Origin of the sequence: Nonomuraea sp. NPDC049607, from assembly GCF_040675375.1 — a bacterium.
GTDB lineage: Bacteria > Actinomycetota > Actinomycetes > Streptosporangiales > Streptosporangiaceae > Nonomuraea.
The window spans coordinates 1-56540 of sequence record NZ_JBFAOV010000046.1 but is presented as its reverse complement, the minus strand read 5'-3'; the positions used below and the strand labels follow the sequence as shown (position 1 = coordinate 56540).

At 71.3% G+C, this 56540-nt stretch carries 49 protein-coding genes (1 of these 49 running past the window's edge); 28 read left to right on the top strand and 21 right to left on the bottom strand.

Translation table 11 applies throughout. The features are described from left to right. The 3 genes in view from AB0J97_RS46050 to AB0J97_RS46040 are tightly spaced (each overlapping or abutting the next) and all read right to left on the bottom strand, a layout consistent with a single transcriptional unit that may run on beyond the window. Nucleotides 1-632, bottom strand: the 5' portion of a protein-coding gene (locus AB0J97_RS46050; protein ID WP_364102127.1) for a sugar ABC transporter permease. 295 nt of this gene lie to the left of the window's left edge; only the first 632 of its 927 coding nucleotides appear in the window; it begins with the start codon at nucleotides 630-632; its stop codon lies beyond the left edge, outside the window. Continuing rightward, a complete protein-coding gene (locus AB0J97_RS46045; RefSeq protein WP_364102124.1) occupies nucleotides 617-1990 on the bottom strand; it encodes an extracellular solute-binding protein in 1374 nt (457 codons plus the stop codon). Before AB0J97_RS46045 ends, AB0J97_RS46050 begins: the two co-directional genes overlap by 16 nt. Next, nucleotides 1987-2757: a GntR family transcriptional regulator gene (locus AB0J97_RS46040; RefSeq protein ID WP_364102121.1), complete on the bottom strand. Its 771-nt coding sequence runs from the start codon at nucleotides 2755-2757 to the stop codon at nucleotides 1987-1989. The genes AB0J97_RS46045 and AB0J97_RS46040 overlap by 4 nt, the downstream gene beginning before the upstream one ends. Nucleotides 2758-2883: 126 nt before the next feature. Here AB0J97_RS46040 and AB0J97_RS46035 point away from each other — a divergent pair, with 126 nt between their 5' ends. From AB0J97_RS46035 to AB0J97_RS46025, 3 genes are all read left to right on the top strand, one after another. After that, entirely contained in the window at nucleotides 2884-3507 is a 624-nt protein-coding gene (locus tag AB0J97_RS46035; protein ID WP_357703910.1) for a polysaccharide deacetylase family protein, read from the top strand. Nucleotides 3508-3530: 23 nt separating this feature from the next. Beyond that, nucleotides 3531-4550, top strand: coding sequence for a zinc-binding dehydrogenase (locus AB0J97_RS46030; RefSeq protein ID WP_364102118.1), 1020 nt, complete (start codon nucleotides 3531-3533; stop codon nucleotides 4548-4550). A gap of 199 nt (nucleotides 4551-4749) precedes the next feature. After that, a complete protein-coding gene (locus AB0J97_RS46025; protein ID WP_364102115.1) occupies nucleotides 4750-6207 on the top strand; it encodes an FAD-binding protein in 1458 nt (485 codons plus the stop codon). 23 nt (nucleotides 6208-6230) lie between these two features. Here AB0J97_RS46025 and AB0J97_RS46020 read toward each other — a convergent pair whose 3' ends face one another. Next, on the bottom strand, nucleotides 6231-7415 hold the full coding sequence (locus tag AB0J97_RS46020; protein WP_364102112.1) for an alpha/beta hydrolase: 1185 nt from the start codon (nucleotides 7413-7415) through the stop codon (nucleotides 6231-6233). A gap of 112 nt (nucleotides 7416-7527) precedes the next feature. On the opposite strand from AB0J97_RS46020, the gene AB0J97_RS46015 reads away from it, so the two are divergent. The 3 genes from AB0J97_RS46015 to AB0J97_RS46005 are packed head-to-tail and all read left to right on the top strand — an operon-like array spanning nucleotide 7528 to nucleotide 10790. Beyond that, the gene (locus AB0J97_RS46015; protein WP_364102109.1) at nucleotides 7528-8658 is read left to right on the top strand and encodes a histidine kinase; all 1131 of its coding nucleotides are present in this window, start codon (nucleotides 7528-7530) and stop codon (nucleotides 8656-8658) included. 5 nt (nucleotides 8659-8663) lie between these two features. After that, nucleotides 8664-9350, top strand: coding sequence for a response regulator transcription factor (locus AB0J97_RS46010; RefSeq protein ID WP_364102106.1), 687 nt, complete (start codon nucleotides 8664-8666; stop codon nucleotides 9348-9350). A 36-nt stretch (nucleotides 9351-9386) separates the two neighbouring features. After that, on the top strand, nucleotides 9387-10790 hold the full coding sequence (locus tag AB0J97_RS46005; RefSeq protein ID WP_364102103.1) for a hypothetical protein: 1404 nt from the start codon (nucleotides 9387-9389) through the stop codon (nucleotides 10788-10790). 62 nt (nucleotides 10791-10852) lie between these two features. On the opposite strand, the gene AB0J97_RS46000 is transcribed toward AB0J97_RS46005, so the two are convergent. Continuing rightward, the gene (locus tag AB0J97_RS46000) at nucleotides 10853-12286 is read right to left on the bottom strand and encodes a hypothetical protein (RefSeq protein WP_364102100.1); all 1434 of its coding nucleotides are present in this window, start codon (nucleotides 12284-12286) and stop codon (nucleotides 10853-10855) included. A gap of 358 nt (nucleotides 12287-12644) precedes the next feature. Here AB0J97_RS46000 and AB0J97_RS45995 point away from each other — a divergent pair, with 358 nt between their 5' ends. After that, the gene (locus AB0J97_RS45995; protein ID WP_364102097.1) at nucleotides 12645-13118 is read left to right on the top strand and encodes a hypothetical protein; all 474 of its coding nucleotides are present in this window, start codon (nucleotides 12645-12647) and stop codon (nucleotides 13116-13118) included. Between the two features lie 360 nt (nucleotides 13119-13478). Here the strand turns inward: AB0J97_RS45995 and AB0J97_RS45990 are convergent, their stop codons facing one another. After that, entirely contained in the window at nucleotides 13479-14060 is a 582-nt protein-coding gene (locus AB0J97_RS45990) for a DinB family protein (protein WP_364102094.1), read from the bottom strand. A gap of 42 nt (nucleotides 14061-14102) precedes the next feature. Then, a complete protein-coding gene (locus tag AB0J97_RS45985) occupies nucleotides 14103-14924 on the bottom strand; it encodes an NAD(P)H-binding protein (protein ID WP_364102091.1) in 822 nt (273 codons plus the stop codon). Nucleotides 14925-15055: 131 nt separating this feature from the next. Here AB0J97_RS45985 and AB0J97_RS45980 point away from each other — a divergent pair, with 131 nt between their 5' ends. The 4 genes from AB0J97_RS45980 to AB0J97_RS45965 all read left to right on the top strand — a co-directional run bounded on the left by AB0J97_RS45980 (nucleotide 15056) and on the right by AB0J97_RS45965 (nucleotide 19430). After that, nucleotides 15056-15520 carry a MarR family transcriptional regulator gene (locus AB0J97_RS45980; RefSeq protein ID WP_364102088.1) on the top strand — a complete coding sequence of 155 codons (465 nt, stop codon included), beginning with the start codon at nucleotides 15056-15058 and terminating at the stop codon, nucleotides 15518-15520. A gap of 76 nt (nucleotides 15521-15596) precedes the next feature. After that, nucleotides 15597-17123: an ABC transporter ATP-binding protein gene (locus AB0J97_RS45975; protein ID WP_364102085.1), complete on the top strand. Its 1527-nt coding sequence runs from the start codon at nucleotides 15597-15599 to the stop codon at nucleotides 17121-17123. Then, entirely contained in the window at nucleotides 17120-18850 is a 1731-nt protein-coding gene (locus AB0J97_RS45970) for an ABC transporter ATP-binding protein (protein ID WP_364102082.1), read from the top strand. Before AB0J97_RS45975 ends, AB0J97_RS45970 begins: the two co-directional genes overlap by 4 nt. Before the next feature lie 436 nt (nucleotides 18851-19286). After that, nucleotides 19287-19430, top strand: a complete 144-nt coding sequence (locus AB0J97_RS45965; RefSeq protein ID WP_364102079.1) for a hypothetical protein — start codon at nucleotides 19287-19289, stop codon at nucleotides 19428-19430. 104 nt (nucleotides 19431-19534) lie between these two features. On the opposite strand, the gene AB0J97_RS45960 is transcribed toward AB0J97_RS45965, so the two are convergent. After that, nucleotides 19535-20527: an SDR family NAD(P)-dependent oxidoreductase gene (locus AB0J97_RS45960; protein WP_364102076.1), complete on the bottom strand. Its 993-nt coding sequence runs from the start codon at nucleotides 20525-20527 to the stop codon at nucleotides 19535-19537. Nucleotides 20528-20611: 84 nt separating this feature from the next. Between AB0J97_RS45960 and AB0J97_RS45955 the strand changes: the two genes are divergently transcribed. The 3 genes from AB0J97_RS45955 (at nucleotide 20612) to AB0J97_RS45945 (ending at nucleotide 21950) form a co-directional block, all read left to right on the top strand. Next, on the top strand, nucleotides 20612-21211 hold the full coding sequence (locus AB0J97_RS45955; RefSeq protein WP_364102150.1) for a helix-turn-helix domain-containing protein: 600 nt from the start codon (nucleotides 20612-20614) through the stop codon (nucleotides 21209-21211). 245 nt (nucleotides 21212-21456) lie between these two features. Then, entirely contained in the window at nucleotides 21457-21618 is a 162-nt protein-coding gene (locus AB0J97_RS45950) for a hypothetical protein (protein WP_364102073.1), read from the top strand. A gap of 29 nt (nucleotides 21619-21647) precedes the next feature. Further along, nucleotides 21648-21950 carry a hypothetical protein gene (locus AB0J97_RS45945; protein WP_364102070.1) on the top strand — a complete coding sequence of 101 codons (303 nt, stop codon included), beginning with the start codon at nucleotides 21648-21650 and terminating at the stop codon, nucleotides 21948-21950. Between the two features lie 61 nt (nucleotides 21951-22011). Here AB0J97_RS45945 and AB0J97_RS45940 read toward each other — a convergent pair whose 3' ends face one another. From AB0J97_RS45940 to AB0J97_RS45920, 5 genes are all read right to left on the bottom strand, one after another. Then, entirely contained in the window at nucleotides 22012-22941 is a 930-nt protein-coding gene (locus AB0J97_RS45940; RefSeq protein WP_364102067.1) for a hypothetical protein, read from the bottom strand. A 13-nt stretch (nucleotides 22942-22954) separates the two neighbouring features. Beyond that, nucleotides 22955-23920, bottom strand: a complete 966-nt coding sequence (locus AB0J97_RS45935) for a hypothetical protein (RefSeq protein WP_364102064.1) — start codon at nucleotides 23918-23920, stop codon at nucleotides 22955-22957. 8 nt (nucleotides 23921-23928) lie between these two features. Next, nucleotides 23929-32577, bottom strand: coding sequence for an RHS repeat-associated core domain-containing protein (locus AB0J97_RS45930; RefSeq protein WP_364102061.1), 8649 nt, complete (start codon nucleotides 32575-32577; stop codon nucleotides 23929-23931). Nucleotides 32578-32924: 347 nt separating this feature from the next. Next, entirely contained in the window at nucleotides 32925-33092 is a 168-nt protein-coding gene (locus AB0J97_RS45925) for a hypothetical protein (RefSeq protein ID WP_364102058.1), read from the bottom strand. A gap of 38 nt (nucleotides 33093-33130) precedes the next feature. Next, nucleotides 33131-33868, bottom strand: a complete 738-nt coding sequence (locus AB0J97_RS45920) for an SDR family oxidoreductase (protein ID WP_364102055.1) — start codon at nucleotides 33866-33868, stop codon at nucleotides 33131-33133. Nucleotides 33869-33961: 93 nt separating this feature from the next. Here AB0J97_RS45920 and AB0J97_RS45915 point away from each other — a divergent pair, with 93 nt between their 5' ends. Beyond that, on the top strand, nucleotides 33962-34801 hold the full coding sequence (locus AB0J97_RS45915; protein ID WP_364102052.1) for a LysR family transcriptional regulator: 840 nt from the start codon (nucleotides 33962-33964) through the stop codon (nucleotides 34799-34801). 162 nt (nucleotides 34802-34963) lie between these two features. Here AB0J97_RS45915 and AB0J97_RS45910 read toward each other — a convergent pair whose 3' ends face one another. Beyond that, on the bottom strand, nucleotides 34964-35434 hold the full coding sequence (locus tag AB0J97_RS45910) for a nuclear transport factor 2 family protein (RefSeq protein WP_364102049.1): 471 nt from the start codon (nucleotides 35432-35434) through the stop codon (nucleotides 34964-34966). Between the two features lie 122 nt (nucleotides 35435-35556). Here AB0J97_RS45910 and AB0J97_RS45905 point away from each other — a divergent pair, with 122 nt between their 5' ends. Beyond that, nucleotides 35557-36153 (top strand): TetR family transcriptional regulator, encoded by a 597-nt coding sequence (locus AB0J97_RS45905; protein WP_364102046.1) that lies wholly within the window; start codon nucleotides 35557-35559, stop codon nucleotides 36151-36153. Nucleotides 36154-36420: 267 nt separating this feature from the next. On the opposite strand, the gene AB0J97_RS45900 is transcribed toward AB0J97_RS45905, so the two are convergent. After that, on the bottom strand, nucleotides 36421-37005 hold the full coding sequence (locus AB0J97_RS45900) for a hypothetical protein (RefSeq protein ID WP_364102043.1): 585 nt from the start codon (nucleotides 37003-37005) through the stop codon (nucleotides 36421-36423). 156 nt (nucleotides 37006-37161) lie between these two features. On the opposite strand from AB0J97_RS45900, the gene AB0J97_RS45895 reads away from it, so the two are divergent. Then, entirely contained in the window at nucleotides 37162-37872 is a 711-nt protein-coding gene (locus AB0J97_RS45895; RefSeq protein WP_364102040.1) for a 2-phosphosulfolactate phosphatase, read from the top strand. Nucleotides 37873-38082: 210 nt separating this feature from the next. On the opposite strand, the gene AB0J97_RS45890 is transcribed toward AB0J97_RS45895, so the two are convergent. Beyond that, nucleotides 38083-40137, bottom strand: coding sequence for an endo-1,3-alpha-glucanase family glycosylhydrolase (locus AB0J97_RS45890; RefSeq protein WP_364102037.1), 2055 nt, complete (start codon nucleotides 40135-40137; stop codon nucleotides 38083-38085). A gap of 244 nt (nucleotides 40138-40381) precedes the next feature. Here AB0J97_RS45890 and AB0J97_RS45885 point away from each other — a divergent pair, with 244 nt between their 5' ends. From AB0J97_RS45885 to AB0J97_RS45870, 4 genes are all read left to right on the top strand, one after another. After that, nucleotides 40382-40579, top strand: a complete 198-nt coding sequence (locus AB0J97_RS45885; RefSeq protein ID WP_364102034.1) for a hypothetical protein — start codon at nucleotides 40382-40384, stop codon at nucleotides 40577-40579. Continuing rightward, a complete protein-coding gene (locus tag AB0J97_RS45880; RefSeq protein WP_364102031.1) occupies nucleotides 40576-40911 on the top strand; it encodes an AAA family ATPase in 336 nt (111 codons plus the stop codon). The genes AB0J97_RS45885 and AB0J97_RS45880 overlap by 4 nt, the downstream gene beginning before the upstream one ends. Nucleotides 40912-40961: 50 nt before the next feature. Further along, the gene (locus AB0J97_RS45875) at nucleotides 40962-41162 is read left to right on the top strand and encodes a hypothetical protein (protein ID WP_364102028.1); all 201 of its coding nucleotides are present in this window, start codon (nucleotides 40962-40964) and stop codon (nucleotides 41160-41162) included. Nucleotides 41163-41270: 108 nt separating this feature from the next. Further along, nucleotides 41271-41633, top strand: a complete 363-nt coding sequence (locus AB0J97_RS45870) for a nuclear transport factor 2 family protein (protein WP_357703870.1) — start codon at nucleotides 41271-41273, stop codon at nucleotides 41631-41633. A gap of 337 nt (nucleotides 41634-41970) precedes the next feature. Here AB0J97_RS45870 and AB0J97_RS45865 read toward each other — a convergent pair whose 3' ends face one another. Continuing rightward, nucleotides 41971-42171 (bottom strand): hypothetical protein, encoded by a 201-nt coding sequence (locus AB0J97_RS45865; RefSeq protein WP_364102025.1) that lies wholly within the window; start codon nucleotides 42169-42171, stop codon nucleotides 41971-41973. Nucleotides 42172-42356: 185 nt separating this feature from the next. Here AB0J97_RS45865 and AB0J97_RS45860 point away from each other — a divergent pair, with 185 nt between their 5' ends. Continuing rightward, entirely contained in the window at nucleotides 42357-43775 is a 1419-nt protein-coding gene (locus AB0J97_RS45860) for an FAD-dependent oxidoreductase (protein ID WP_364102022.1), read from the top strand. Next, on the top strand, nucleotides 43772-45100 hold the full coding sequence (locus tag AB0J97_RS45855; RefSeq protein ID WP_364102019.1) for an MFS transporter: 1329 nt from the start codon (nucleotides 43772-43774) through the stop codon (nucleotides 45098-45100). Before AB0J97_RS45860 ends, AB0J97_RS45855 begins: the two co-directional genes overlap by 4 nt. Here the strand turns inward: AB0J97_RS45855 and AB0J97_RS45850 are convergent. The 3 genes from AB0J97_RS45850 to AB0J97_RS45840 all read right to left on the bottom strand — a co-directional run bounded on the left by AB0J97_RS45850 (nucleotide 45066) and on the right by AB0J97_RS45840 (nucleotide 47513). Then, nucleotides 45066-46049, bottom strand: a complete 984-nt coding sequence (locus AB0J97_RS45850; RefSeq protein ID WP_364102016.1) for a sugar-binding domain-containing protein — start codon at nucleotides 46047-46049, stop codon at nucleotides 45066-45068. The two genes, AB0J97_RS45855 and AB0J97_RS45850, sit on opposite strands and share 35 nt — an antisense overlap. 100 nt (nucleotides 46050-46149) lie before the next feature. Beyond that, nucleotides 46150-46767, bottom strand: coding sequence for a LysE family translocator (locus tag AB0J97_RS45845; RefSeq protein ID WP_364102013.1), 618 nt, complete (start codon nucleotides 46765-46767; stop codon nucleotides 46150-46152). Then, entirely contained in the window at nucleotides 46764-47513 is a 750-nt protein-coding gene (locus AB0J97_RS45840) for a metallophosphoesterase (RefSeq protein WP_364102010.1), read from the bottom strand. Before AB0J97_RS45840 ends, AB0J97_RS45845 begins: the two co-directional genes overlap by 4 nt. A 72-nt stretch (nucleotides 47514-47585) precedes the next feature. On the opposite strand from AB0J97_RS45840, the gene AB0J97_RS45835 reads away from it, so the two are divergent. Next, nucleotides 47586-48224: a CGNR zinc finger domain-containing protein gene (locus AB0J97_RS45835; RefSeq protein ID WP_364102007.1), complete on the top strand. Its 639-nt coding sequence runs from the start codon at nucleotides 47586-47588 to the stop codon at nucleotides 48222-48224. 98 nt (nucleotides 48225-48322) lie between these two features. On the opposite strand, the gene AB0J97_RS45830 is transcribed toward AB0J97_RS45835, so the two are convergent. Further along, complete coding sequence (locus AB0J97_RS45830) at nucleotides 48323-49117, bottom strand: S8 family serine peptidase (RefSeq protein WP_364102004.1); 795 nt, start codon at nucleotides 49115-49117, stop codon at nucleotides 48323-48325. 193 nt (nucleotides 49118-49310) lie between these two features. Here AB0J97_RS45830 and AB0J97_RS45825 point away from each other — a divergent pair, with 193 nt between their 5' ends. From AB0J97_RS45825 to AB0J97_RS45810, 4 genes are read left to right on the top strand one after another with little or no spacing between them, the layout of a single operon-like run. After that, entirely contained in the window at nucleotides 49311-51239 is a 1929-nt protein-coding gene (locus AB0J97_RS45825) for an AAA family ATPase (RefSeq protein ID WP_364102001.1), read from the top strand. Next, nucleotides 51182-52234 (top strand): LuxR C-terminal-related transcriptional regulator, encoded by a 1053-nt coding sequence (locus AB0J97_RS45820; RefSeq protein WP_364101998.1) that lies wholly within the window; start codon nucleotides 51182-51184, stop codon nucleotides 52232-52234. Before AB0J97_RS45825 ends, AB0J97_RS45820 begins: the two co-directional genes overlap by 58 nt. A gap of 33 nt (nucleotides 52235-52267) precedes the next feature. Beyond that, nucleotides 52268-52399, top strand: coding sequence for a hypothetical protein (locus tag AB0J97_RS45815; protein ID WP_357703855.1), 132 nt, complete (start codon nucleotides 52268-52270; stop codon nucleotides 52397-52399). A gap of 33 nt (nucleotides 52400-52432) precedes the next feature. Continuing rightward, entirely contained in the window at nucleotides 52433-56503 is a 4071-nt protein-coding gene (locus AB0J97_RS45810) for a S8 family serine peptidase (RefSeq protein WP_364101995.1), read from the top strand. Nucleotides 56504-56540 lie beyond the last annotated feature (37 nt).

The window sequence follows — 56540 nt, the reverse complement described above, 5'->3', positions numbered from 1 at the left end:
CGGCGCCACCATCCGGCGCCGTCCAGCCGGGCGGCGTCGTACAACTCGGTGGGGATGCCGCGCAGCCCCGCCAGGTTGATGATGATGCCCGAGCCGAGCCCCCACAGGCCGATCATGGCGAGCCCGGGGATCACCCAGGCGGGGTCGCTCAGCCAGCTCGGCGCACCGCCCACGCCCAGCCAGTGCAGCGCGGTGTTGATCCAGCCGTCGTCGACCAGCATGTTCTGCCAGATCAGCGCGCCGGCCACGAACGGCACCACGTACGGCATGAACAGCAGCACCCGCACCAGCCCGGCGCCGCGCAGGTACCTGCTGTTGACCGCGACCGCGAGCAGGAACGGCAGGGCGACGACCAGCGGCAGCCAGAGCAGGGCGAAGCGGGCGGTCACCCACAGCGAGGCCCACGCCTGCTGGTCGGCGAAGAGCCGCCGGTAGTTCGCCAGGCCGACGAACATGAGCGGCTCCTGCTCGGCCGGCGAGATGTTGAGGAAGGTGAAGACGAACGTGGCCGCCATCGGCAGCGCCGTGAACGCGAGGAACCCGATGATCCACGGAAGGACGAACAGGAATCCGTACCGGGCCTCCCGGCGGGCCGGCCGGGACATCGTCTCGCCCCTCATGAGCGGTTCCACGCCGCCTGGATCTCCTCGCGCATCTCCTTGAGCTGGGCGTTCATGTCGAGCCCGCCCTTGGTCATCCAGCGGCTGCGGTAGGTGCCGAGGATGGTGAGCGTCTGGTTGTACTTGGGCGTGTACGACTCCGAGTGCGGGTTGTCGGCGAACGCCACGCTGTCCTTGGCGACCTGCCAGTCGACCTTGTGGGTGAACTGCCCGGCCAGCTTGGCGAAGAAGGCCTCCTGGTCGGCGGTACGGGCGGGCATCGCGCCGTACGCGGAGAGCAGTTCCTGGGAGGCCGGGCCGACCAGGTAGGCCAGGAACTCGAAGGCCTCGGCGGGGTGCTTGCTGCCGGACAGGATCCGGAAGGTGTCCGCGCTGGTGGGCGAGGTGGTCCTGCCCTTGTACGAGGGCATCGCGGCCAGGTCCCAGTCGTCGCCGGCGCCGGCCACGCCGTAGGTGGACCACAGGAAGTTGACGCTCATCGCGACGTGCCCGGAGAAGAAGGAGGCGCCGTCCCCGTTGAACTGCTCGCTCTCGAAGACGGGGCCGGTCATGATGAACCGGTCCTTCCACATGCCGTCGTAGAAGAAGCGCCAGGCGTCGGCCCAGGCGTCGGGGATCTTCACGGTCTTGCCGTCGCCCGTGTCCAGCGATCCGGAGGCGAAGGCGGCGCCCTGGTAGCGCAGGTCGTCGCGGGCCGGTTCGAAGCCGTACTGCACGATCTCGCCGGGGTCGAATCCCGCCTGGGTGGCGTCCTTGCCGTTCTTGTCGACGGTGAGCCTGAGGGCCAGTTCCCTGAGCGTGTCGTAGTTCCACTCGCTCTGGCGGCCGTCGGGCCAGGTGTACTTCTCGCCGTACTTGTGCGGCGGCTCGGCCAGACCGGCCTCCTCGAACATGTCGGCCTTGTAGTACAGGGTCGACGGGTAGATCGCGAAGGGGATTCCCTCCTGCACGGAGCCGATCCGGTAGAGGTCGGCGCTGCCCTTGGCGTACGGGCTGAGGTCGAAGCCGCTGGACCTGATGAGGGGAGCCAGATCGAGCCACCGGCCGTGGAAGGCGGCGGCGCCGCCGACACCGACGGGACCGGCGAGGTCGGGCCCGTTGCCGGAGGCGATCTGGGTGGCGAGCGTGTCGCGGGCGGAGTCGTAGGTGACGACCTCGAGCTTCACCCTGATCCTGCGCTGGGCGGCGTGGAACTTCTCGATCACCTTCTGCTGCACCTTGACCTGCTCGGCCTGCTCGCCGGTGCCCAGGCAGCAGTACCAGCGCAGCTCCACCGTCGCGGCGTCACCGCTCGGCGGGGAGGCGGAGCCGCAGGCGGCCAGTGCCACGGCTGATGCGATCGCGACCAGGGCGTTCGATAACCGATTCACGTGTCTCTCCCGAGGCTGGGGTTCGGGGGGCGGGCGATGGAGAGCTCGAAGGAGAGGCGGGCGCGGTCGCCTCTCACGTAACTGCGGGTGAACTCGACGGGCTCGTCGCCGGGGCCGAAGGCGATCCCCTCGACGAGCATGGCGGGGCGTTCCACCGGCTGGTCGAGCAGGCGGGCCTCGTGGGCGCGCAGCCGTACCGGCTCGATGACCTCGCGGGCGCGCACGATCCTGGCCCCGTAGTGCTCGCCCAGCAGGCTGTAGAGGGAGTTGCGTTCGAGGTCGTGGTCGAGCAGCCCCGCGAAGCGGTCGGCCGGCAGGTAGACCTGCTCCAGGATCAGCGGCTCGCCGTTGGCGATGCGCAGGCGCTCAAGGTAGACGACCTGCGCGCCGGCGGCCAGGGCCAGTGCGGCGGCGACCATCTCTCCCGGCCTCTCGATCCCCGACTCGATCAGCCTGGTGTCCGGGTCCATGCCGTGCATGTGCATGAGGTCGGCGAAGCTCTGGCTGGTGCCCATGTCGACCTCCAGCCGGGAGTGCAGGACGAACGTGCCGCGTCCGCGGGTGCGCTCCAAGCGGCCCTCGCGGGCCAGCTCGGCCAGGGCCCGCCGGACCGGGATGAGGCTGCATCCGTAGCGGCGGGCCAGCTCTCTTTCCGGTGGCAGGCGGTCTCCGGCCTGCCATTCCCCCTCGTCGAGCGCGGTGCTCAGGTCCAGGTAGACCTGGTGGTGGAGGGGGATCGGACCGGCTTCGAGCCGATAGCGGGCCATCGGGCGTTCGCTTCCTTCCGGAATCTGCCAAGCGGTTGTTTGATGACAATGTTGTCAGCAACACCGACACTGATCACAGCCGCTACCTCTGTCAAGGCGGCCCCGACTCAGAGGCAGGTGCAAGGCGTGACGCAGTCACCCCTAACCCGACCGGCGCCCTGGCGAGTGGCGCTGACCTTCGACGTCGAGCACGGCGACCAGCCCGCTCACCCGGACGGCACCCGGCACGTGCTCGAAACGCTCACCGAGCGCAAGACCGTGGGGACCATGTTCATCCAAGGACGCTGGGCCCAGGCCAACCCCTCGCTGGCCGAAGAGCTGGCCGCCCGCGGTCACCTCATCGGCAACCACTCCCATCACCACGCGCCGATGAGCTGGTTGTCGCCCAAGGCCTTCAAGCTGGACGTACAGCGCGCCGAACGCGCCATCCGCCGCGCCACCGGCCACGACCCGCGTCCCTGGTTCCGCTGCCCGTTCGGCGACGGCAGCGAGGACCCGGCGATCCGGTCCGCACTGGACCGGCTCGGCTACCGGGAGACGAGCTGGCACGTGGACCCGTTGGACTGGCGCGGCAAGGCCACCGGGCCGGGCGTCGCCCGCCTGGTCATCGAGGAGGCCACCGCGCACGGCGACGGCGCCGTGGTGCTGTTCCATCCATGGACCAAGGCCACCGGCCGTGCCCTGCCGCTGGTCATCGACGGTCTGCGCGCGGCCGGTGCCCGGTTTGTCCGCATGGACGAACTCGCATGAACCGCCCACCGTGGGAGTGGCCGATGAGGTCGTTGTTCGTGGAGTTCCCGAAGCCGGGCCAGGTGCGAGTGGCGCACGAGGACGTCGCTCCTCCGGGCTTCGGCGAAGTGCTGTGCCGCACCACGCTGTCGCTGATCAGCCCCGGCACCGAGCTGGCCTGTCTGCGCGGCGAGTTCGACCCCGGCACCAACTGGGAGGAGTGGGTGCGTTACCCGTTCCGGCCCGGGTACAGCATGGCCGGGATCGTGGAGGCGGTCGGCGAAGGCGTCACGACGTTACGTCCCGGTGACCGCGTGCAGAGCTACGCGCCCCACCAGGAACTGGTCACACTCACCGAGCGCGAGGCCCGGCTGCTGCCCGGCGGCGTGACGGCCGAGGAAGCGGTGTGGGTCCCCCTCGTCGTCACCGCGGCGGCGGGCACCGCCAGAGCCGCGATCACCCTGGGCGAGACGGTCGTGGTCCTCGGACTCGGCCCGGTGGGTCAGCTGGTCGTCCAGTACGCGGTCGCGCACGGAGCCTCCCGCGTCGTCGCCGTCGACACCGATGCCAGGCGGCTCGACCTGGCGCGGGCGAGCGGCGCGAGCGACCTGCTCACGGCCACCGCGGCCGACGCCCGCGCCGCCGTCGCCGACCTGACCGGCGGCCGGCTCGCCGAGGTGGTCTTCGACGTCACCGGCAACCCCGCCGTGCTCTCCCAGGCGGTACGGCTGGCCCGGACGCTGGGCCGGGTCGTCCTTCTCGGCGACACGCCCACGCCGTCCCGGCAGATGCTCGGCCCCGGCGTGGTCAGCAACTCGCTGACCATCCTCGGGGCGCACGCCGACCTCGTCTCCGACGACCCGTCAGCCGGCCCGCTCAACCGCGACGCGGTGACCGGGTTGTACTTCCGCCGCCTCGCCTCCGGCACGTTCCGCACCGCCGGGATGATCTCCGAGCGGGTGTCCCCCATGGACGCGGCAGCCACCTACGCACGCCTGCGAGACGGCGGCGCACCGGCCGGAGCACTCTGCTTCGACTGGACCGACGCGAAAGGGGAACAGTGACCCGGCCCTGGCCCGCAAGCGCGGAGATCGCCCGGTCCGTCCTGCCTTGATGTGCTCGCCTGCCGCCCGGCTCGCTCGTCGAGGCCCGCGGCGCCGGAGTAAGCCTTTTGTGGCTGTCATCCGGTTTCGTTCGGGTAGCGTCGCCGGTTGCCGTCGGCGATGATCGACGCGACGTGACCGCGCTGCGAAGGGGTCGGACATGACGTGGCACCCGTGGAGACGGACGTTCCTCGCGGCGGGGGCGGCCGTGGTCGGCTTCGACCCGTCCACGCGCACGTGGGTCACCGACGCCGCCCGGTCTCAGGGGATGGTCGACCTGCCGCTGCTGAAGGGCAAGGTGATGACCGATCCGGCCTCCCGCGGCCAGGCGGCCGACGACTTCGGGCACCTGGTCCACCGGACCCCCAGGGCCGTGCTGGAGCCCGGCGACGTCACGGACATCATGCTGATGATGAGGTACTGCCGGACGCACGGTCTCCAGGTGGCCGCGCGCGGTCAGGGACACGCCACCTTCGGCCAGGGCCAGGTAGAGGGCGGTCTGATCGTCGACATGACCCCGCTCAACGCGGTCGAGGTGCGGGAGGACACGGCCGTCGTGGAGGCGGGCGCGCTCTGGAGCAGCTTGGCGCAGGCAACCCTGGCCCATGGCCTGACCCCTCCGGTCTTCACCGACTACCTGGAGCTCTCGGTCGGCGGCACGCTCTCGGTGGGCGGTGTCGGCGGCCAGACCCACCACCACGGATCCCAGGCGGACAACGTCGTGGAACTGGAGGTCGTCACGGGGGACGCCGCCCTGAGGAGATGTTCCGCGCAACTGCGCCGCGACCTCTTTCATGCGGTGCTGGCCGGCAGAGGACAGTGCGGCATCATCACCAAGGTCACCATGCGCCTGCGGCCCGCCCCCGCGACGGTCCGCCACTACCTGCTCTCCTACCCGAGCGTGGCCGCGCTGACCGCCGACCAGCGGCGCGTGGTCCACGACGGCCGCTTCGCCTACGTGGAGGGAGAGCTCGGGCTGCCCACCAGCTCCGCCGGCTGGAGTCACCAGCTTGAAGCGGTCGCCTTCTTCGACGGTACGACCCCGCCCGACGACGCCGAACTGCTCGACGGCCTGGGCGACCAGCCCGGCGACCGGCAGATCCAGGACATGTCCTACTTCGACTTCCTCAACCGGCTCGCCGCGGGCGTCGCCGATCTGAAGTCCGCAGGCGAGTGGTACCGCCCGCACCCCTGGTGGAACATGTTCCTGCCGGCGAGCCGCGCCGACGCCTTCGTGGAGGCCGTCATCAAGGACCTGACCGAGACCGAGGTCGGCGCCAGCGGCGTGGTCCTGCTCTATCCCTTCCCCCGCGCCCGCCTGCGCCTGCCCCTGCTGCGCGTGCCCGACGAGGAGACGGTCTTCCTCTTCACCCTGCTCAGAACCGCCTCGCACGGAGCCGGGAGCCCGGAGGACATGGTGGAGGCCAACCGTTCCCTCTACCTGCGCGCCCGAGCCGCCGGGGGTTACCAGTACCCGGTCGGCTCCATACCCACCACGCCCGAGGAGTGGCGCACCCACTACGGCCCCGCATGGGCCGCCTTCGAGGCGGCCCATGAACGCTACGACCCCGACGGAATCCTCACCCCGGGCCAGGGCGTCTTCCCTCCGGGACCGTGACGTCCCCGCCCGCCGACCCGGCCTCAGGGGTTCTGGAAGGTCACTTCCGGGTTGGCGGGTGACGGGCCGTTCAGCAGGGGCTGGTTCTTGCCGCGGAGGTGCTGGTCGAAGAAGGCGCCGACGTACGCCGTGGTGATCTCGCCCGATCGCTTGCCCGACAGGGGCGCGGAAGGGTCCACGATCCCGACCTGGGCGCCCAGGATGGGCAGGTCGATGAAGGTGAAGTGGCCGGAGTCGGCCACGGTCAGCCAGCGCTTCCAGCCGTCCAGGCGTGGCCAGTCCCGTCCCCAGGTGGTGTCGGCGGAGCCGGGTGAGTGCTGGACCTTGGTGCCGAGCATGAGGAACGGCCGCCCGTCGAGCCCGGAGACCGGGACCGGGGCGAAGAACGAGCCGTCCAGGTTCGCCCCGGCGCGGACCCGCTGGTCGGCGGCCATGACGCTCGCCGCGGCGTTGCCGCCGAGCGAGTGGCCCGCGGCGCCGATCCGGCGCGGGTCGATCATCTGCCAGTGCCTCCAGGCGGGCGCGGACCGTACGGGGCGGGTCAGCCGGTCGATCACGAAGGACAGGTCGGCTGCCCGGCCGACCGCGGCCTTGGCCATCAGCTCCTTCTCCGCCTCGTCGGTGGGGGCGCTCTCCACCGTCTCGCATGCGACGCAGGTCAGGGTACGACCGCCGGGGAAGGTCGCGCCGAACGACTCGTAGGCGTGATCCACAAGGGCGACGACGTAGCCCTTGGAGGCGAGGTCCTCGGCGAGGGTGGTCAGGGTGGCCCGGTTGAGGGTGAACCCCGGGGAGAGCACCACCAAGGGGTGCCTGCCGCCGACGGGACGAGCGTTCAGGTGCGCGTTCGTGCTGACGTCGGCGAGTTGCTCGGCCTTGAAGACGGTGTCGAGCCTCTGCCCCTTGAGAAGCAGCCGAGCCTCGTCGACGGTCATGTACGGCGCGGCGCTCCCGCCGGTGCGCGCCGGGAAGTACACCGACACCATCAGCTCGCGTGCGGCCGCGGGCATCCACGGGTCGCGGCGGCCGGCGTCGACGAGATGCAGGGTGTCGCGCCCCACTTCGTACTGGCCGGTGGGCCGCGGGATCGCGACGCGTACGTCGGAGGTGTCCGCGGTGGAGGCGGCGGCGGGCGATGCGGCCGCCGCCGGGAGGGCCAGCGCCAGGGCGAGGAGGAAAGGTGCGGGGTTACGGCGAGTTCTGATCATGCACAGAACTGTAGAAACGACGCCACCACCCCCCACATGCCCGAAAGACAACTTCGGCCCCTTACTTTCGTCAGGGAGTGGAGCCCGTCGGGTGGCGGCCGATAATGAGCGAATGATCAACGTGGGTCGCGCCGGCGGGGTTGCGATGGTCCGGGCTGCCAGGTTCTCCGGTCGGAGCGCCGACGGCGCGATCGCGGCGGTCACCACCGCGGCCACCCTCGGTCCGCTGCTGGTGGACGGTCCCAAGGCGTGGTGGGTCGTCGCCCTGGGCGCGCTCGCCTCCGCACCCGTCTACTGGCGCAGGCGCGCGCCCATGGCCGTGGCGCTGGTCGTCGGCGCCGCGATGACCGCCATGGTCTTCTGGGAGAAGCCGTTCCTCCCGTTCGGCCCCCTGGTCGCCGTCCACACCATCGCCGACGTCAGCCCCACGTGGAAGCGCCTGGCAGCGATCCCGGCGATCGCCGCCATCGTCGGCGTCTCCCTGGCGCTGCCGGGGGAGGACAGCGAGACCTTCCGCCTGATCGGCACCGCCTTCGTGGCCGCCTATGCGCTGGGCACCAGCGCCCGGGCGAACCGGTCACGTACCGCGGAACTGGCCGAACGGGCCCGTCGCCGTGAACAGGAGCACATCGCCGCGGTGGCGGAGGAACGGGCGCGGATCGCTCGTGACATGCACGACATCATCACGCACGCCGTCGGGCTGATGGTCGTTCAGGCGGAGGCCGGGCCCGTGGTCGTACGGAGCGACGCGCCCAGGGCCGAGGCCGTCTTCGACGCGATCGCCGACACCGGCAGGGAAGCGCTCACCGAGCTGCGCGGCCTGCTCACGGCGCTGCGCACGTCGGCCGTTCCGGCCGGGGAGGACCTCGGGCCCGCCCAGCCGACCCTGGACGGACTCGCCTCACTGGCCGAACGCAGCGGCCTGGACGTGGTCATGACCGTGGACGGCGAGCGGCGGCGGATCTCCGGCAGCCTGGAAGCCGCCGTGTACCGGATCGTCCAGGAAGCCCTCACCAACGTGCGCAAACACGCCGGGGCGCGCAACGTACGGCTGCGACTGCGCTGGACCGCGCGGGAACTGCTCGTCGAGATCGCCGACGACGGCGGCGGACCACGTCGCGACGGCGGCGGCTACGGCCTGACAGGCATGCGGGAACGAGCGACCACCTACGGCGGGACACTCACCACGGGACCGGGACAGGACGGCGGATTCCTTGTCAGGGCCGTCTTTCCGCTTGAATAGCGCGCATGCTGCGCGTGCTCATCGCCGACGACCAGGATCTCTTCCGCGCCGGGTTCGGCCTGATCCTGGGTGCCCAGCCGGACATGCTGGTGGTGGGCGAGGCGTCCGACGGTGACGAGGCGATCGCGCTGGCTGGGCGGCTGCGTCCGGACGTGGTCCTGATGGACGTGCGGATGCCGAACAGGAACGGCATCGAGGCCACCAGGGAGATCTGCGCGACCACCTCCGCCAAGGTGCTTGTCCTGACCATGTTCGACCTGGACGAATACGTCTACGACGCCGTCCGCGCGGGCGCCAGCGGCTTCCTGCTCAAGGACATCCGCCGCGACGAGCTGGCGCACGCGGTGCGCACCGTGGCCGCCGGTGAGGCGTTGCTGGCGCCCGCCGCCACCCGCAGGCTGCTGGAGAACCTGGTCAGACGGCCGGCTCACGGCCCGATGCCACGGCTGGCCGGACGGCTGGAGGCGCTCACCGAGCGGGAACGCGAAACGCTCAGGCTGGTCGCCCGCGGACTGTCCAACGCCGAGATCGCCGCCGCGCTCGTGGTCACCGAGCACACGGTCAAGACGCACGTCAGCCGCATCCTGACCAAGCTGGACCTGCGGGACCGGGTGCAGGCGGCGGTGTTCGCCTACGAATGCGGCCTCGTGGTCGCCGGTGAGAGTGACATCGGAGATCACACTCACGACTGACGCGCCACCAGGGTGGCCGCGAGCAGCATCGTCGGCATGAAACGTGTCCTGATCGCGCTCGCCGCGGCCCTCGCCTCGGCTGTCCTGCTGCACTTCGGCACCGGGCTGCACCCCGTGGCCTGGCTGACGTGGCTCGCTCCCTTGCCCGTGCTGCTCGCCGCCCCCCGGGTCAGGGGCGGCTCGGCCTTCGCCGCGGGCGCCCTCGCCTGGCTCGGCGGGCAACTGCAGTGGTGGCCGTACTTCACCGGGACGATCGAGACGCCCGTCCCGGTGGCGGCCGGTCTTCTCGCCGGGCCGGCGCTGCTGTACGGCCTCGGCGTGCTGCTTCACCGTTCGCTGCTGGCCAGGCGGCGGCCGCTGTCGGCCGTGCTCGCCGTACCGGCGCTGTGGGTCGGCGTCGAATACCTGATGGCGCTGGCCGGACCGCACGGCGCCTGGTGGAGCCTGGCATACACGCAGGCCGACGTGCTGCCCGTCGTGCAGACGGCCTCCGTCGCCGGCGTCTGGGGGATCACCTTCCTGCTCCTGCTCGTGCCCGCCGCCGCGGCCGTACTTCTCGCACCGGGCGCGACCCGCCGGCTCCCTGTCGCGGTGACCGCGGGCGCGCTGGTGGCGCCGGCCCTGGCGTACGGTCTCGTGCGGCTCGGCACCGGCCAGGACGGCGGGCAGCACCGCGAAGTCGCGCTGATCTCCACCGACAACCCGCTCGACACCGCGGAACTGGACACCCCGCAGGGGCGTGACCTGCTCCGGCGCTACGGCCGGGCCGTCGAGGCGGCCGCCGCCCGCGGTGCCGGGATCGCGGTGCTGCCGGAGAAGACGTTCGGGGCGGCCACCGCCCGCCTGCCGCTGGCCAGGCCGGGAGTGACGGTCGTCGCCGGCCTCGCGCTCGGCACCGGCGCGACGCGGACCAACAGCGCGCTGGTCTACCCGTCCGGCGCCCGCTACGACAAGCACCACATGATTCCCGGGCTGGAGTCGGAGTTCACGTCCGGCAGCACGCTGACCATGCTCGGCCCGACGACGGGCCTGATCATCTGCAAGGACCTCGACTTCCCCTGGCTGGTACGCCAGTACCGCCAGGCCGGCGCGACGGCGCTGCTCGCCCCCGCCTGGGACTTCGACGACGACGCCTGGCTGCACAGCCGCATGGCGATGGTCCGCGGGGTGGAGAGCGGGTTGTCGGTGGTCCGCGCGGCCCGCCAGGGCTTCCTCACGGTGAGCGACACCCGGGGACGGGTGCTGGCCGAAGGCCGCAGCGGCGAATCCGGCGTGGAGACGGTGTTCGCGGCGCTGCCGCAGCAGGGCGCCTCGACCGTCTACACCAGCCTGGGCGACTGGGCCGCCTGGTCCTCGGTCGCGATGCTGCTCGTCGCACTCGCCGGACTCCGCATCGCCGCCCCGCACAGGATGCCGGATCAGCAGCCTTTGGCGGGCTGAACCCCGTGCGAGGCACGATCTTCCCACGGACGGGAGGCGCCCTGTCACGACCGGGGATCTGATCAGGACACCGAGGTCAGGTGGCCGTATCTGGACAGGGCCGTGGCCAGGTCGCCGGATTCGCCACGGAGAACCGCGTCCAGGAAGGCGATGGTGGCCTCCGCGGTGATGCGCGGCCCGGCGGTCCGGCCGAGCGAGCCGACGAGCGCGGGCAGGGGCGGCAGGAAGAGCGGGGCGTCGGTGAAGGTGAGGTGCGCCGTGCCGGGGACGGTGAGCCGGTAGCTCGTCGCCGTGCTGAGCTGAAGCACCCGCGTGAGGCGCGGGATGTATTCCGGCGTCTCGCCCGGTTCGACGTCGTGGGTGAGCGCGAGCACGGGCTGGTGGAACGGTCGCGTCACGGGGTCGCGGGGGAAGCCGTCCAGGTCGATGACGGCTGCGAACCGGGGGTCCTGGCGGGCGGCCTGCAGGGCGGCGGCGCCTCCGAGGGAGTGGCCGGTCGCCGCGGCGCGGCGGGTGTCGAGCCGCCCGGTCAGGAGGCCGGGGATCTCTCCACGGTCCAGGCGGCCGAGCTGGGTGAGCACGAAGCTGAGATCGGTGGCCCGGACCGCCGTCCACCCGGCCGCGCGCCTGTCGTCCTCCGCCTGGTCGCCGGTGGCCGCGACCCGGGTGCGGATCGTCCGGCCGTCGGTGAGGGTGACGACGGCCGAGTCGTACGGGTGGTCGAGGGCCGCCACGACGTACCCGCGGCCGGCCAGTTCCTCGGCCCAGGCGGTGTTCTGGGTGCGCACGCCGCCGAGCCCGGGCGAGAACAGCACCACGGGGAACCGGTCGCCTCCGCCGGCCACCGGCGCATCGGGCACCGAGTTCGTGCGGGCGCGTGGCGGCTCGTCGAGGATGAAGCCCGGAAGGCCCAGGTAGTCGGCCTCACCACGGGCGACGAGCTGTGCTTCTCGCATGGTGCGGCCGAGGTACCGGGCCCGCTGGGCGGCCGGGGGAGCGTCCTGCGCGGGATACCAGAGCTGGACGACGACCGTCCGCTTGTCATCGGTCCGGGACGTGGCGATCTCCGCGCGATCAGGGTCGCTCCATTGCACGACGGTGGTGCCGACGGCGTAGGCGCCCGACGGCTCGGGGAACACGGGCACGGGCAGCGCCCACGCCGCCACCGCGCCCGCGAGGATCAGGGCCAGGCAGGCCGCCGATCCCGGCAGGGCCAGCCACCATCGAGCCCGCCGTACGGGCCGTCCGGCACGCCATCGCAGCAGTGAAGGAGCAGCGAACGCCAGCGCGATGGCCCCTCCCGCGAGGACGGGGAGGAGTTGCCAGCGGATCCCGAGCACGGCCAGCACGGTCGCGGACACCGCGAGGAGCGCCGCGCCGGCCAGTGTCGAGAGGTGGCGCGCCCTGGGCGGCAGCCAGCGGGCCGGCACCAGTGCGACTGCGGATGCCAAGGCCGCGAGCTCTACGGGGGAGAGCCCGAACACGGTCACGTTCATGTGATCACCGTGGCGGAACGACCTCGGCCGGACATCGGGCCCAGTACCGAGAGTCGCCTGCGACCCCGGTATGACCCTTCGCGCCCCGTCTGCGACTGTGGGCTGATCTCTGCCCCGACCACGCGAAACCTCGGCGGAACGGGTTCCGGCCCTCATGCGATTTCCTCACCGGAAGATGTGGATGTTCTCCCGGACCCAGTCGTGAAGGGTCAGCGGCGGCTGGCCGGTGAGCCTTTCGACGGTGTCGAAGATCTGCCGGTCCCAGGCGGTCGATTGGCGCTTGAGCTCCAGCAGCGCCTCCAGCCGAGGCCCCGACCAGCCGAGGCGGTCGAATTCCGCTGGTGGACAGCTTGACCAGATGGGACGCTCCGGCCCGGGCCGCCGCGGCGACCAGGTTGCGTTCCTGGACGGGGCCGTCGGGGCCGTAGCCGGGCGGCAGGACGAAGACCTTGTCGACGCCGTCGAGTGCGGCGTCGAGGGTGTCGGGCCGGTCGAAGTCGCCGGTGGCGACTCGACGCCGGTGGGGAACGTGGCCTTGGCGGGATCGCGGGTCATGGCCCGGACGAGGACGTTCCGGTCGGCGAGCAGGGCGAGGAGGAACAGGGACAGGGCCGGCCCGATCGACGCGATCGCGATGGAGCACCGGGCCGGCGTCGATGCCCGCGCACAGCAGCCCGATCAGCGCGAACAGGACCATGCTCGCGAGGGGATGGTGGCGCCGGCGGGCGCGGTCACGGCAGGTGCGGAAGAACGGGAAGTCACGAAGATCCTGGCGATCAGAGAAGCAAACTCCGGCGGAGCCTGCGAACGAACGGAAGAACATCGGCCCTGAACGGGCGACGGAGATGGGATCGGTCAGGCGTGAACCTGACGCGAACCGGCCTGCTCGGCCCTCTCAACCCTGATCCACCCGCTCGCGGGCTTGTCGATCAAGGTCCTTCATGTGTTCGTCTGGTCTCCAGGCTCCCGATTGATCGCCAGGATGCGGAAAGTCCGGAGTTGATCAACCGGACGGCGGCGACGCCAACACTCCAGGCCAGGGCGCTGCAACTTCGGACCGGCCGGTGAACGTCCGCAGACCCGCCGGGCCGCCCTGGACGGCGGGGTGGCCGATGGCGTCCAGGGAACGGCGTGCGCGGGTGGCTAGTGCGGTGACCGCTAACGTTCACCGGGTTCAGTGACCTGCGGCCGGTCAGTCGTCGTTGACCAGCCACTGCCGTCCGTCGATCAGCTCCCGGACCGCGTCGAGCTGTCCGGCGTGCGTCGCAGTGTCGACGATCACGTGCATCAGCACTTCGCGCAAGGACCCCAGCCGCCATGACCCCGAACCGAACATCTTCGTCGGCCACCAGGCCGGCACGGCATCGATCGCCGTCGCCCCGATGACCATGTTCGACTGCTCAATCGTCCGTCGATACCGCGCGAGCACGTCCGGACCGGAGAACTCCTCGGGGACCTTCCAACCGAACTCGCCGACCACGAGCGTGTCGATGACCTGGCGATCGGCGGTCATCGCGCCGCGAAACCAAAGCGCCTCGGACCAGGTCAAATGGTGCACCAGGTCGCGGGGCGACCAACCGGAGGGCAGCACCACCTGGCGTAGTTGCTCCTCGCCAAGGCCGTCCAGGATGCCCAGGACGTGCTTGCGCTGCGAGTCCAGGTAACCGACCAGTGTTTCGCGCTCCACGGCCTTGCCCTCCCCACGATATTTGCCGACGTCAGACCATACAACAACGGGATCGGCAACCGCGTGGATCAACGTGAGCGCGGTCAAGCCGGTGCGTTGTCCACCCGGTGAACGTTCACGGTCACCGCACTAGCCGAGGAACGCCGTCCGGTTCTCCTCGGCCCAGGAGGCGAACGTCCGCGCGGGCGTCCCGGTCAGTTCCTCCACGAGCGAGGTGAGCTCGATCGGCCGGCCGTCGCAGCCCTTCCAGTAGTCCAGCAGGGCGTCCGCGAGGGTCGCGTCCATGTACTGCGCCATTTCGGCCTTCCACTCCTGCCTGGTGACGGGTGTGATCGCGATGTCCCGTCCGGTGACGCGCGAGAGGGTCTCGACCTGGTCGGTGAACGTGAGCGACTGCGGTCCGGTCAGTCTGTACGTCCTGCCGCCGAGGGCGGGGTCGGCCAGGACGGCAGCCGCCACCGCCGCGATGTCCGCCTCGTGGATGGCGTCGACGTGCGCGTGCGGGTAGGGCAGGGTGATCGGCCTCCCCGACTTGATCGCCCAGGACCACGCCATCGCGTTGCCGCAGAAGGTGCCGGGCCGCAGAACGGTGCTCGGCACGGGTGAGGCGGCCAGGGCGCGTTCGGAGACGAGATGCGAGGCGGCCAAGGGGCTGCTGTCGGGGTCGGGCGTGAGCACGGCAGCAGAGGACAGCAGCACGACGTGCTCGACCCCGGCGGCCTCGGCCGCCGCGGCGAACTCCTGCGCGTGTGACGGTTCGGCGTAGAGGAAGACCGAGGTCACGCCTGCGAGCGCGGGAGCGAAGGTGGTCGGGTCGCCCAGGTCGCACCTGACGACGGACGGGTCGGCGGGGGCCTTGGAGGCCGGTCGTACGGGCAGGCCCTGCTCGCGCAGGAGGCTGATGAGCGCGGTCGCGACAGCGCCGCGGGCGCCCGTGACAAGAGTGGTCATGTCAGTACAGATCCCCTCACAGGCTCGCGCCACCTTGAGCGCGGCGCCTGTCGATAGAATGAAGGCGTGACACAGAAGTTGTGTCGCGCAAGTATTGCGTGACGCACATTATGAGGAGGATGGAGCCGCCCGTGTCAAATCGAGCCGAGACGCTCAAGCGCATCAGCGACGAGAGTCAGCGCCACTACGCGGCCTACACGCTGTTCAACCAGGCCATGGCCGACCGGCTCGGCCTCCATCCCACCGACCTGCAATGCGTGGCCCTGCTGGATCTGGAGGACGGGCCGATCAGCACCGGTGAGATCGCCCGCCTGGCCGGTCTCACCCCGGGATCGGCCACCCGCCTGGTCGACCGCCTGGACAAAGCAGGTCTCGTCGTACGGCACGCCGACCCGGCCGACCGCAGGCGCGCCCTGGTCGCCCTGTCCCCGGAGGCCCGCGCCCGGATCGGTTCGGCCTGGGACGTCCCGGGCAGGGCGTTCGTCGAGATGCTCGACCACTACGACGACGACGCGCTGGCCCTGATCGCCGACTACCTCCACCGGGCCGCTTCGGTGGGCCGCGCGCAGGCGCAGCGCCTCACGGCCTCCAGCTAAGGCATGCTTCGGGCACCCGGACGCCCCCGAGACCCCGTTCGGCAGGACGGTGAAAGCATGGTCTAGCGTGATCGCCATGAAGGCGGCTGCTCGGTATCTGTACTGGTTGGCGTGGGCGCAGAAGGGCCGGGTCGCGCTGGGTGCGACACTGGGCACCCTGTGGACGGTCGGCCTCACGCTCCCGCCGTACCTGCTGTCCAGGGCGATCGACGACAACCTGGCGCCCGGCTGGGTCCTGGCGCTGCTCGGCTCCGGCCTCGCCAACGCCTGGCTGGCGATGATGCGGCACCGCACGATGACCAAGATCCGGATGGACGCCAACTTCCGCACGGTGCGCGCCCTGGTGGAGCAGATCAACACTCTCGGCGCGGACCTGACCAAGCGCACCTCGGCAGGCGAGGTCGTGACGATCGGTATCGGCGACGTCATCACGATCGCCGCCGCGCTGACGGTGACCGGTCCCGGGGTGGGCGCGGTGATCAGCTACGGGGTGGTGGCGGCGCTGCTGCTCCAGGTCTCCGTGGTGCTGGCCGTGGTGGTGCTGCTCGGCGTGCCGGTGCTGGCGATCGTGCTCGGGCCGCTGCTCGGGCGGCTGATGAAGGTGCAGAACGGCTACCGCGAGAGCCAGGGCAGACTGACCACCCGGCTGGTGGACCTGATCGAGGGGCTGCGGGTGCTCAACGCGTTCGGCGGCAAGGACGCCTACGCCGAGCGTTACCTCGCCGACTCGGCGCGCCTGCGCGAGCAGGGTTACCGGGTGGCGTCGCTGACGAGCTGGATCGGCGCGCTGGGCGTCGGGCTGCCCGCGCTGTTCCTGGCAGCGGTGACGTGGCTGGGCGCCAGGCTGGCCGCAGACGGCGCGATCACGGTGGGCGAGCTGGTCGGCGTCTACGGATACATCGCCATGCTGGTGGTCCCCGTTTCGTTCTTCATCGAGGGCAGCTTCCAGATCAGCCACGGCCTGGTCGCCGCCCGGCAGGTCACCCGCTTCCTCGCGCTACGGCCCGGCGACCGCCCCCGCTCCCTCGGGACGCTGGAGATCACGCCGGGAAGCCTTGTGGGACTGGTCAGCGCCCGCCCCGAGGAGAGCGTGGCGCTGCTGGAGAGCCTCGGCGGCTTCGACGGCACCTCGTTGATCGCCGACCACGACGCCGCGCTGTTCGCCGGCACGCTGCGCGAGGTGCTGCAGGGCCGGGGCGCGGCCGACGACGAGACCATCCGTCGCGCCGTCACCGTCGCCGCCGCCCAGGACGTGGTCGCCGGACTGCGCCACGGGCTGGACTCCATGATCGAACCGGCCGGGCGCAACCTGTCGGGCGGCCAGCGGCAGCGGGTGCGCCTGGCCAGGGCACTGGTGGCCGATCCCGAGGTGCTGCTGGCGGTGGAGCCCACGTCCGCGCTGGACGCGCACACCGAATCCCTGCTCGCGCAGCGCCTTCGTGCGGCGCGCGCCGGCCGTACGACGGTCGTCGCCACCACGTCGCCGCTGCTGCTCGCCCATACCGACCAGGTCGTCCTGATCGAGGACGGCCGGGTGTCCGCGACCGGCACCCACCGCGACCTGCTGGAATCCAGCGACGAGTACCGGACGGTGGTGTCATGATCCGCGACCTCCCCGTCGCCGACCGCAAGCACGTGCGGCAGGCGGCCCTGCGACTGATCCGCCGCGACGTCCCCGGGTTCACCGCCACCCTCCTCCTCAACGGCCTGGCGGCGTCCGCGGCCCTGGTCAGCCCGTGGCTGCTGGGCCGCATCATCGACACCATCTCCGCCGGCGGCGCCATCGACGTCCTGGCCGCGGTCGCCGTGGGCGGGGCGCTGCTGCAGCTCATCCTGTCCCGGTACGCCGAGAAGGTCGGCACCCGCTTCAGCGAGCGCACCCAGGAGCACATCCGCCAGGAGTTCCTCGACCGGGTGCTCGCCCTGCCCGCCGCCACGGTCGAGCACATCCGCACCGGAGACCTGACCGCCCGTGGCACCACGGACGTCGGCGTGGTCGGGCGCACCCTGCGCGACGCCGCCCCGGCCGTGCTGATCTCCTCCCTGCAGGCACTTTTCCTCGTCGTGGCCGTCTTCCTGGTCGACCCGCTGATGGGAGCCTGCGGTCTGGTCGCGCTCGCCGGCGTCGCGGCCGCCTCCCGCTGGTACCTGCGCCGCGCCCGCGACGCCTACCTGGAGGAGGGCGCCGCCCGCTCGGAACTGGCCGAACACCTGGCCGCCAACGCCGCCGGCGCCCGCACCATCGAAGCACTCGGCCTCCAGGACCGGCGGACCAGCGCCGCCGAGCGGGTGATCGAGCGCGGGCGGGTCGCCCAGCTCAGAACCCTCTTCCTGCGCGGCGTCCTCTGGCCGTCGGTGGAGGTCTCCGCTCTGCTCCCTCCGGTCCTGGTCCTGCTGCTCGGCGGAGTCCTGCTGGACAGCGGCCAGGTCACCCTCGGCGCCGTGGTCTCCTCCGTGCTCTACCTTCGCCAGCTCCAGCAGCCCGTCGAGACCATCCTCATCTGGATGGAACAGCTGCAGAGCAGCGGCGCCTCCTTCGCCCGGCTCGAAGGACTCCGGACCCCGGCGGCGCGGGCCGACGTGACCGCCCCTGACCCCCAGGACGACCACATCGTGGCGACCGGCGTGCACTTCGCCTACGAATCCACCGACGACGTCGTCACCGGCGTGGACCTGACCGTGCGGCCCGGCGAGCGCCTGGCCGTCGTCGGCCCTTCGGGAGCCGGCAAGTCCACGTTCGGCAAGCTGCTGGCCGGCATCGACCGCCCCCGCCTCGGCACGGTCACCGTCGGCTCGGTCCCCGTCGCCGACCTGTCTCCCGCCCAGCTCCGCAAGCACGTCGTGCTGGTCACCCAGGAGCAGCACCTGTTCCTCGGCACCGTCCGCGACAACCTGCAGCCGGCCGACCCCAATGCCGACGACAACCAGATGGAGAAGGCCCTGGCGGTCGTCGGCGCGGACTGGGTCACCTCACTGGACGACGAGCTCGGTTCGCAGTCCTCCGGCACCGAACTCGGCCCCGACCGGGTGCAGCAGCTCGCCCTGGCCCGGGTCGTCCTGGCCGACCCGCACACCGTCATCCTCGACGAGGCCACCGCCATGCTCGACCCGCGTACGGCCCGTCGCGCCGAACGGTCGCTGGCGGCGGTGCTGGACGGACGTACGGTGATCGCGATCGCGCACCGGCTGCACACGGCGCGGGACGCGGACCGGGTGGTGGTGATGGAGGCCGGACGCGTCGTGGAGGTCGGCGCGCACGACGAGCTGGTCGCGGCCGGTGGGGTCTATCAGTCGTTGTGGAGGGCTCACGCCCCTGAGTCATCGCTCTGACCTGCGAGATCGGTGAATCCGCGTGCACGACACCGACGTGTGCGAACGAGAGCAGTCGGTGTGTCCGTCTCGCGTCTTTCTGCCGGTACGTCGGGACAGGAAACTGCGGACGGCGGCCGGCGGTCAGGGCCGCCGTCACGCGAGCGGAGGAGGGGCCACACGCCGACGCCGGGCCGGTCCCGCGCTCCCTGGAGCCTGAGTGGCCGCCCCTCGCGCACCGGGATCGAGGGTGCTGACCCGGCGCACCGGTCCCCGCCAGATGGGCAGCGGCGCGAATCGCTACTGGGTGGTGGAGCAGACGCGCAACAAGGAATGGACCGCGCCCGACGGCAAGGCCTGATTCGGGTACCGGACGGCGGGGGCGTCCCCGAAGATCGGCCACCCGAAGGTCGTTCAGCAGAACGGACTGACGATCAAGGGCAAGACCGACCTGATCGTGGACACCGGCACGATGCTTCTGCTGTCCGAGGGCCAGACGACCGCGATCAGGGGCAAGCCGTCCCTCAACGAGACCAGCACCCACACCATGCTCGCGGCCGGCTGGACCAACACCGCGCCGGCCGTCCCCACCCTGCCGTAGCGGGGTGACGGCCAAGCGCAACGAGCCTCGCTCGTTCAGCCGGAATTTCATCCAGAGGATCGTTAATGGAGAAAGGTGCCTCCGACCTGCGATGATCGGAGTGCCTAGATTGCCTCGGAGTGAACTTCCTGGTCAAGCAGGGCGTTGATCATCTCCTGGAGTCGGTCGCGTCCGATGGTGCCGAGTGCGCCGGACAGGGCCTGGGCGAGCTTGTCGAACGGGTCGTCCATCGGCAGCTCCTTCACCTTCTCGGCCAGTTCCTGCACGCTCCACAGCCCGTCTTTGTGAATGTGGCCGCCGAGGGACCAGCCATGATTGACCGTGACCGTTCCGCCTCGTACCGACAGCACCTGGCCGGTGAGCGGGCAGGCTGCGCCGGCCAGGTAGGCGGCAACAGGTGCGCAGGCGGCCGGGTGCAGTGGGTCGAACCGGCCCGCCGGCGGTTCCTCGCTCATACCTGGAACGGCGAGAGTGAGGCGGGTCCGGGCCATCGAGGGCGAGATGCAGTTGACCCGCACGCCGTACCGGCCGAGTTCGAGGGCGGCCACGGTGGTCAGCGCCGCGACCCCGGCGTTGCCTGCCGCATAGGAGACCTGCGCGGGCAGCGGGTTGAGCAGCCCGGAGCCGGAGGAGGTGTTGACCACGGCGCGGTCGGCGTGGACCCCTGCCTGATGCCGGTCGCGCCAGTGGCGGGCCGCCCAGTGCGTTACCGCGAAGGTGCCCTTCAGCTTGACGGCCACGACGTCGTCGAAGTCCTCCGCCGACAGGTCGGTCAGGCCCATGTTCCGTTCGATGGTCGCGTTGTTGACCACGACGTGCAGGTCGCCGAAGGACTCCAGAGCCGTCTCCACCATGCGGCGGGCGCCGTCCCAGTTGGTGACGCTGTCGGTGTTGGCCACGGCCTGTCCGCCGTGGGCAGTGATCTCCTCGACGACCTTCGCGGCTACGCCGGCGTCGCCGCCCCTGCCGTCGATGGCGACGCCGGGGTCGTTGACAACGACCTTGGCCCCTTCGGCGGCGAAGAACAGCGCCTCTTCCCGCCCGATGCCGCGCCCTGCTCCGGTGATGAGGACGACGCGTCCGTCCAGACTTCCCATGAACGATCTCCTTCACTGACTGCAGTCTATGTACTGATTCACAGTATGCATTAATTCAGAAGATGTAATAAACTGCCCTGCGTGATGGAGAAGCACGGACTGCGAGAGCGCAAGAAGCAGCGCACCCGGCAGGCCCTCATCGAGGCGGCGGTCCGCCTGTTCGAGGACAAGGGCTACGACCACGTGACGGTGGCCGAGATCGCCGACGCCGCGGAGGTGTCCCCCCGCACCTTCTTCCTCCACTTCCAGACCAGGGAGGATGTGCTTCTGGCCAATGCCGACGTGCGCGTCGATCTGGCGCTGCAGGCGATCGCCGAGCGCCGCGCCGGGGAACAGCTGTCCGAGGTGCTGGTGCGGGCGATGGACCAGATGATCGCCGACACCTGGGACAGCGACCTCCCCAGCGGGCTCGCGGCACTGCGGGCGCGGCTCGCGGCCTCGGTGCCGGCGCTACAGGCACGGCTGCTTCAGCGATACCTCACTGCGCAGGCCGAACTGGCCCAGGCTCTGCAGCGGGCATTCCCCGACAGGCTCGACACGATCACCGCCTCCGCCTTGGTCGGCGCGATGGTGGGCGCGATCAGCGCAGCCGCACTGACCGCGCTGCAGCGCGGCGACGGACCCGGCGAGGTACGGAACGCCATGCGGCAGGCCATGGCTTTGGTGGCGCAATCCGTCACCTGACCCCGTCCATCCGGCCATGTGCGGAAGCCGTAACCAGCTCGCGTGGGGGAGGCGAGTCACCCGCACCGCCTACGCGCTTCCCTGGCTGCTGCTCCCCACGTGCCTGTGGAGGTTGCCGTTCGCCTTTCACTTCGACATGGGCCAGCTCAACGACGCGCCTGTGGCACCGTTGTGGATCAGCATCCCCTATGTCTTCGGGCTCAGCGTGCTCACCGAGCTGGCGGCGCTGCTCAGCATCGGTCTGGATGATGCTCTCCTGGGTCGGCGTCTCCGACAGCATCGCGTACGAGAATGGCTGGTGGCGGGCGCTGGCGATGGTGTCCATCACCCCGACGGCGCTGTGGGGCCCGATAGTGCTCGCCCTGGCCTACTCCTACCACCTGCGCCGCCGCCCCGCCCGCGGTTGAGAGGTCCTGTGGCCGAGAGAGGAGCACAGGTGGCCGAGCCGAAGCCGTGGGAGGTCAGTGACGAGCTGTGGGCGTGGAACACGAACACCGGGATCAAGGCCGTGGCGGCCGGCGCCCACGGCCACACCGAGAACGAACTGCGCGACGTCCGAGATTTGTGCAGGCTCTACGCCGTCCAGATCGCGAACGCCACCTTCGCCGGCCGCAGCGCCAGGCATGCCGTCCCGGACGTGCCCGAGATCGATCGCCTCGCCGAAGAGGAGCCGCGGCCGACCGGCCATGTGTGGAGGAGGCTGCCGGGTCGGGTCCCGGCTCGTCGGCGCGGTCGTTGAGGACGGCTTCGCGCGGTTGGAGCTGAGCAGCATCTTGAGTGCGGGAGCCGAGGTGGAAAGGTCATGAGCATTCCACCAGGAGGTAGTTCACCAGCGCGTTCGCGGCCGTGACCGTCGTCCCCGACCCGTTGTAGTCATTGTCCTGGAGTCCCTGCTCGGAGACGGCGGTCACCTCCCCGACGTCCGGCTCGTTGAGCATCACCGACGTCGGGGAGACACCGAAGCAGATCTGCGAGAGGTCCGGCGTGGGATCGAGCGTGGGGTCGAACTGGGGCCAGAACGACTGCAGGAGGTAGGCCGCCGAGGCCACGCTCGCGCCACCGAGGGCGGGCAGCGGCCCGACGGTCTGGGTCACGGGGGCGACGTTGGGCAGGTAGGCGAGGCCGAGGCCGAGGCCGGTTCCCTCGGGGGTCATCGCGATGACGGCGGCGTCGACCGTGCCCGAGAAGGCCGAGTCGCCGGTCCAGATGCCGCCGGCGACCGCCGACACCGCGGGCGTGCGCGACGTGAGCGGGTACGTGACGCCCACTCCGACGCCGAGGCTCAGGAAGTCGGAGTCGTCCTCGGCGAACGTGTACGAGAAGCCGGAGATGGCCGCGACCGCGTACACCGGCGGATACGACGTCGGCAGCGGCTCCTGCGCCACCTGCGACGACATCTGGTCGACCGGGATTCCATGCTGGTTCTGCATGACGAGCCCGGACGGGTCGTCCGAGCCGATCCAGGCGACGACCGTGACGTAGGTGTAGGACGAGGAGGTGTCGATGTCGTCCATGAGCAGGGTCTGGTTGATGATGACGGTCGTCGAATCCGCTTCGGCGTCGCTGCCCACCTGCAGGGACACGCCGATGTTCTGGATCTGCGCGTTGGGCGGCTGCGTCTGCCAGTTCAGGTAGCTCAGCGCGTAGACGAAGGGCCCCACGGTGCCGGTGAAGGCGAAGGTTCCCGAGCCGCTGCCGGTGATCTTCTGCGTCTGGATGGCGATCGGCATGGTGGCGCTCCTGTCAGGCGAACTGGGCGATGACGGCCATCGTGGCGGTGCTGTCTGAGGTGATGTAGGTTCCGGCGCCCCAGTCCGGGTTGTAGATGTTGAGGGTGAAATTTCCGGATACTTGGGCGCCGGAAATGGTCAGGTCGGACGACTGCATCGCCCCGATGAGCTCCAGAGTGGTGGTGTCCCCGTAGACGATCGTGACGTCCTGGAGCAGGATGGCCGCGTTCGCGATCTGCGAGTAACCGTCGGGGATGGTGAACGTCGCCTGGAACGTTCCCGTCATGCCGTTCTCCTTGTCGGGAGCGGCCCAGGTCACGTCCACCGTCCGCACCACGTCGAACCCCGTCAGGTCGGGAAGGTAGGACAGCAGGCCGACGTCGACGGTGCCGCCGGACTGGAAGTCCGTCAGGGCGGTGGTGCCGTTGACCTGCACCTGGTCGTTCAGCGGCGAGGAGACGCCCGAGCTCAGCGTGAGGCCGCCGATGTAGCCGCGCGAGCCGGTGGCGCTGGCGACGGAGAACCCGGAGAGGAACGCCAGATTCTCGGCGCCGTCGGGGACGTAGATCGGCGGCGAGTCCGCGCCGGACTTCAGGCCGAAGGTCGTCCCGCAGACCGCGGTCGTGACGGAGGTGCCGATCACGGCCAGCGCGGTCACCTGCACCACGCTGGCGGGGTCCGACTCCCCGTCCCAGAAGCAGCGCGCGGTGTCGCCGTTGTAGTCGGTGAGCATGACGTTGCCGCCCACGGCGAGGGTGTCGCCGAACAGGTTGGGCGTCAGGGACGCGCCGACGGCTCCCACCGGTTCGGCCCAGTACACCGAGTTGGTCACGTAGTTGAGCAGGAAGCCGCTCAGCGCGACGGCATAGGCGAGGATCTGCTCACCCTGGCCGACGTCGCCGCTGAAGTCGAACACGACCGGCGAGGCGAAGGCGTTGCCCGAGGGCATCTTCTGCGTACGGACGCTGAGATGAGCCATGACTCCTCCTAGAAGCCGAACCGGAGATTCGTGTAGCACAGGTACCCGCCGCCGAGGAGCACCAGCGGCAGGGCGGAGATCGCGACGGTCGCCCACGGGTCGTTGGTCCAGGCCGTCTTGAGGGTGCCGGCGTTGATGTCCCCCCACTCGGCACCGCCCTGGGCCACCACGCCCAGCAGCGACGTCCCCATGCCGAAGCCCAGGTAGGACAGACTCTCCATGCCGACGCCCTGGCGCAGCGGCCGGTCCTCGGCCACGTTGCACATCACCTGCTTCACCGCTCCCTGCACCGCCCCGCCCGGCCCGCCGGACGCCGCCGCGATCAGGCCGCGGACCAGCGCCGGCTTCGCGTACTGCAGGGCGCGCGTGGCGGCGGAGGCGGGCCGGGCGGGCGCCGGCGCCCGCTCCTGCGCCGCGCCGGCCGGTGGTTGCTCCCCGGGCGGCTCGGCTCCGGCGGACGGCGCGACCTGGTCGATGGCGCCGCCGCCTTCCTGCGTCACCTGCGCCAGCGGCGGCCCCGCGGCCTCGACGACTCCGGCCTCGGCGGACTCGGCACCCGGCGCCGCGGCCGCCCCGGCGGCCGCCGCCGGCTCCAGCAAGGACGACAGCCCCCCGCTGATGCCGCCGGTCACCAGCCCTCCGGCGGCGCCGGCGGCCAGACCGATGCCGAAGTCCAGGCCGAACGCCTTACCGCTCCAGTTGCCCGGAGGAGTGGTCACGGCGTATTCGAGCCCGCTGCCGGCCGCGCCCATGATGCCGCCACCGGCGGCGCCGATGCCGGCTCCCGTCGCCACCGCGCCGGCCAGGCCGCCGAAGATGCCCTCGGCCGCGAACGCCGCCGGCACCAGCGCGGCGGTCGCCCCGGCGGTGGCGATCGCGCTGGCCAGGATGAGCAGGGTGAGTGCGGCCTCGATGCCGGCCTCGCCCATCGCGGTCATCGCGCCGGTCGGGTCCGTCAGCAGCGCCGGCTGGTTGCCCGCGTAGACGTACGGGCTGGCGTACTGGCCGGCCGGGTCGGGGTTGAGGAACCGGGCGATCGACGGGTCGTACAGGCGGGCCGGGAACGCGTACAGGCCGGTCTCGGCGTCGAGTTCCTGCCCGGTGAACGACATCGGCACGAAGCCCGGCGACGGCTCGTGGGCCAGCACCTGACGGCCGAACACGTCGAAGGAGTAGGCCGCGACGAGCGCGCCGTCATCGTCGAGGACCAGCCGGGGAGTACGCAGGTGGTCGGTCACGATCGTGTGGCGCAGGCCGCCGCGCATCATCGCGACCAGCCCGCAGGGACCGTACACCCAGGCGGTCGGGGTGCCGGACGCGTCGACGGTGAGCAGCGGGCCCGGTGTCCCGGCGTGCACGTAGAGCGCGGGCGCGTCGTCGCCGGCGACCTGTTTGACCCGGCGGTAGCCGTTGACGTCGTAGGCGAAGGTCAGCGTCGTGCCGCCCGTGCCGGTGATCGTGGCGGGCAGGGCGGTGGCGTCGAGGTAGGTCAGCGTGAGGTCGTCGCCGCGCTGGGTGAGCAGGCCGTTGGCCTGGTAGGAGCAGGTCGCCGGGGTGCCGTTCGCAGGGGTCACCGAGGTGAGCCGGTTGGTGCCCGCCGCGTAACCGAAGCGGGCCGGGTCGCCGCCGCCGCGCGCGAGCGTCTGGATGTTGCCGTTCTGGTCGATCAGCCCCGCGGTGGTGGTGTAGCCGACGCCGACCGTACGAGTCCCGTCGGCGTCGTCGGCGCTCAGCAGCCGCTGCAGCGGGTCGTGGCTGTAGCGCACGGCCGCCGTGTCCTTGACGCCGTCGCCGCTGACCGACTCGACGAGCGTCTGCGGGTTTCCGGCGACGTCGTAGGTGAGTTCGAGCGCGAACGCCGTGTCTCCGGACGCGACCGCGAGCGAGTTCAGCCGGCCGAGCGGGTCGAAGGCGGCCGATCCGGCGCAGCCGCCGGGGTAGGCGTGCTTGACGGGCCGCCCCCGGGGGTCGTAGGCGTAGGTCGCCAGCGGAGTGCCGTCGTCGTCGGCGACGCTCACGACGTTGTCCCGGCCGTCGTAGGTGTAGCGCACGGCCGTGAGCCCGGTTCCGGACGCGCACGGGTAGCCGACGCGGGTGGCTCGGCCCTGGTTGTCGAACTCGTAGGTGGTGGTGAACGTGCCGAGCGTGCTCCCGTCCTGGCTCATCCGCACCGTCCTGCTCGCGAGCGTGCCGTCCGGCGCCCAGCCGAAACTCTCGGCGACCTCGTACGACGACGCGCCCGAGCCGGTGACCGCCACCGTGCCGACGACGTGGTCCAGCGCCGCGAGATCGCCGCCGTCGCCGTCGTACGTCCAGCGCCGCGTCACCTGGTACGGCGTCTCCGTCTGGTCCTCCGGCCAGCACGGCTCGTCGGCGTACTGCTGGAGCGAGCCGGAGTCCCAGCCGAGGGTGACGGTGCCCGACGACAGCCGCCGGCCCAGGACGTCCCACGTGTGGTAGGCGAACAGACCGGCGGCCTGCGCGGCCGCGTCCTGGACGAAGCGCACCCGCCCGCCGCGGTCGAACAGGTAGCGGGTGGCTCCGGTGTCCGGCGAGAGGTCCTCGACCACCTGCCCGACGGCGTTCTCCCGGTGGGTGAGCGACTGCGCCGGCTCGCCGTAGGTGTAGGAGTCGGGCAGCGCCGTGACGGTGTCGGCCATGCCGTTCGCGTACTGCGGCGTGACCGTGTCGAGCGCCGCGTCCGCGCCCGCCGGGGTGTAGCGTGCGGCGGGCCGGCCGCTCGCGTCGCGCAGCGTGGTCATCGCGGTCTTCGTCTGGCTCGTGCGGGTGGTGAGCTGGAACGTCGCGTCCGGCGGGTTCAGCCCGTACGGCAGCGCCTCCTCGTTCGCGTCGTACCCGAACTGGACGGTGGCCCGGGCGGCCGGCGTGGTCGATCCGCGGTCGATGACGGCGTGGTCGATGCCGGGGAAGCCGAGTTCGACCGGGCGGGCGTGCCGCGCCGGTTCGAGGACGGCGCGCGTGTACGGGTAACCGCCGTCGTCGGAGTCGTGGGTCCCGTCGTACCAGTCGGCGACGTCCCCGGTCATCGTCGCGTCGCCGTCGAGCCCGGCGAGGAAGGCCGGTACGTCGACCAGCCCGCCGCGGTAGGCCAGGACCGGCAGGGACGCGCCGCCGCCGAACAGTCCCGGCGCCGGTTCGGTGCGCGCGATCTTTCGGGCGCACCCGTCGCGGATGGTCTGCGACACCAGGTAGTCCTCGTTCGTCAGGACGTGATCCTGGCAGGCCGCTCCCGTCGCGTCGCTGTGCCTGAGCCGTAGCGCCGGGCCGTCGAGGAGCACGAGGTTGGCGATGGCGAGCCCGTTGCGGCCGACGACGACGGTCGGCGCGCCGCCCGCCTGCGTCTGCTCGGCGAACAGCTGCCGGCCGTCGGCGTAGAAGATCAGCCGTCCGCCGATCAGGACGAGCAGGCACCACGTGGGCGGCCCCGCGACGGAGGCCGGTGAGCCGGTCGGCGTGCCGTCGAGTGCGAGCCGCCACTGCGCGGTGGCGGGGTCGAAGGTGACGGCGGCGTCGTCGCCGGCCGTGATCGCGAAGTCGTCGGTGAGCTGGAGCGGGCCGTCGCCGAGCGGGGCGAGCTCGACGTAGAGCGCGTACGACGGCCCGGGCGACACCGCATAGCCGAGCGAGTCGCTCTGCGCGGACGGCTGGTGGGCGAGCACGCCACCGGTGGCGGTGAACGCCGTGGCGGCCGACGGCGTCCAGTCGGCCTGCCATCCGGTCCCGTCCCGGAACGTCTGGTGGCTGCCGCCGGAGAAGCACTTCACCGCCAGCGACCCGTTGGGGTCGGCGCCGTCGAAGCCGTCCGGATTGCCCTGCCGGGACAGGTATTTGAGCTGCAGGGACGACGGCGCCCCTGCCGAGGTGGTGCCGCCGATCACGCGCAGGAAGGTGTCGCGGATCAGGTGCCAGGTGTGCCCGGCGCGGTCGATGCGGGCCAGCGGCAGCCGGCTCGCGGCGTCGTAGGACCGGGCGGTGAACTGCGCGGTCAGCGGCACCACGGTGACGTCGTCGGCGTGCACCGCCGCCGTGGTGGTGTTGGCGGCGGCGACGGCGAGCGTGACGTCGCCGCCCGCCGGCACGGCGATCGCCGCCGACTGGGGCGACCAGGCGCCACCGGTGTCGGGGAACGGCAGGAACCGGGAAGTTGGCGTGCCGTCCGCGGTGACGGTGAACGTCCAGCCCGAGGTGCCCGGGGTGAAGCCCGCGCCGGTCTTGCACCAGCCGGTGAAGACGTAGGTCTGGCCGGTCTTCGGCGACAGGGCCGCGCGGGTGGCCGTCGCGCCCGCGCCCGGCAGCGCCAGGCTGCTCGAACCGGTGTGCGCGTCGGTGTCGTCCCATTTCGCCCCGCCGGTGAGCGTCCACCCCGTCAGGTCCTCGTAGGTCTCGAACCCGGTGTAGGCCGCCTGACCGGCGGTGAAGCTCGCGTTGGCGACATGTGCGAGGTCGAGCAGCCCGTCGGCGGAGGCCAGCGTAGCGTGGACCGTCCCGGCCGGGTCGGCGGACTCGGAGACCGCGCCCCGGGCGCTCACGGCCGTCGCGGTGCTGGTGGTCACCCAGTACGCCGGGTCCGGAGCGCCGTCGAACGGGAAGCTCCCGTCGTCGCCGCCCGACGGGTCGCCGGTCCACGCCCACTGCCGGGCGGCGGCCATGACGCTCACCTGCTTGCCCGGCTGCGACCAGGACGACCAAGTCGTCGCCGTGGAGCCGACGGTGACCGCCGCGGCGCCGTCGACGCTCACGGTGTGCAGCGAGGCGACCACCGGCTTCAGCAGGTTCGCCGCGAGCAGCCCGGGATACTGCTCGTACCCGTACGTGAGCCGCTCGGCGTGCGCCTCGACGCTTCCGGTGACCGTGGCGAGCTGCCAGCCACGACCCACGACGCCGCCGGAGAACGGAGCCGGGACGAGGAACGGGCGCATCGGGTCGATCGGGGCGTAGTCCAGCGTCGTCGTCATCGGCACGCCGTGCCGGCGCTCGACGACCTCGGCCGGACGCACGTAGGTGCCATAGATCGGCTGCGGGACGGGGTCCTGCGGCGACCGGCCGCGCTGATCGAACAGCGACCACGTGGTCGTGCGGCTGTGCACCGGCGTCCCCGTGAACACGCGCACCGCGTCGGACGCGCCGGGGTCGCCGGTGTAGTCGATGTTGTAGGCCAGGCCCGACGCCGGGTCGGCCACCGCCCAATAGCAGTACGCGCCGTCGATCTGCAGGTACTGCACCGTGGCGCCGCTGCCCAGGGTGCTGCCCGCGGCGGCGAAGGCCCGCGCGAGGCCGTCGGGGACGGGCTGCGGCGAGCCGGGCGCGGCGTCCGGGTCGAGTCCGAGCGCGCTCGACATGGCTGTCGCGAACGTGAACGCGCCCGCGAACGCGGCCGTCTGCCGCAGCAACCCGTCGAAACACAGATCGCTCGCCCCGGGCAGGGTGCCGTTGAGGTAGGAGTAGACCGTGCGCCCGAAGACCGAGGTACCGGCGTCGGCGGCGCCGTCGTACACCGCTGCCCGGTAGTACTTGACGACCTGCCCCGTCGGATCGCACGCCGCCGTCGCCGCGTCGAACTCGTACCCGGTCGTGTACGTGCCGCCGAAGCCGTCGCCGATGACCAGCGTGCTGACCGGGTAGCCGGTTACCGGGCCGCTCATCGCCTGACCGGCGTACCGGTACACCCGGTAGGACGGCGCCTGGCTGAACCCGCCCTCCGTGGCGGCGTAGACGACCAGCGAGAACGGCCCCGCGGGCCACTGGCCGGCCGTGGCGCCCGGCGACACGCCCGGGACGTAGTACGCCGAGCTCCCCAGCGGGTCCGGCAGCGGCTGGAGCACGCCCCCGTTGCGCAGCACGAGCAGCTGGACCGCGTCGTCCGCAGCCACCGCCGCGTCGCTGACGAGGTAGGCGAGGAAGGCCGGCGCCTGGTTGACGATGCTGCGCGAGTCGACGTCGGTGGCCAGCTCCGAGGTCGACGTCAGCGCGAACACCGGCTGCCGCACCGGCTCTGCCCAGGTCGTCGACGTGCCCCGGTAGAAGACGGAGTTGCGGGCGACGATGAAGTCCCCGCCCGACGCGGACGGCCAGCCCTGGGTCTCGATGCTGCCCCCTTGCGGCAGCGCGGTCGTGATCGGCGTCGGCTGGGCGGCGAACCCGTCGCCGTCCGGGTCGTAGGCCATCAGCTCGGTGGCCGCGTCGGTGTAGTCGTTGACGACCTGGACCGCGACGTCGTCGCCGTAGGCGAACGCGAGCCAGCCGGCCCCCTGGCTGGAGGTGGCGAAACTCGTGCTGTGCCAGGTTCCCGCGTCGAAGCGGAACAGGTTCTGGCGGACGGCGACGAACGCGCCGTCCACCACCTCCGGCTGGGGCGGCCACGTCACCGGCTGGTCGGCGTCGATCGGCTCCGACTGCAGCCCTCCGGCGTAGGCGGTGTCGGTGAAGTGGTAGTCCAGGTCCCAGCGCAGCAGCTGCAGCCCGTACGTCATGCCGGGCCGGCCCTCCGCGAACGACAGCGCGGCTGCCGACGGGCCGGCGTCCCAGAGCAGCTGATGGCCGTCGCTGTCGCCGACCGTGTGTCCCTGCAACGTGATCGTGTCGCCGTCGTGCCAGGTCGCGAACCCGTCCAGCCAGGCCAGCGACACGTCGGTGCCGTCGAGGGAGGTCTCGGCCACCAGCAGGCACTCCGCGGCGCCGAGTGCGAACAGCGGCGACGATCCGCTCTGCACCGGTTCGTCCGTCCCGGACCAGCCGCCGCGCCAGTCCCACGCCCAGCGATACAGGTCATAGGACGAACCGTCGGCCAGCACGGCGGCGACGAAGGCGCTGCCGGCGGTGATCGTCGCCACGCCGGTCAGCGCCGGCACGCCGGTCGCCGCCCACTGGTCCGGACGCGTCGGAGTGCGGCTGAAGAGCGTGACGTGGCTCCGGCTGTCGTCCTGGGCGACCAGCGCCAGCGCGAACGTGTCGTCGCCCGTGACGACCTGGGTGTCGCCGGCGTCGAGCGGGTTGTCCTGGTCGTCATAGATCGTGCCGCCGGACCAGTGCGACCAGCGGCCCAGCCACGTGTACACGTCCAGCGCCGCCATCGTCCGCTCGGCGTTGAGCCAGACCGACACGACATAGTCCGCGCCGCTCCAGACCAGCGGGGTCGCGCCCGCGCCGAGCACGTCCGCCGGCGCGATGACGGGCGTGGCGCGGTCACAGACGTCCAGGCCGGACTCGGCGTAGGACCAGGTGGCGACGGCGCCCTGCGGGTAGGTGACCGACTGCAGCGCGCCGAGGTTCGGGCCGTCGGCGGCGTCGACGTAGTAGTCGAAGGCGTAGCCGGGCAGCGCCGCCCCGGCGGCGTTGCGCTCGCTCACCCCGGCGAGATACCGCTTGACGGCCGTCGCCGACAGTTCCGCCGGCGTCGTCGACACCACCTGCGGCGCGGTGTAGTCCAGGTCGACCGCGAACAGCAGCGCACCGGTCGAGGCGCTCACGTCGAGACCGCTCAGGTAGAGGGTCTCGTAGCGGTCCTGATAGGCGTTCGCCCCGCAGAGGTTCGCCGGCGGCGTCTCCGGCGCCTCTGCCGGTTGCAGCTCCTTGTGCGGGTCGAGGTACTCCTGCACGTCGGCGGTGAACGTCTTGTCACCGTAGCGGAACGTCACGACCTGGCCGGCCACGCTGGTGACGCTCGTCGGATAGATGGCCTTGGTGTACGGCAGGCCGGTGCCGACCAGCTGCTCGGCGTTGTTCCCGAGCAGGCCGTCCGTGCCCCTGGGGAACTCGTTGTACGCGTACGAGACCGACGATCCCCAGCGGTCCCGGCGCGCGCTCAGGTTCCAGGCCCGCGCGTACTGCTGCTGACCCGCGGCCACGGTCGACGGGCCGGTCCACGTGCCCGACGGCCCGCCCCATTTGACCGCCCACTCGACGCTGTTGCCCGCGCTGGTCGCGTACTGCTCCGCCGTCCTGCCGAGCCCGCCGCCGAACGTCCGCACCTCGCCGGAGTCGGTCGTGATCTCCCATTTCTGGTAACCGGCGTAGTAGGAGATCTGCCAGAACTCGTAGTCCTGCAGTTGGAAGCGCGAACCCCCGTCGCACACCTGGGCGCCGGTGCCGGTCGCCACCACCGAGAACACGCGTTCCCAGGTGTCGTCGCTGATCGTCCAGTCCGTGCCGCCGCCGGCGACCGTCGCCGCCGCGTCGAGTGGCACGCCTTGCGCGGCGAAGGCGGCCACGACCTCCGCCGACACCGTGCCTTGGGCGAGCGTGGCCGTGGCGGCGGCGTCCAGGCTCACCCGCGGCCATGGCGTCGCGTCCGGGACCAGCGTGTTGGAGACGCCGGCCGACCAGTAGACGTACCGGGTGGCGGCGCTCACGGACCCGGTGGCGGCGGCCTCGATCCTGTCCCAGGCCAGGTACCAGCCCAGACCGGCGATCCCGGTGGGGGCGTCCAGGTTCCATTGGGTGACCTGGTCGCTGACGTTGCTGCGGTAGTGCAGCGCGACGCCGACCGAGAGCGTGTCGTCACCCGGCACACCAGGCAGCTGCACGAGCTTCTGCGGATAGTTGACGTCGCCGCGGAACAGGTTCACGTCCCGGGAGAGCCTGCCGATGTCGCCGGTCTCGAACTGCCCTGGTCCGATCGCCGGAGTCGCGTTGCTCATGAGTTCCCATCCACACGTACACACAGCGGCGGCCCGCGATCCAGGCAGCTGCACGCGTTATGCCCCATGCGATCTTCCTGGACGCTGCCGCCGGGTAACGTTCGCGGACCGACACGCCAGGACAGCGCAAACCGCAGGGTTCGCGCGCGGCGAGGAAGGCCGGTGAGGGATGGGCGAGCCTACTGAGCTGCCCGATCACAGCCGACCCGGGCCGGGTGAGGGATCAGGTGCGCGTCTTCGCGGCGGCCTCCGGCTACCGAGATTGCTTGCCGACCGCAGTATGGGGCCGGTGTTCCTCACCGAGCGGCACGCCCGCGTCGCCCTTGCCGCCGGCGACCCGGACCCGGTCACCGGCCGGCCATCGCGCCGGTGCGTATGGCCGCCTCGCCGGGGTTGACGCCTGCGGCCTTGACCCGTACGAGGACCTGCCCGCTCTCGGGCACTGGCCGGTCGACCTCGTCGACCCGCAACACCTCGATTCCACCGAACTCGTCGTATCTGACTGCCTTTGGCATTGTCTTGCTTCTCCTGCGACGGCGTGCTGGTGTGGCTGTCACCAGGGCACCGTTCCGGCGTCGTCGAAGAACCGGCCGGTCGGTCCGTCGTCAGGCAGGGTTGCGAGGCGGATCGCGATGGCCGCGCCCTGTTGTGGTGTGCGGACGCCTTGGAAGCCGTTGAGGTCGGTGGCGGTGAAGCCGGGGCAGCCGGAGTTGATCAGGATGTTGGTGCCGCTCAGTTCCTTGACGTACTGGATGGTGAGCGCGTTGAGGAAGGTCTTCGAGGCCAAGTAGGCGGCGGGAACCTGGCCCATGTCGATGCCCGGTGTGGTGTGCAGGGTGAGCGAGCCGACGCTGCTGGACATGTTGACGATCCGCGGTGACGCCGAGTCGCGCAGCATCGGCAGCATCGCGTTGGTGACCCGGATGACGCCGATCACGTTGGTTTCCACGACAGCTCGCACGGTCGCGGGCTCGACCGTGGTCGGCGTCTGTGGCATCCCGCCGGTGATCGCGGCATTGTTGACCAGGACGTCGAGCCCTCCGGCATGGCCGGCGATCAGCTCGGCCGCGGCGGCGACACTTTCGTCGTCGGTGACGTCGAGCGGCACGCCGAACGCATCGGTCCCGGCCGCGCGCAGCTTCTCGACCGCGGTGTCGCGGCGTTGTCGATCCCTCGCGCCCACACCGACTCGCCAGCCAAGGGCGCCCAGGCCCGCGGCGATCTCGTATCCGATCCCCTTGTTCGCGCCGGTCACCAGCGCGATCGTCCGTTCACTCATGCCGTCGATCATGTTGCGGACTCGGGTGGGGCGTCCAAGACCGGTCAGGTGGGCGACGATACCGCACGGGTATTGGTCAAGGTCAGCGCCGGATACGATGAGCCGGTGGAGACGCGGGAGTTGCGATACTTCGTCGCGGTAGCCGAGGAGTTGCACTTCGGGCGGGCGGCACAACGGCTCGCGATGGCGCAGCCACCCCTGTCGCGGGCGATCCAGCAGCTGGAACGGCGGCTCGGAGTCGTTCTGCTGCACCGCACCGCTCGCGCGGTCGCCTTGACCGAGGCCGGGTCGGTGCTGCTCCGGGAGGCCCGGCTCGCGCTCGACGCGGTCGAAGCCGCCGAGCGCCGCACCCGCCGCGCCGCGGCCGACCGGCCCGGTGTGGTCCTGGCGACCAAGGCCGGAGCGTCCAGGGAACTCTTGTCGAAGCTGCTGCACGCCTACGCCGCTGAACCTGGCGCCGTGGCCGTCGAGGTGATGCTGTGCGGGCCGGGCGAGCCGGAACCGCTGCTGCGCACCGGGCGTGCCGACGTTGCTCTGCTCCACCGGCCCTACGACACGACAGCCGGATTCGACACCGAGGATCTGCACACCGAACAGCAGGTCGTGGTCCTGCCCAAGGGGCATCCCCTCGCCAACCGGGCGTATCTGTCGTTGGACGAGGTCAAGGCCCAGACGGACCTGCCCCTGCCGCGCTGGCCTGGACCGGATGGCGGTCATCCGGACGGCCCCGGCCCGCAGGTGCGCGACCATACCCAACTGTTCCAGCTGATCGCCCTCGGGCTGGCCTGCGCCGTCGTGCCCGAGTCGCTCCGCGACCAGCTACGCGACGACCACGCCGTCGTGCCGGTGCCGGACGCCCCGGCGGTCACGACCGTCATCGCGTGGCCGCCGCACAGCAGATCCAGAGCCGTCGCCGACCTCGTCCGCACCGCGACACGCGTATAGCCGAGTCAGGTCGGTGACCGGCGACAAGATCCGACCGTTCATGCCGGATTGACGAAATTCAGCCGTGACCGCCACTGACGACGTCATGGCCGGCGACATCCAGGTGTGTGCAAGGGGCCACGGATGATTCCCGGCAGCGGTGTTCCGGTTCGCTTCGGAGACTCACGCAAGCGTTCGAGCGCGAGACTGCATGGAGCGAATGACGGCGACGTCGAGGCCGATCTGCTCGGCGAATGCCCCGGTGTCCCAATAGGAGCGCACCCGCGTGATCAGGCCTTCACGGTTGAAGGAGAAGAACGCGGCGATGTCCATCCTGTACGGACGACCACGCGTCGGACCGGTGACAAGGGCGTCGGCCAACCCCGGCGGGACAGTGAGGGTGCCGGTCTCGACGAACTCGCAGGCGACCGTTTCGCCCTCGACCACGGTCCTGACCACCTCCTCGTGGATGTCAGGGGTGACCTTGGCGAAGAGCATCGACCACACTGGCCGGAGGTTCTCCTTGCCCTGGATCGGCTCTGGGGTGGTGGGGAACTGGATGATCATGTCGTCCGACATGAGCGCGAGAACGGCATCCACATCGTGGCCGTTGTATGCCTCCCAGTAGTGATTCATGACGTCTTCAAGGCTCATGCCCGTCTTCTCCCGCTTGGTGGTGTGCGGGCGATCGCCGCATGCGGACACTAATGGCAGATGTGTCACTATGGCAACACTGTCATTTGGCAGATATGTCAGGCCGTGCTACGGTCTCGACCGTGACAGCCCGTGATGCCGAGTCCAACCTGCGAGAGCGCCGAAAGCGGCGTACGCAGAACGCGATCATCGACGCGGCCCTGCAACTGTTCGAGGAGAAGGGGTACGACGCCGTATCGGTGGAGGAGATCGCGGCGGCGGCCGACGTGTCGCCGCGGACCTTCTACCGTTACTTTCCCGCCAAAGAAGACGTTCTCGTGGTCGACCCTGAGGTGGAGACCGCGATGAGGGCGGCCCTCGCCGAGCGCCGCCCTCACGAAACAGACGTGGACCTCGTGGCGCGGTCGATGATCACTGCACTGGCCGCCCGCCGCCCCGAACGCGCACGCGGCGCATATCACCTGTTCGACGCCACGCCGGCACTTCAAGCTCGCATCCACCAGTTGGTGTGGCGCGACCAGGAGCACGTCGTCGAAGCCCTGCTGGCCGGAGTGCCCCGGACTCCCGAGGCCGAGTTCCGCGCGCGTGTCATCACCCACGCCGTCACCGGGACGATCCGCGTGGCGGTTGTCGCCTGGATCCAGTCCGGCCAGCGCAGCACCGTCGTCGCACATTGCGAACAAGCACTGACGTTCTTGCGCGAAGAGTTCGCTCACTGACGACAAGGCCGTCCGGCGCCGCGAGAGGCGGTGGCGTTCGTCGCCGACCTGCAACGCCGCCCTGGACGGCGGGGTGACGATCACGCGAAGAAGGGCGAGCCGTGGATCGGCGTGCCGCCGCTGGACAAGCAGGAGGAGTCGGCCGCCCTGAAGGCGGAGATCTCCTGCCGGTGGGGCGATCGATCCGCTGGACGTGCTCAAGGACGTCGCCCACGTCACCGGCTGCACCGCCGCGTTCACGTCGGCGGCCGGCTGCTGTCGCGCGGCTCAGAGCCGGTCCATCGCGTCGTCCAGCTCAACAAGGAACTTGTCGACGGCGCTCCTGTCCAGGCCTGGAGAGGTGATCGAGAAGCTGGGGGAGATCCTGATCCCGTTCGAGGAGGCCCCCGCGCGGACAGTGGGGCCCGGCCCCTCCAGGCCCGCGATGATCTGGTTGATCAGGGCGTCGACCTGTCGCGCGCTGTAGCCCTGGGGAACGACGGGAACGTGGGTGCCGCGGATCTTCCGTACGAGCCTCGCTCGGGGGGTGCGCGCCGCGCCTCTGGTCCGGCGCCATGCGCGCAGGCGTGTCATGGGGACGTCCAGGCTGTCGCGCAACAGGCCGCCGGCCAGCAGGAGCACGCCGCCCCCGGTGAGGGTCCCGCCGACCAGCAGCATTCCGGACGCTACGGCCGCAGAGTCACTCTTGGACTCCTCGTAGCTGTTCGGCCCCGACTTTCTGCTGGAGCAGTAGTCACCTGGGCTCATCCGGTCGAAACCGCACCGGGGCTCTTCCGCGTCCTTGGCCACCACCAGCCAGACCAGTAGGACAACTGCGCCGATGGCCAGCATCCAGGCGCCCGCCTTGATCATGTCCACCCCCTTTTGGGTGGGCAAGATCGTATCGCGTGCCACCGAAACACGGCTCCGCATGCGCCGAACGGTGACTCTGATGATGGTCTCATCGTGGAAGCCGCGACTTCTGGCGATCTCCCCGGGAGCAAGGAGCCCGGTCGGGTATGTGCGAGCATGTCCGAAATGGACGCTCGTTTCGTTGGTATTGCCGATCTGGTCGAAGTCCCGCCCGTGGCGGTCGTGGTCGACGTCATGCGTGCCTTCACCGTGGCCGCTTGGGCCTTCGCCCAGGGGGCGGAAAAGATCGTTCTTGCTGAGTCGCTGGACGAAGCCCTCGCGCTCAAGGCTCGCCACCCGGATTGGGTGGCACTCAAAGACGGTCCGCCGGCGCCCGGGTTCGACACCGTCAACTCACCGGGCCTGCTGCGGTCTCTTGACCTGGGCGGACGGACCGTTGTGCAGAAGACCACGGCGGGAACGGTCGGCGCCCTTGCGGTCAAGAAGGCGTCGCTGGTGCTGTGCGCCGCCTTCGTGGTGGCGGAGGCGACGGCTCGGCTCTTGCGGACACGCGCGAGTGACAGGGTCACGTTCGTGATCACCGGCGAAGACGGGCAGGCTGACGAAGATCTGGCGTGTGCTCAATACATCGCCCGGAGGGTCACCGAGGCCGGGACGGATGCTGCTGAGTTCCTCCGCCGCGCTGCCGAGTCGCGCGCCGCCGCCGAACTGGCGCAGGGGGTACGTCAAGGAGTCCATCCCGATGACGTTGCGCTCTGTCTAGAGGTCGACCGGTTCCCCACTGCCATGGTGGCGACCTTGGAAGGCTCGCTCATGGTCCTGCGTCCACACGCGATGGCTTCGCTGGTCGACGAGGACGCGGTCTGATCACTGGGGGGGACGCCGGATGACGGGCCGACCGTGTCGTATGAGTTCTCGATCGCGGTGGCGAGGGTTCACTTGGGCGCCTCCAGTACACGGTCTGCGAGGCGCCACCTCCGCCATTTCCCGCGGCAGCGGGTCGCGCTCGCCGTGAATCCGCTCCCCGAGCGGCGACATGCCGCCTCCCGGCCCCGGGACGGGCCGGGAGGCGGCGCGCTACAGCGGGCGCGAGCAGGGGACGCCGCCGCCTGCGTGGTTGATCAGATCCTGGTAGACGACGCTCTTGACGATCGGGGTGTCACTCTTGACCGTCTGGACGACCTTGCCGTTGCGCTTCAACTCGAAGACGGGGGTCGTCCCGGGCACCATCGGCGCCTTGAAGGACACCATGCCCGGCCCGGTCACCTCCTTGGTCTGGACGTCCGTGCCCTGCTTGATGGTCAGGGTGCCGGCCTCCTTGACGAAGGCGAGCAGTTCGACGTTGTTGGTGGCCGCGTCACCGTAGGGGATGGAGATGGCGCCGATGGTCTGCCTGGAGGCGTCGAACGGCGCGTCGGTGCGGTGGCTGCGGTGGAAGTAGTACAGGGCGTCGCGCTTGACGCTGGGCTCCTTGCCGGTCTTGAACCAGGTCGTGTAGTAGGCGACGACGTCGGCGGGCGCGTAGCCGCGCTCGGCCGACGGTGCCAGCCACGACTCGGCGTAGTCGTTCCAGGTGAGCAGGTTGACGATGTCGGCGTCGCCCTCCATGGCCTTGACGAACGACTGCCGCAGGGTGCCGCTGTTGGACGGTTCCCAGTAGCGCTTGTCACGCGGGCGGACGTCCTCCAGGGCGGCCGGGGCCATGTAGAACTTGCCGCGCTTGGCCGCCTCGATGCCGGACTTGCGGTAGCCGTCCGTGGAGCTCTGCCAGCGGACGCCCCAGGAGGAGTAGCCGGCGACGGAGTCGTTCCACTCGGTCTTGCCCGAGCCGCTCCAGTCCAGGAAGATCGGCACCAGCACCGTCTTCATGCCCTGGGCGGCCAGCTTCTCGCGCACGGTGTCCCACCAGGCCGGGCTCTGACGCTCGGGGTAGAACGGCGCCAGCGGGATCGTCCCGTCGGGCAGCTTGTACAGCGACGGGTGCCCCTTGGCCATCAGGACGTCGGAGATCACCTTGTCGGGCGCGGCGCCCTTGGTGGTCGGGAAGTCCGGGCTGAGCATGATCCGGAAGCCGGGGTCCACCGCCTTGGCGGCCGCCAGCATCTTGGGGAACTGGTTGAAGCGCTGGTCGCTGGTCGAGGTGTGGTGCTCGTAGATGAAGCCGTCCAGGCCCATGGCGATGGCCTGACGCACCTCGACCTCGAAGTCCGCCTGCCGCCAGTCGCCGGAGCGCACCGGACGGGTCAGCGGCCGGTCGCGGGAGTGGCCGCCCTGCCCGGCGTACATGCCGTTGGAGCCGGCCGGGTCCAGCCAGGAGGCGTACTGGTCCTTGGCCGGGTCCTTGTTGTCGATGGACAGCGGATAGGGCGGGAAGTAGAAGGCGAACACCTTCTTGTCGTAGGAGCGCAGCGTCGAGGCGGCCGGCTTGTCGAACGGCAGGCAGGGCACGCTGCCCGTCGCCGTCGGGGAGGCCGTGGGGGAGGCCGTCGGAGATGTGGTCGGAGACGCCGTGGGGGTGGGGCTGGTGGTCGGGGTAGCCGTCGGGGTGGCGGCGGGCGTGTAGGTGACCTTGAGGTTCGGTCCCTTGCCGGTCGTGCGCGAGGAGTACAGCACCGCCACCGGGCCCTTGGACGCGGTCAGGCCGAAGGAGTAGCTGCCGTTGCCGGCGTAGGCCTCGCTGACGTCCAGTTCCGCCAACGTGTCGGCGGTGAAACCGGTGCGGGTGGTCAGCGCCGTGCCGAACGCCGGTCTGCTGGTCCAGGACGTGGTGGTCTGCGACCACGTGCCGGTGACCTTGTGCGCGCTGACGGTGGTGTCCGTGGTGCGGGTCGAACGCACCTGGAGCGTCAGCTTGACGTTCCGGGCGTCGGCCGGGACACCGGAGACCTTGAACTGCATAAGAGCTCGGCGCTCGGCATTGGTGGCGTCGTTGCAGGTCTTGACGCAGACCGACATCCACTCGGCGCTGCCGTAAACGGTTTCCGGCGCGGCCTGACTGATGAACACGTCGTTGGTCGAGGGCACCACGACGCTCACCGGCGCCGCCGAAGCCGACGCGTCCGCCGCGCCCGCGCTCAGTGCGCAGGCCACGGCGACGAGGACGGCGGGCACCGCCCGTCGATGGGTTGACAAAGGGCCTCCAGTCGGGGGGTTCCCTGGGGTGAATGTGGATCACCTTAGCCGCGCCTTACAAACCTCCGGCGATAAAATCCACCTTTTTGTCAGCTCCATAAATAGCCGTTTGCGCTGTAAATCCGATTGGACCGGGCCATGTTCCGACATGTGATCGTCCCGTCACACGGGCAGAGCCGCCACCAGGAGCGCGGAAGGGTGAAGTGGGCCTGACCATGTCGGCAGGGCCTGCCAAGATCGCGACATGACGATCGAAGGGCTGACGCCGTTCCGGTGGCAGCTGTCGCCGTACGGCGACCGAGGCAACCCCCTCGGCGAGATCTACTGCGTGACCTTGCTGCGCGAAGTCGACCCGAGCGCCCGTACGCTGAACCAAGCCGGATCTTCGGTGGCCGTAGAATCGCCGCGGCAGCCTTCACGGGAAGCGAGGAGCCGCGGATGAGAGTCGGAATCTCCGGCGCGCACGGGACCGGGAAGACGACGCTGGCCGAGGCGCTGTGCGAGCACCTGCCGGGCCACGTGGTGGTCGACGAGCCGTACTACCTGCTTGAGGAGGAGGGGTACGAGTTCGGGTTCCCCCCGTCCTTGGAGGACTACCGGGCCATGCTCGCGCGCTCGGTGCAGAGTATGACCTCGCCGCTGTCGGCAGCCGGGGTCGTCTTGACCGGACACCACTGGACTACCTCGCGTACCTGGCCGCGATCGGCGCCGATCCCTCGGGCGAGGCCGGAACCGCAGGGCTCCGGGCCGCCTTTGCGGGCCTTGACCTGCTGATCGTCAAGCCGGTCACAGCGGAGATAGAGCGGGTGTTGCCGGCTGCGGAGATGCACGTGCTCCGCTCGCGGGTGAATGACGCGCTGCTGGACCTGGTCCATGACGACCCGCTGAGCGCCTGGGAGTCCATCCCGGTGCTGGAGCTCAGCGGGTCGCTGGATGGCCGACTGGCCGCGGTCCTCGCCGCGCTGGGCCAGGCGGTGTCCTGGCCGGGCGTGAATGCGCGAATGAGCTGTCGGGAAGCCTTCTGAACCTGACACCCACTCACCGGCGACCGGAGTCCCCGGATGGGACTGCGAAGATCAGCCGAGCGTGAACGTCCTGGCGCGGATGCGGCGCCGGCTGGGAGGGTGGGCCTCATGATGGAGGACTTGAGGGACGCCGAGCGCCGGCTCCAGGCCGCGCAGCTCGCTGGAGATGTAGAGGCGCTGGATCGGCTGCTGGATGATCGGCTGATCTTCACCTTCGGTGCGAACGTTGCCACCAAGGCGGACGATCTGGAGCTGCACCGCACTCGGACGCAGGTGGTGACGAGGGTGGCCGAGGAGGAGTTGACCGTGCTCGTCGATGGGCGCACCGGGGTGACGTGGTTTCTCGGCACCATCGAAGGCACCGTCTCCGGGGCGCCGTTCGCGGCCAGGATGCGCTACACCCGTACTTGGCTGTACGACGACACGCACGGCTGGCGAATCATCGCCGTGCACGCCGGCACGACCGATTGACATAGCCGACACGTTGTCCGACGACCGGCCGGCCGGACGGTCGTCGGCGAGATTCGACCGAAGGGAGCTCGCGCAGTAGCGGGCACAGGCTCGCACGCCGCCGCTACGCGCCAATCACCACTCACCTTCGACCTGCGAGGCGGGAACAGCGCCCCGGACGTGCACTGGTTCAGCTCAGAGCGGCTCGAACCATGTCGAGGCCACGGAGATGTGCGGGCGAACACCCTGAAAGTCGAGGACGACGTTCCCTGACGGACACACCGTGACCTGCGGTGATGCCGCCCGTTCGGGCCGAGGTCGGCATCATGCGGGACGGCGGCACAGGCCGCTCCCGGAGCTACGGCTTCGTGACGATGAACAGGTCGCCATCGACGGCCTTCACGGGCGAGAACCCGACGGGCGCGCCATCGGCGTCGACGTGGCCGACAGGAGGTCCGCGGGCAGAGGATCGGATCCGAGGACCCGGCAGACAGCCGTCGACGCCGATCACGAGATGAAGCACCTTCGCCGGCGACGACTCCGACAGCATCGGCGTCACGCGTGCCCGCTCACGTCGCGCACGCCCGCGATGCCGGTGGTCGCCACGCGGAATCTGGACCGGCGACTCGGCCCCGACAAAAGGTGCGAAACGTGCATCGTGCACGTTCGTGCAGGTCTGTTGACCATCCGTTCACAGGCACGTCACAGTGGCGCGACACCCCAGCACTGACTGAAGGAGTGCCTGTGACTACCCTCCGCTTTTCGCGCGACATCCCGATCAGTGATGCCACCGACGTGCTCGTCGTGGGCGGCGGCCCCGCCGGGATCGCCGCGGCCGTCGCCGCCGCGCGCGCCGGCGCCTCCGTACGGCTCGTCGAGCGGTTCGGCTTCCTCGGCGGCAACCTGACAGCAGGGCTCGTCGGCCCGTGCATGACGTCGTTCTCCCTGGACGGCGGCACGCAACTGGTCCGCGGGATCTTCGACGAGTTCGTCCGCAGGATGGAGGACGCCGGCGGCGCGGTCCACCCCTCGCGGACGAAGTCCGGGAGCGAGTACTCCGGGTTCATGGTGTTCGGGCACGAGGCGGTCACGCCGTTCGATCCCGAGGCGGCCAAGCAGGCCGCGATGGAGATGTGCCTGGAGGCGGGGGTCGAGCTGCTGCTGCACAGCTTCGTCGCCGACACCGTCGTGGCCGACGGCCGGGTCACCGGCGTCGTCGTCGCGAACAAGAGCGGCCTCGCGCTCCTGCCCGCCACCGTCACCGTCGACTGCTCGGGCGACGGCGACGTGGCCGCCCGCGGCGGCGCCGCCTTCGAGTACGGCCGCGCGGCCGACGGCGAGGTGCAGCCGATGACGGTGTTCTTCCGGGTCTCGAACGTCGACGACGCCAAGGTACGGGCCTACCAGGACGCCCACCCCGACGAGCTGTTCCCCTACCAGGGCATCGTCGAGCGGGCCCGGCAGGAGGGCCGGTTCCCGATCCCGCGCCGCGGCGTCCAGCTGTTCAGGACGCTGGAGCCCGGCGTCTGGCGGATCAACACGACACGCGTGCTCGGCATGAACGGCACCGACGCCGGCGACCTGACCCGCGCCGAGGTGCTCGGCCGGCGGCAGGTGAGCCGGCTCATGACCTTCTTCCACGAGAACCTGCCGGGCCTTGAGGAGGCCAAGCTGCTCGACACCGCCGCCACCGTCGGGGTGCGCGAGAGCCGGCGTATCGTCGGCGAGTACGTCCTGACCTTGGAGGATCTCATCGACGGCAGACACTTCGAGGACGTCATCGCGGTGGCCGGCTACCCCGTCGACATCCACAGCCCGGTCGGCGGCGACGGGCCGTTCGAGGACGGCATCCCGCCCACCGCCAACATCTACGAGATCCCGTTCCGCAGCCTGGTCCCGGCGGAGCTCGACGGCGTGCTTGTGGCCGGGCGCTGCGTCTCGGCGACGCACGAGGCGCTGGCCGCCGTACGGGTGATGCCGCCGTCGTTCGCGATGGGCGAGGCCGCCGGGCTCGGCGCGGCGATGGCCGTCGCCGCCGGCACCGCGCCGCGGCTCGTGGACGTGCCCGGCCTCCAGCGGCGGCTGCTGGAGCAGGGCGCCTACCTCGGCCCGCAGGCCGAGCGGCTCGCTGTCGCGGGCGACCGGTCAGGGGCGGCCCGATGATCCGCCGCGTGGTCTCCGCGAGCACGATCGGGACCGCGCTGGAATGGTACGACTTCATGTTGTACGGCACCGCGGCCGCGCTCGTCTTCGGCGGCGTGTTCTTCCCCAAGGGCGACCCGCTCGCGGCGACGCTGGCCTCGCTCGGCACGTTCGCGGTCGGCTTCCTCGCCCGTCCGGTCGGCGGCCTGCTGTTCGGCCACCTCGGCGACCGGTACGGCCGCAGGTTCGTGCTGGTCGTGACGCTGACCGTGATGGCGATCTCCTCGACGGCGATCGGCCTGATCCCCAGTTACCAGTCGATCGGCGTCGCCGCCCCGATGCTGCTGGTCGTGCTCCGCGTGGCCCAGGGGCTCGGGGCCGGTGCCGAGTACGCGGGCGGCGCGCTGATGGCCGCCGAGCACGCCCCTCCGGGCCGTCGCGGGCTGTTCGCCGCCATCCCGCCCACGGGCAACGCGCTCGGCGTCATCCTCGCCACCCTGGTGTTCACCCCGTTCACCTGGCTGGCGCAGGACGCGTTCCTGAGCTGGGGGTGGCGGGTGCCGTTCCTGCTCAGCATCCTCATCCTGCCGATCGGCCTCTACATCAGGTCGCGGGTCGACGAGACGCCGGCGTTCACCGAGTCGGTCGAGGCGGGTGAGCGCAGCGCGGCGCCCGTCGTCGCGGTCCTGCGGGAGGCTCCGGGGTCGCTGCTGAAGGGTTTCCTGGTCAGCGTCGGGCCGAACGTCGCGACGTACATCCCGAGCGTCTACGCCCTCTCCTACGTGACCGGGAACGTCGGGCTGGCGGCGGCGGTCGCCACCGGCGGCCTGCTCGTGGCCAACACCGTCAAGCTTGTCACGCTGCCCCTGTCCGGCGCGTTGTCCGACCGGTTCGGCCGCAGACCGGTGTTCATCGCCGGGGCCACGCTGTGCGCCGCCGCGGCGTTCCCGTTCTTCTGGCTGCTCGACACCGGGAACCCGATGCTGGTGTGGCTGGCCATGGTCCTCGTGCTGACATTCGCGAACGACCTGATGCTGGGGGCGCAGGCGTCCATGTTGCCGGAGCAGTTCCCGACCAGGATGCGCTTCACGGGCGTGGCGGCCAGCCGGGAACTGGCCGCGGCGGCGGCGGGCGGCACGCTGCCGTTCATCGCGGCCTTCCTGACCGCGCGCACTCAGGGCACCTGGGCGATCTCGTCGCTGATGGTGGTGATGTGCGCCATCGCGATCGTCGGCGCGCTGGGCGTCAAGGACGGCCGCGACGTCCCCCTCGGCGGCGGGGACGCCGAGGGCGGCGAGGCGTCGTCCGCGCTCACGGATGGCGCTCCAGCAGAACGTGCGCGGTGATCTCGTCGATGACGAGGTCGGTGACGTAACCGCCGGCGAGGGCCGCGTGCAGGGCGTCGACCTTGTGGTCGCCCGACACCGCGCAGATCCGGTGCTTCACCTGCCGGAGCTGGTCGAGGTCGGGTCCACTCGTCCGGGCGTTGAAGCTGACGCCCTCGTGCGATCCGTCCAGGCGGTAGAACGAGGTGGCGATGTCGCCCACGGCGCCGTCCTGCCTGAGTGAGGCGAAGTCGGCCTCGTCGAGGAAGTAGCCGCTCAGGTAGGGGCTGCTGGGCACGCCGTCCGTCACGGTGCCGACGCTGAACAGCACGGCGTCGGCGCTCTGCTGCAGCTCGACGACCCGCCGCACGCTCCGCTCCGCCAGCAGCAGTTCCTTGGTACGCGCCGAGTCGAAGAACAGCGGCAACGGGAACTGCTGGACGTACGCGCCGAACGCCGCCCCGAACGCGGTCAGCACGGCGCCCGCGTAGTGCATGCCCGTCGTGCGGGCGTTGCCGAGGCCGTTGAGCTGCACGATCTGGCAGTTGGCGGTCTGCTTGGGGACCAGGCAGCGGCTGATCGCGTTGACCATCGTGCCCCACGACAGGCCGATGATCATGTCGGAGTCGAACACCGACGTGAGCAGCCGTGCCGTGTAGACGGCACAACGTTCCAGCCGCTCGACCGTCGAGGCCGTGGCGGGCACCGGCACCACGTGCGCGTGCACGCCGTAGCGGCCGGCGAGATCCGCCTCGCTGCGCGTGGAGCGCGAGCGCGGCGGCATCACGCGGATCTCGACCAGGCCCACGTCCCGCGCGTACGCGAGCAGCCGGGACACCGTCGACCGGGAGGCGCCGAGCTCCCGGGCGATCGTGTCCATGGTGACACCGTGCAGGTAGTACTTGCGGGCCGCCCACAGGGCGTCCTCCACCCTGTGGCCGGCGGCCGGGCGCTCGCCTTCGACGGACATATCGCCTTCCTACAGCCGGGCGCCGCGGATCAGCAAGCGTCCTCCCAGGTGAGAGAGCCCCGGCGGCGCAGCCGGAAGGCGCCGCCAACCGCGGCATCGCCTACGTCGTGGCGGCCCGGACACCGAGGACGACCAGCACCACCGCCGTCACCTTGCCGACCGCACGCCTGAAGCGGGCCTTGTGCAGCATGGACGCCCCTTGGCGAACAAGGGCCGTCCAGGTCAGCAGCCACACCGCCATCAGCAGGGCATGGGCGGTGGCCAGGGTGAGGATCTGCCCGTTGAGAGGACGGCCGGGCACGATGAACTGCGGGACCAGGGTCAGGTAGATGGAGGCCGCCTTGGGGTTGAGCACGTTCGCGAGCAGGGCCTGGGTGTAGACGGAGCCGGTACGCCTCGGCCGTTCCGTCAGCGGGGGAGGCGGGGGCAGGGTGGTGGAGCGCCAGGTCCACAGGCCGAGGCCGACGAGGTAGGCCGCCCCGAGGAGTTTGACGATGGTGAAGGCCTGGCTGGAGTGCATGACCAGGGCCGACAGTCCGGCGATGGCCAGGGTCGCGTGGGCGTACAGGCCGCTGACCGTACCGAGGATGATCGGGAGGGCCTGCCGGTGACCACCGGCCGTGACGTGCTGGATGAGCAGGGTCAGGCTGGCGCCCGGAGTGGCGATGACGGGCAGGATCGCCAGGAGGAACGCCGTGACCGCGTACGTGTGCGTCATGCCTGGAGCACGACGCGGAAGTGGGTGGTGAGGCGGTGGTCGTCGTCCAGGATGTGGAAGGCGAGGCCGGGCGGCTGGTCGCGGTCGGCGGGCTGGTCGCCCTCCCACGGCAGGCGCAGGGTCCAGGTGACGGCCGGCGCGACGATCAAGGGACGACCGGCGAAGGTGGAGGCGGCCGCGGTGTGAGCGTGGCCGGTGAGCACGGCGACGACCTGCGGATGGGCGTCGAGCAGCGCGGCCAGGTCGCCGGGCGCCTCCAGCCGCCCTGAGTCGGGCAGCGGGTGGTGGAGTACGACGGGCGGCTGATGGAAGGCGATCAGCGCGGGCGTGCCCGGGGCGAGTCCGTCGAGGGTGGCGTGCATCCAGGCGACGGTTTCGGCGTCGAGCCGGCCCTCGTCGCGCCCGGGAATGGTGGAGTCGCACATCAGGATGGCGGTGCCGGCGACGTGGTGCACCCGGTTGACGGGGCCGGGCGCGGACGGCTGTCGCAGCAGCGCCTTGCGGTAGGCCGGGCGGACGTCGTGGTTGCCGGGGCAGGTGAGCACCGGGAAGGGGGCGGCCAGGATCTGGGCGGCCTGCTCGTACTCGGCCTCCTCGCCGTGGTCGGCGATGTCACCGGTGACCAGCAGGGCGTCGACCGGGCGGGGCAGCGCCCTCAGGTGGTCCATGACCTGGGTGGCGCGCCGGGTCGCCCTCTCGGTGCCGTCAAGGTGCAGGTCGCTGATCTGGGCCAAGAGCAACGTCATCGTGCGATCCCCCAAGCTGTCTAATGGTTAAATGGGATTTAGCGTTAGGGACCATAGAGTACGGAAGAGGCCGTGAGCAACCGGGAGGTTCGAGTGGAGCGCTGGCCGGCACTGGAACTGGCGAGCACGATCCGCCACGACGGCAACGGCGGTGTCGCCGACGACCTGGCGACGGCGCAGAGCACGACCCGCTGGATCCATCAGCAGGCCGAGTTGCTGGCCGGCCGCGTCGACGTCGCGGAGCTCACGGTGGGCGAGGAGCTCAGGGGCGAGATCGTCGGGCTCCGCCGGGCCGTGCGGGCGCTGTTCGCGCAAGCGGTCAGCCCGGCGCCCCCGAGCCGGGCCGACGCCCACCGGCTGATGCCGGTCGAGCAGGCGCTGGCGCACCTCAACGCGGCTGCCGCCCGTGAGGCGATCGTCCCGCAACTCGACTGGCCCGCGAGCGGAACACCCCGTACGGCGGTGTTGTCGACCGAGCGCGATGCGAGCGTCCAGCTGATCGCGGCCCTGGCGCGGGCCGCCATCGATTTCCTGAGCGGTCCGCAGCGTGAGCAGTTGCGGGCCTGCAACGCGCCGCGCTGCGTACGCTACTTCGTCAAGAGCCACGGGCGGCAGGAGTGGTGCAAGCCGTCATGCGGCAACCGCGCCCGGGCCGCACGCCACTACCAGCGCCACAACACCCCGACCGCCCCAGAGCTGCCCGGGTCCTGAGCACGCGGTCGTTGAACAGCCTGAGGCGATCAGGCAGGTGAGCACTTGGCGTGCGGCCTCCTCCCCGTGGAGGCCGATTCGGCGGGGGTGTGGGATGTTCAGTTCCGCTTGGGCATCTGCTGGGTGGCGCAGTGGATGCCGCCGCCGTTGCCCGCGGCGATCACGAAGAGGGTGCCGTGCTGGTCGCTGAGGGCTTCGACCGCCTGCTCCAGGGGGTCCTGCTCGGGTGTGCCCGGCATGCAGAGGCTCATGTTCCCCACTCGGGCGCCCTGCTCCGCCGCCCACTGCATGCCGGCCAGGATCGCCGAGTCGGTGCAGAAGCGCGACGCGCACACCCTGCCGTCCAGCAGCGTGACGCCCGCGGCCACGCCACGGTAGCGCCCACCGGACGCCGCACCGCTCCCGGCGATGGTGGAGGCCACGTGAGTGCCGTGCCCGACAAGGTCACGCTCGTCGGGCTCATCCGTGAAGTCCTGCCGGCCGCTCACCTCGCCAGCCAGGTCAGGATGGGTGGCGTCGATCCCGGTGTCCAGTACCGCGACCTTGACCCCTTCCCCGGTGAAGCCCTTCGCCCAGGCCGCGGGCGCCCCGATCTGCGGGAGCCCTCCGGTGAGGTCCTTCCAGAAACGGGAGGCGTGCGCCCGCTCCTCCCGCACCGCGAACCCGCCGACCGCGGCCAGCGCCGTTCCGTTCGAGGCTCCGGCCGGCGTCCGGGGCTGAGCGGCCCCGGTGACGACGGGTGGGAGATCCCTTCGCCGATCGTCGTAGCCGTACTCCAGCAGGGTGGTCACGTCGAACAGCCGCGCGTCCAGCCGCCCGGCGTTCAGCAGCGGCATCGCGTCACTCGGCACGACACGCAACCGCCCGCCGCTCTCGTCGGTGATGAACCGCACCGACTCTCGTTCTCAAACGCATGGATGCTCCGGATCGACGAGAAGTGGATCAGTACTTCTCAGCCGGTCGGGAAATTTCTTTCACGCCTTGCCCCGCGGCCTCGTGCGGAAGGCGCGGCCCGCCAGGATGTCCGCCGGGCCGGTTGCTGTATGAATGATCGCAGCAAGGGGCAGGTGAGCGGAGGCGATCTCGATGGCCAACGGCGACACGGTCGAGGGACGGGTGATCTCCCCGGTCCTGGTCGGCCGCGAGGAGGAGCTTCGCCGCCTGGCCGCGGCGGTGAGCCGGCCGCCCGCCGTGGTGGTCCTCGAAGGCGAGGCCGGGATCGGCAAGAGCAGGCTGCTGGCGGAGCTGGCGGCGCGGCCCGGGACGGCCGATCGGCTGCTGCTGTGCGGGGGTGCCCGGCGTATCCGGGAGCCGTTCCCCCTGGGCCCGCTGGTGGAGGCGCTGCGCGGGGCCGAGGAGCCACTGGCGCGGGCCGAGCTGTCGCCGGTGGCGGGCGCGCTGCGCGGCCTGCTGCCCGAGCTGGCGCCGGTGCTACCGCCCGCGCTGGAGCCGCTGGACGATCGCGCCGCCGAACGGCACCGGCTGTTCCGCGGGCTCGCCGACGTGCTGCGGGCGCTCGGCCCGGTGGTGCTGGTCGTGGAGGACCTGCACTGGGCCGACGAGCAGACCGTCGAGTTCCTCGCCTACGCGCTGGCGGCGCCGCCTCCGGGATTGTCGGTCGTGCTCACCTACCGGGGTGAGGAGGCCGGCACGGAGGTCAGGGAGGTGACCGGGCGGCCCGCCGACGCGGTGTTCCACGATCACATCCTGCTGAAGGCGCTGGACGTCGCGCAGACCGGCGACCTGGCGGCGGCGATCCTCGGGGAGCCGGGCGTCACCGACGACTTCGGCGCGCATCTCCACGAGCTGTCGTCGGGGTTGCCGCTGGCCGTGCAGGAGCTGATGGCGCTGCTGCGCGCGCGGGGCGCACTGATCAGGCTGCGCAGCGGACGGTGGGCGCGCAAAGCGGTGGCGGAGCTGGACGTGCCGCCGGGCGTGCGGGACTCGGTGCGCGAGCGGGTCGCGCGGCTGCCGGAGGCGGCGCGTGCCGTGGCGGAGGCGGCGGCGGTGTTACAGGCGCCGGCGCGTCCGGCGGACCTGGCCCGGGTGTCCGGGCTGCCCAGGGCCGAGACCGTGGCCGGGGTGGACGAGCTGCTGGTGTCCGGGCTGCTGGCCGAGCAGGCGGGCGCGGTGGCGTTCCGGCACGTCCTGGCCGCGCAGGCGATCTACGGCGCGATCCCGCTCGGACGGCGGCAGGAGCTGCACGCGCGGGCGGCGGCGGCCGTACGGATGCTGAGCCCGGTGCCGCTCGGCCAGGAGGCCCACCATCTGCGCCAGGCCGGGCGGCTGGCCGACTGGGTCGGGGCCGCCGAGCGGGCGGCCGAGCTGGCCTCCCGCCTCGGCGACGACGCCGAGGCGGTGCGGATACTGGAGGACGTGCTGCGCCACGCGCCGCACGCCCCGGACCGCCGGGGCCGCCTGGCCGCACGCCTGGGCTGGGCCGCCGCCCAGGTGCTGCGCCCTCCGCAGATCATCGACCTGCTGTCGCAGGCGCTGGAGACGGAGCAGCCTGGCCCGCTGCGCGGAGAGCTGAACTTCCTCGTCGGCACCCTTCAGGAGAGGCTCGGGGTGGACCCGGACGTGCAGCGCCGCACGATCGCCGCCGCCGTCGGCGACCTCGCCGACCGGCCCGACCTCGCGGCGTGGGCGATGGCGACGCTCGGCAGGCCGATGGACCCGGGCGTGCCGCTGGCCGAGCACGTCGTGTGGCTGGAACGGGCCCTGGAGACGGCGCCGCGCATCGGCGACCCGGTCGAGGAGGTGTTCGTCCTCGGCAAGGTCGCGACCTCCTTCAGCGGGTACGGCGATCCGCGCTGGCTGGCGCTGACCGAGGAGGTGCGCCGCAGGACCGGCGGCCGCCCACGGCATCGGCAGGAGGTGGCGCCTACCGGTCCATCGCGGAGAACGCCTGCCTCGCGGGCGGCTACGAGGTCGCCGCCGAGCTGCTGGACGCGGCGATGCGGGGCGCCGCGGGCGAGGAGTCGTCACGCGAGCCGCTGTCGCGCTGCCGGCTGATCGCCCTGCTGCTGGCCTGCTGCCGTGGCCGCTGGGACGGCCTGGAGGAGGAGACCGCGCTGCTGCTCGACGAGTACGGCGGGCGGCCGTACGACCGCTTGGGCGCCGAGATCGTCGCGGCCTGCCTGGCGCTGGCGCGCGGCGAGGTCGACACCGCCAGGCGCGAGCTGCCCGAGGTCACCGGGAACGCTCTGGCCCATGGCGCCTACGAGCTGCTCACGCTGTCGGCGGCGGCGTTCCTGCGGCTGTCCACGGCGAGCGGCGAGGCCGGGACCGCACTCGCGGCGACCGAGGCGGCCGTCGAGGTGTGGGAGACCAAGGGCCTCTGGCCGCTGGCGGTGCGCGCGCTGCCCGCACTGGCCGAGGCGATGGCGGCGGCGGGACGGCGGGACGAAGCGGTCGCGCTGGTGGAACGCCTGTCGGCGAAGCTCGGCGGCCTCGACGCGCCGATGGCTCCGGCGGCGCTGGGGCACGCGCGCGGCCATCTCATCGGGGACGACACGGAGGCCGCGGCGGAGTTCCGCGCGGCGGCGACCGGCTACGACCTGCTGGGGGCGCCGTACGAGGCGGCCCAGGCCCGCGAGCTGGCGGCCGGACGGCTGTTCGCGGCCGGGGCCGCCGAGGCGGAGGAGCTGCTGGTGGAGGCGATGGCGGCGTTCCGCGACCTGGCCGCCCGATGGGACCTCGACCGCGCCGCGCAGCTCGCCCGCAGGCACGGCGTGACGGTCAAGGGCCGCTACCCCGGCGGTCCGCAGGGCTACGGCGACGACCTGTCGCCTCGGGAGCGGGAGATAGCCGAAATGGCCGCCGCCGGGCTGACCAACCGGGAGATCGGCCGACGGCTGTTCGTCTCGCCCAGGACGGTGGAGAAGCACCTCGGCGCCGCGCTGCGCAAGCTCGGCCTGCGCTCCCGTACCGCGCTCGGCGCGCGTCTCGGGGACCCCCGTAGTGACCCACCCGGTACGGGCACCGCGAATGGGGTGGCCTACCCATAGTCCCCGCCGGGGGACGCGAACGAGGCTTGTGGCATGTCCGAAACCGATTCCCCCGATGGCGAACCGGCCGGCGCCGACCCAGCGCCGGAAGGACCGGCGGCCCCGCCGGAGAAGCCGGCCGTCGAACCCCTTGAGGACGCCCCCGAAGGGTTCGAGCCCGTCTGAATCACCCCCCAGCAGCCGAAAGGGCAGTTCCGCATGTCACCACGCAGATCACCGCATGATCCCCCCTCCCTCAGGCCCCGCCGCGCCGGCGCGCTCCTCGCGGCCTCGGCCCTCGTCCTCGGCACGCTCGCCGTCCCCGGCGTCCCCGCCCTGGCCGCCCAGGAACCCGGGCCCGCCGCCCCGGCGACCGGCCAGGTCACCGGCCCGATCGCGCTGACCGGGCTCGGCAAGGGCGACCGCACGGTCACCCTGATCACCGGCGACCGGGTGCGCCTCAGCGACGCGGGTGGCGGCACGTACTCCGTCCGGCCCGAGTCGAGCAGGCGCCCCGATGGAACCACCGCCCAGCTCTCCACGCTCGCCACCCCGAAGGGGGTCTACGTCACCCCGAGCGACGCCGTGCCCGCCATCAACGCGGGCCGCCTGGACCCGGAGCTGTTCAACGTCACCTACCTGGCCGAGAACGGCTACACCGACGACCAGACCAGGCAGTTGCCCGTCATCGTGCAGTATCCCGGGCAGTACACCGACAGGGCCGTCGCCTCGGCGGCCGAGGCCATCCCCGCCAGCGAGCCCGTGCTCACGCTGGAAAGCCTCAACGCCTCGGCGCTCCAGGTCACCAAGGCCGAGGCGGGCGCCTTCTGGACCGCGGTGCGGGCCGTACCCGACGGGAACGGGCTCGCCGGGCGGTCGGCGCTGCGCGGCGGGATCGCCAAGGTGTGGCTGGACGGCAAGGTCGAGGCCGACCTCGCCGAGAGCGTCCCGATGATCGGCGCGCCGCAGGCGTGGGCGGGCGGCCATGACGGCACCGGCGTGAAGGTCGCGGTCCTCGACACCGGGATCGACGCCACGCACCCCGACCTGGCCGACCGGATCGCCGACAGCAAGTCCTTCATCCCCGGCGAGGAGGTGCGGGACGGCCACGGCCACGGCACCCACGTCGCCTCCACCATCGCCGGTTCCGGCGCGGGCGGAGGCGGCAGGCACAAGGGCGTCGCGCCCGGCGCCCGGCTGGTCGTCGGCAAGGTGCTGTCCGACGAGGGACAGGGCCAGGACTCCCAGATCATCGAGGGCATGGAGTGGGCCGCCGCCTCCGGAGCCAAGGTGATCAGCATGAGCCTGGGCGGAGGTCCCAGTGACGGGAGCGACCCGATGAGCCAGGCGGTCGACGCCCTCAGCGCGTCGGCCGGGGCACTGTTCGTGATCGCCGCGGGCAACGAGGGCGGGGGAGGGGCCGGGACCGTCGCCACCCCCGGCACCGCCGACGCCGCGCTCACCGTGGCCGCCGTGGACAAGAACGACGCGTGGGCCCCCTTCTCGAGCCAGGGACCGCGCGTCGGCGGCGGACTGAAGCCGGACATCGCCGCTCCCGGCGTGGCCATCACCGCGGCGCGCGCCGCCGGTACGAGCCTGGGCAGCCCGCTCGACGAGCACTACACCACCGCGAACGGCACCTCGATGGCCACCCCGCACGTCGCCGGAGCCGCCGCGATCATGGCGCAGCGCCACCCCGGGTGGACGGGACCGCAGCTCAAGGCCGCGCTCATGTCGACCGCCAAGGACGACGCGCTCAGCGTGTACAAGCAGGGCGCCGGCCGGGTCGACCTGGCCAGGGCGTACACGCAGCAGGTCTTCGCCACCACCGGCGGGATCGACTTCGGCGCGGTCGAGAGCGGCGCCGAACCCGCCACCCGGGAGGTGACCTACACCAACCTGGGCGGCGCGCCCGTCACGCTGACGCTCGCCGCGGACCTGCGCGGGTCGGCGGGCGGCGCGGTCGAGGGCGGGCTGCGCCTCGGCGGGACGACGCTCACCGTGCCCGCCGGAGGCACCGCCACCGCCGCCGTCACCGTCGACCCCAAGACCCTGACCGGCCTGGACAACTACACCGGCGCCGTCACCGCGACCGCCGACGGCGTCCGGCTGCGCACCCCCGTGGGCGTCGTCCGCGAGGCGCCCAAGGCCACGCTCACCATCCACACCCTGGGCCGCGACGGCAAGCCGCTGACGCCCTGGGCCCAGGACACCATCGACGTCTCCGGCGACAAGGGCGTCATCGGCGGCGTCTCCGTGACCGCCGAGGGCACCACGGTCGTCCGCGTCCCGCAGGGCGTCATCAGCGTGGCGCAGTTCGTCGAGTGGGTCGGCGACGACGACCGGTTCAACCTGGCGATGCTCTCCGTGCCGGAGCTCAACGTCACGGGGGACACCGAGATCACGCTCGACGGCCGGAAGCTGAGCGAGGTGCGGTTCGACACCCCGGAGCCCGCCGAGCCGCTGAGCAACTTCCCCAACCTGGCGTATCAGCGGACCGTGGTCAACGGAGGCTCCTACATGGGGTTCACCTGGCCGCGCGCGCCCTATGGAGGGTTCGCCCGGCTGTGGGCGCTGCCCACCGAGAAGGTCACCAAGGGCGCCTTCCGCTTCCACACCCGCTTCACCCTCGGACAGGCCGAGGTCGCCATGAGCGTGCGCGGGCGCGACAAGCTCACTCTGCACCCGGTCCCCGCGCTGCACGGTTTCAACACGTCCGGGGTGCACGAGCAGAGTGACGGATTCCCCGACTTCCGGCCGTTCACCGGGACGCGGGACCTGGAGGTCGCCGACGTCGGCGAGGGCAGGCCCGAGGACCTCGCGGGCCGTGACCTGCGCGGCAAGCTCGTCCTGCTGGAGGCGCCGATGTCGAGCGGCGTGTTCGGCGACGCCTGCGGCGTCCAGATCGAGCGGATCGGCCCGATCCGTGACGCCGGCGCGGCGGCGGTCGCGTACTTCCCGAAGGCTGGGACCGGCTGCGCGATCCCGCTGGGCTTCACGCAGATCCCGTTCACCGGGGAGGCCAGACCCATCGGCGTGCCGACGGTGTCCCTGCCCTCCCGGGAAGGGCTCGCCCTGCGCGACCGGCTCACCCGCGGCAGGCAGGTGACCGTACGGGTGACCGGCACCGAGGAGTCGCCCTACACCTACACCTTCGCCCCCTACGAGGAGGGCCGGGTGTCGCGCTCACTGCACTACACGTTCAAGGAGCACGACCTGGCCAGGGTCGATCTGGACGCCCACGTCGTGTCCCCGCACCGCTACGACGACTGGCGGTACGCGGCCAGGCCCGACGACGTCCTGCCGCTGTCGGCGAGCCTCGCCGGGTGGGGTGGCCCCAGGCTCACCCGGCAGGAACGCCGCGACTGGGTCGGGCCACTCGACGGCGGACTCCTCTGGTCGCACGGCATGGAGGAGATGCGCGGCGCACCGGCGGACTTCCGCGTCCCGCAGTGGGCGCTGGAGGTGTTCGACCAGCCGGTACGCGTCCGGCGGTCCTGGATGGCCACGCCGCTCACTCCCGGCGCCGCGACCGGCTCGGCCAAGGTTTACGGGCTGGCCCGGCCGGGCGCCAATCTGGGTGCGTTCTTCCGGTGCATGATGTGCGTCCAGGGCGACAAGCTGTGGGCGGAGTTCGAGCCCAGCTACGGCTCCCCGGGCACCAGGCAGTACAGCGGCGGCTACTGGCCGGTTAACGACCTGACCAAACCGGGCTTCGACGTGCGTCTCTACAGGGACGGCCGGGAGATCCCGCGCGCCGAGGCCGGCGGCTCGACCATCCTGCCGGTCTTCACCCTGCCGAAGCAGTCGGGCAGCTACCGGGTGACCGCCAGGAATGACCGGCACGACACCGAGTGGACCTTCACCGTCCCGGTCGGGACCGAGCGCCTGCCCGGCTCGTTCTGCTCGCTGGAAGCGCTGTACGGGACGGCCCAGCCCTGCCGGCCGGCTCCGGTCGTGTTCGTCGGCTACGACCTGGGCGACACGCTGGACGCCGCCAACAGCGTGCGCGCCGGGCGTACGCACTCCTTCACGGTGTCCGCCTACCACTCGCCGTCCGCGTCGAAGATGGCCGGCATCGCCGGTCTGAAGTTGTGGGCCAGCACCGACGACGGCGCCACGTACACGTCGGTCGCCGTGCAGCGCGGCAAGGACGGCGTTTACACCGCGCGGACCCGCTATCCGGAACTCGGCGCCACCAAGGGCGCCGTGACCCTCAAGGTCGAGGCGTGGGACGAGGCGGGCAACACCGTCAAGCAGACCACCGTCCGGGCTTTCGACCTGCGTTGACGATCTCCCGGGGGCGCGCGGCCGGCTCCGGGCCGGC

Coding starts and splice junctions, on each gene's coding strand:
- AB0J97_RS45925 (WP_364102058.1), bottom strand. CDS start 33,092: ATGCCAAAGGCAGTCAGATACGACGAGTTCGGTGGAATCGAGGTGTTG.
- AB0J97_RS45870 (WP_357703870.1), top strand. CDS start 41,271: ATGATGGAGGACTTGAGGGACGCCGAGCGCCGGCTCCAGGCCGCGCAG.
- AB0J97_RS46030 (WP_364102118.1), top strand. CDS start 3,531: ATGAGGTCGTTGTTCGTGGAGTTCCCGAAGCCGGGCCAGGTGCGAGTG.
- AB0J97_RS45900 (WP_364102043.1), bottom strand. CDS start 37,005: ATGATCAAGGCGGGCGCCTGGATGCTGGCCATCGGCGCAGTTGTCCTA.
- AB0J97_RS46005 (WP_364102103.1), top strand. CDS start 9,387: ATGAAACGTGTCCTGATCGCGCTCGCCGCGGCCCTCGCCTCGGCTGTC.
- AB0J97_RS46040 (WP_364102121.1), bottom strand. CDS start 2,757: ATGGCCCGCTATCGGCTCGAAGCCGGTCCGATCCCCCTCCACCACCAG.
- AB0J97_RS45995 (WP_364102097.1), top strand. CDS start 12,645: ATGGGACGCTCCGGCCCGGGCCGCCGCGGCGACCAGGTTGCGTTCCTG.
- AB0J97_RS45885 (WP_364102034.1), top strand. CDS start 40,382: ATGACGATCGAAGGGCTGACGCCGTTCCGGTGGCAGCTGTCGCCGTAC.
- AB0J97_RS45940 (WP_364102067.1), bottom strand. CDS start 22,941: ATGCCGATCGCCATCCAGACGCAGAAGATCACCGGCAGCGGCTCGGGA.
- AB0J97_RS45875 (WP_364102028.1), top strand. CDS start 40,962: ATGCACGTGCTCCGCTCGCGGGTGAATGACGCGCTGCTGGACCTGGTC.
- AB0J97_RS45815 (WP_357703855.1), top strand. CDS start 52,268: ATGTCCGAAACCGATTCCCCCGATGGCGAACCGGCCGGCGCCGACCCA.
- AB0J97_RS45820 (WP_364101998.1), top strand. CDS start 51,182: ATGCGGGGCGCCGCGGGCGAGGAGTCGTCACGCGAGCCGCTGTCGCGC.
- AB0J97_RS45825 (WP_364102001.1), top strand. CDS start 49,311: ATGGCCAACGGCGACACGGTCGAGGGACGGGTGATCTCCCCGGTCCTG.
- AB0J97_RS45910 (WP_364102049.1), bottom strand. CDS start 35,434: ATGAGCCTTGAAGACGTCATGAATCACTACTGGGAGGCATACAACGGC.
- AB0J97_RS45850 (WP_364102016.1), bottom strand. CDS start 46,049: ATGTCCGTCGAAGGCGAGCGCCCGGCCGCCGGCCACAGGGTGGAGGAC.
- AB0J97_RS45810 (WP_364101995.1), top strand. CDS start 52,433: ATGTCACCACGCAGATCACCGCATGATCCCCCCTCCCTCAGGCCCCGC.
- AB0J97_RS46020 (WP_364102112.1), bottom strand. CDS start 7,415: ATGATCAGAACTCGCCGTAACCCCGCACCTTTCCTCCTCGCCCTGGCG.
- AB0J97_RS45960 (WP_364102076.1), bottom strand. CDS start 20,527: ATGGGAAGTCTGGACGGACGCGTCGTCCTCATCACCGGAGCAGGGCGC.
- AB0J97_RS46000 (WP_364102100.1), bottom strand. CDS start 12,286: ATGAACGTGACCGTGTTCGGGCTCTCCCCCGTAGAGCTCGCGGCCTTG.
- AB0J97_RS45855 (WP_364102019.1), top strand. CDS start 43,772: ATGATCCGCCGCGTGGTCTCCGCGAGCACGATCGGGACCGCGCTGGAA.
- AB0J97_RS46015 (WP_364102109.1), top strand. CDS start 7,528: ATGATCAACGTGGGTCGCGCCGGCGGGGTTGCGATGGTCCGGGCTGCC.
- AB0J97_RS45985 (WP_364102091.1), bottom strand. CDS start 14,924: ATGACCACTCTTGTCACGGGCGCCCGCGGCGCTGTCGCGACCGCGCTC.
- AB0J97_RS45920 (WP_364102055.1), bottom strand. CDS start 33,868: ATGATCGACGGCATGAGTGAACGGACGATCGCGCTGGTGACCGGCGCG.
- AB0J97_RS45970 (WP_364102082.1), top strand. CDS start 17,120: ATGATCCGCGACCTCCCCGTCGCCGACCGCAAGCACGTGCGGCAGGCG.
- AB0J97_RS45955 (WP_364102150.1), top strand. CDS start 20,612: ATGGAGAAGCACGGACTGCGAGAGCGCAAGAAGCAGCGCACCCGGCAG.
- AB0J97_RS45930 (WP_364102061.1), bottom strand. CDS start 32,577: ATGAGCAACGCGACTCCGGCGATCGGACCAGGGCAGTTCGAGACCGGC.
- AB0J97_RS45935 (WP_364102064.1), bottom strand. CDS start 23,920: ATGGCTCATCTCAGCGTCCGTACGCAGAAGATGCCCTCGGGCAACGCC.
- AB0J97_RS45845 (WP_364102013.1), bottom strand. CDS start 46,767: ATGACGCACACGTACGCGGTCACGGCGTTCCTCCTGGCGATCCTGCCC.
- AB0J97_RS45880 (WP_364102031.1), top strand. CDS start 40,576: ATGAGAGTCGGAATCTCCGGCGCGCACGGGACCGGGAAGACGACGCTG.
- AB0J97_RS45840 (WP_364102010.1), bottom strand. CDS start 47,513: ATGACGTTGCTCTTGGCCCAGATCAGCGACCTGCACCTTGACGGCACC.
- AB0J97_RS45975 (WP_364102085.1), top strand. CDS start 15,597: ATGAAGGCGGCTGCTCGGTATCTGTACTGGTTGGCGTGGGCGCAGAAG.
- AB0J97_RS45950 (WP_364102073.1), top strand. CDS start 21,457: ATGATGCTCTCCTGGGTCGGCGTCTCCGACAGCATCGCGTACGAGAAT.
- AB0J97_RS46025 (WP_364102115.1), top strand. CDS start 4,750: ATGACGTGGCACCCGTGGAGACGGACGTTCCTCGCGGCGGGGGCGGCC.
- AB0J97_RS46010 (WP_364102106.1), top strand. CDS start 8,664: ATGCTGCGCGTGCTCATCGCCGACGACCAGGATCTCTTCCGCGCCGGG.
- AB0J97_RS45895 (WP_364102040.1), top strand. CDS start 37,162: ATGTCCGAAATGGACGCTCGTTTCGTTGGTATTGCCGATCTGGTCGAA.